We start from the raw sequence: 55,593 nt of genomic DNA, 5'->3' as shown, positions 1-55,593 counted from the left end.
CCTCGTCGCGCTCCCAGGAGACCCAATCGGTCTTCAGTTCGCCAGCCTCCAGCATTCGCTGCTCGACGGCCTTCAGGTACTCCTTCTTGTAGAGCTGGCCGTTGCGCTTATCCAAGGCAGGCTTCACGAAGCGCTTGTAGTGCTCGACCTCCTGTTCCCGGATGCGGCCGAAGCGCATTTCGTCTTCGATGGTCTGGCCAAGGCCAATGGCGACCCGCTGCACGGAGACCCCAGTGCCCGCCACGGCGAGAAGGCTGAGGATTCGTTTGATGGTCGCCACGGCGGCGACTTCAGGCTTCAGCTTGCGGAACTCTTCGATGGCCACATGCTTGCGGCGCACCTTGGTGTTCTGGTGTTCAAGCCATTCGTTGTATCGGTTGATGAACCTGGGGACCAGGGCGTCGAGGAGGGGTTTTGCGGGTTGGCTGTCGGCGAAGTCGCCAGACTCAATAGCGCGCTCAAGGTTCTTTACGAAGCGCGCCTCGCCCAGTTCATAGGCCTCGTGTTCGAGGGCAAGTTGTTGTACCGCGAGGTCTTCACCGAACAGCCTTGCGAGCGTGGTGAATGCTTCAGGCGATTCCCTTATGTCACTGAAATCGTGTTTTTCGGGCAGCAGTGATCGCATCAGAAATTAATCCTAATGTCCTAAATATCTGGAAGAGGAACTAAGAGAGGACTTGGGAGATTTCTCTCAGGAAACCCCTGGGTCCTTTAAGTGAGGGTTTTTGCGATTAGGCGCTGAGTTTTTCAGCAATCACGGCTTGGAGCGCGGAGATGTAGAGCTGTCGGGTCAGGTTGGCCACGAGCCAGTCTTTCGGGTACACACGCCATTTGCGGCGCTCTCGGGACACATGGTCCTTCAGCTTGCGACCGTCCTCGGCGTCCCACTTCTTGCCCAGCTCGACCTCAATGTGCAGAACCACGCGGCTCTCCAGTCGGTCCACGGCAGGGCGTGGGATGATCTCTTCGCCCAACTCACGGTAAAGGCGCGAATTGAAGCCGGCAGGATCGCAGAGTGCGACTCCAGGCTGGCCCTCGTAGGGACTTGGCTCTACAGCAGGAGTCGCGAGGGTGAAGGTCTTGGCTTGCAGCTCTTGGCGCAGCTCTGCGATTTCACCACGGAGGGACTTCAGTTCGTCCATGATCGCTACGGCAATCGGGTTGGAGGACTCTTCAGCGTTGTACTTGCCGGTCTTGCGGATCGACGGCAGGACCTCTTCGGTCACCCACTTGCGGAAGGGCTCAGACTGTGGGGAATGCCCACGGAGGAGCATCGTGTAAACCTGTGGTTCGGAGAACAGTGAGGTCACCTGAGGGTAAGCCCTTCCGCTGGGACTCGCCGGCAACCCTCCGATAATTTCGGAGGCTACGTTCCCAATACGGAGCACCTCTCCGAAATCCTTGAGAGAACTGGCAGACCAGGCCGCATCGCTCGGATTCTTCAGGCCAGCCGCTCGGGCCACCTGAGTAGCCACGAACAGTAGGTCATGCTCCGGGTGCCCCACGAGGACATCTAACTCGATGCCCATGAAGTTTCTCTTCTCAAATTTCATGCTGTCACCTCGATACGGCCCAAGATGTCGTTAAGCTTGTAAACGAAGGAAACATCCCCGTGGGTGATGAACAGCAGCCCCACAGCCCCATTGTCCACCCGGTAGGAAAGGCGCTGGTCCTCATTGCCCTGGATGAAGGTGGCTTTGATCTCGTTGCCCTGGAGCTGGCCTCCGATGATCTTGGGGACTTGGCAGTAGAATTTGATGGACTTGATGGAAGTTGCGTTGCTGGGCACTGTATGATCCCCTTACGTTTCATTACGTTGATTGATAGGAGGGCCCATGGCTCAGCACGAGACTGATGAACCCTCCGGCCTTGCCCGATTCGCTATCCCCGAGGGCGCGCCGGTTCCCCCGCTTAGTGCCGATCTGGTGTCGGACTTCGAGGCTGCCGCTAAGCGCCAGGATGAAGAACTCCAGGGCGGCGACGAGGAAGAGTAACCTCCTCACTTCAACTCGCTCCAGAAGACCAGCAGGTTCCGAGAGCCCTCGGCGACCGGCATTCCCTTGTGTAGCGTTCGGCTACCTTGGAACAGCATGGCGTGGCCCTGGGGCAACTGAGGGACCACGAATGGCTCTCCCAGCCCCTGCGGCTTGACCATCGTCCCGCCTCCCTTGTGGAAGTCGCTGAGTGCGACCACCAGCGTGATATCCGAATCCCGGTCGTGGTGCCAATTGCCGTGCGCGGTGTTGTCCGGGCGGTACTGGGCGAACTGGATGCTCGTCATGCGAGTCTGCTCCAACTGGTACAGCACGCGGGTCAGCGGGTTCACGACGTTGTTGAAGAGCCCGTGAAGGCAGCTATGCAGGGTCGGGCAGTTGTCGCCCAAAGTGATCTCGGGGATTTGCACCTCGGCGTCCTCGTCCGGGTTCACCTCGAAGGACATTGCGGCAATCTCCGTGAGGAGCTTTTCGCAGTAGTCGGGGTGCAGGAAGGGAATCGAGTAGACGCCGGAGACCTGACGGTGCATTAGGCCCTGGCGTGGCCCGCGAACCGAGTATTCGGAGACCACAGCGTCAAGGCTGGCCATCCATGCATCGGGGCCGTCCACAAGATCACCCAGGTGAGTCCGTTGCGGGCCTCGGCGGCCTCGCCCATCTCCTTGATCGTCGGAATGTGTTCCTTAAGCGCAGGGTGGTACTTGTCCACGGACGGAATAGCTACGCCCGCATGAGTCAATACATGCATTCAGGTTCCTCGCGAATTTAAGAGTTTGTTGAAGAGTTCCAGGGCCTCGTTGACGACCTTGAGTTCGGCTTGCGCCGTCTCGATTGTCTGTTCAAGGGCGCGGCGGGTTTCCTCAAGCTCTTTCGCGAAGTCCGCATTGGATTTGGGTATTGCGTTAAGTTGCTCTGCTACTGAGTTCGGCAACTTAGGGGGACGCCCAGGGCGAGCCTGGACGAGGTGCTTATGCTTCCGTCGAAAGTTCTCGACGTTCTTGGACTTCAGACCAACTTGGTCGATCTGTTGCGTAGTCCAGCCCGCATAAAATAGGCGTGTGGCCAACTTCGATTCCGCCGAGGCCTGAGGGCCCCAGGCTTTCCCACTTTGAACCAAGCGCTTGAAGTCCTCCGAATAGGGGACAGCAGCATCTACCGGGATACTCTCCATTTCCTTCAGGAGTTCACCGATATCCAGCTCTGGATCAAAGGGCAAAGTGGCCACGAAACATGCTCCTATCTGCATGGGATTCATCGTTCTGATGGCCACAAGTAAGCCCAAGTGAAGGGCTCACTCGGGCGCGTCAGGTGCTTCTTGCGGGGACGTGAGGGCTACGCCTCCTGAGTTGGTGGTTCATTGCGTTGCGTTCCGTTGATTTACATTGCGTTGCATTGGGTGAAACCAGCGGAGCCCTCAGTTAGCCTAAGGGCTCGACTTGTTTCACATTCCGTGAATCATACGTGAAGATCATCAGTGGCTGTAGAAGACATGGCCGTCCGTGAATGTGAAGTCTTGCTCAAGATCACGCCCGGCCCGTTCCCAGTCGATCCAACTGTAAAAAGCCTCGTCGCCTTTCCAGCCGTAGATTTCTTGGCACCACTCCTCCACGAAGACCTCGAAAGAGTCGTACTCTCCCCGGTAAGCGTCCTCGAAGTTCTGTTCGGTCGCATCCGCACCAAAGTAGGACTTGAACGCCACCCATGCGCCACCGTGCTCGGAGACCAAGCGGACGTGCTCAAGGACTTCTTCAAGGTCCGGGTATTCGCCGAATTCCGATAGACCCTCACCGTCCCAATCATGGGCGGCCCACTCTTCGGCGCTTGGGTGGTTCCCGTAACCGTCGCAATGGCTGCACGAGTAGAAGCCCGTGAAGTTGCCACCCTGAGCGACTCCATAGCCTCGGCGCCCAGTCTCGCAATGCGGGCACTCTACGGTCACGTTAGGATGCGGGCTGGTCATCAGGACCTTCTCTGCGATTGCTTCCTGAAGGTCCACGGCGTCCTCGAAGTCCTCAAGGTCGAACCATTCGCCGTGCAGGACCCCGTTGTTGTAGCTGGCAAGACAGGCCACGTACATTCTCATCACGTTATAACCTCACATTTACATTGCGTTTCTTTGCGTTGCATTGGTGTTACGGTGAAACCAGCGGAGACCCCGCAGAGCGGCGCAGGGTCTCGACTTGTGTCACTTACTGAAGGTTTGCGTACGTCTTCTGTTCAGCTCTTCCACAGCCTGCTCGACGGCGGCCTGTGTGTCCCCTGTGGTCAGCACCTGGGTTCTCCTCCTGGGCGTTCCACTCTCAACCATGTAGTCCTGTTCACCCTTGACCACGTTCTTGTCGTAGTCCCCGAAGTGAATGAACCATACGCCTTCCTCAAGGATGCATAGCGAGTGATAGACGCGGCTCATTGCTCGGCCCTCCTCAGCTTCCAGTCCGTGCAACCCGTGAAGACGTCCTTGGCTTCCCGCATCCGAGCAGCCGCCTGGAGCCGATTGAACCCCCGGAGAGGTGCAACATAGGCGATGCCATTCGCATTGCGGCATTCAAACGTGTATGCCTTCATTGCGCAGCCCTCCTCAGCTCACCCATTGCCGGCCAGACGGTTTCCCCGAGGTCCGTCCTTCTGTCCCATACCGCGAACTTGGCGCGCTGATTGAACGACTGCCCGAGCTGAATCTGGCGCTCATTGGTCAAACTCAGGGCGTACTGACGCCTCCTGGCCGCTTGCAGGTGCTTTGCGAGTTGCATGTGATGCTCCTTTACGTTGCGTTGCTTTACGTTGCATTGGTGTTGCTGTGAATCCAGCGGAGCGCCCTACCCTGAAGGCGCTCGACTTGAATCACTCAATACCCAGCCCAGGCCCGAAGCTCCCTGAAGTTCTCGAAGTAGCGGATGCCCATCGTGCTCGACGCATCACGAGCTACGATCCTGTAGAGCCCATTTGTCCCATTCAGGGCATGTGAGCTGATAAACCAGTCGTGTTCCCGTGCCCAGCGGACCTCGCGCCAGGTTATGTCTGGCTGCCTCCTCATGACGCATCTCCCTTCCGAATCGCCTGAAGTAAGGCGCTCCACTCCCGTGCGTCCCTCATAGCTTCACGACTGATACGCTTGTATTCCTTGCGGTCCTTTTTAGGCTCCTGCCAACTCGCCCGACTGCACTCACGAGCTACCCTCAGACTCAAGGCGAGCTTCTGGTGAATACGCTTGGTCATTGCATTACCTTCCCATTGCGTTGCATTACATTGGGTTGCGCCCTAAGCCCCTACTCATGACCTCTGCTCAGGCCTCAAGGCGCAACACCTAATGAATCATCGCTGTAGGTGTGCATTACGTTGTCACTATCCGAATTGTTAAAGAGCGTTCCGGGTTACCCCGAGGCATCGCTGCCTGACTTGCTGCTCATCTTACCGAAATCCCTAAGTCTTTCAAGATATTCCCTAAGTTAACCCTAAGTGCCTGCCGGTCTTACCTTCGGTTCGTCGGCCTGCCTGTATGTCAGTCCCTAATGTGCCCGCTTTGCGAGGCGTAGAGACCAAGGCCCAGTGCAGACCCTGTTAACTCAAGGCTTTAAGCCTTAGTGATTCCTGAAGTGTTAAAGAGCGCTTCCAGCTTCTGGGAGGTTGGTCCCTGTCCGTCTGGAGTGGCGCCATAATATCGAACTTAGGGTTTAAGTCAACACCCTAAATCGAATATTCCTGAGATAACCCTAAATACCCTAAGTCGCCTTAGGTGGCTGCTACTGGTCGGACCTTAGGTAGAGGGCTGCGGATGCCCTTAGGTGGCCAATGGGAAGCAGTGAGAGGGCTTAGGGAGCGCCTACAGATAGGGACAGCCATAGGCGCACTGGGCCACCTTGGCCCTCCCTAAGCCCTCCCTAAGCCCGCCTTGAGCCACCCGAGGCCCATAGTCCCCATGGGTCTACCCAGTGTTAGAACCGTAAGAAGCCCTTAGGAATCAATGGGTTAGGCGTTGATCCCTGGGGTCCTTATCGCGCGCAGGGGCGCATGGGGTCCTTATGGGTGCCTGGGATGCCATGGGGTACGGGGGGAGTCCCGAGGGCGCTCCTAATGAGATGGGCTCTCAGATTTTTCTCCCAGATTCTTAAAGGCCCCTGAGGAGCCCTACATGGCGACCACAGGACCAATGAGGGCAGGACCACCTTAGGTGAACTGGAAGTGTCTCTGAGGGCTGAGAGTTGCCTCCCTGGGCATTCAGGAGTGGAGTGTCAACGAACTCCTGAATGCGGGGCGCGAAGTGTTAGAACACTGTTAGAAGAGTGTTAGAAGCTGGAGATGCGGAGTGCTGGGAGGCCCTTGTATACTGGGCGTGCGCCAACCCTGAGTAGACCAAGGTGATCTCTCCACTATCTGTTGGAATAGCTGGGCGGAGCGGTTCCGCCGCGTTCTGGCATGGTGCCGGAAAAATGAGTCACAATGCAGGCCGGCTTCAGGCCAGCAAAACGGACCTATGATAGCCAAGAATCGTTCCCGACTTAAGGCCTTTGGCGCATGAAACGAACCGCTTTTTTCATCTCCGACGGTACCGGCATTACCGCTGAAACCCTCGGACAGAGCCTGCTGGCGCAGTTCGAAACCATCACGTTCGCAAAGCTCACGCGGCCCTACATCGACAGCGTGGAAAAAGCGCGCGCCATGGTACAGCAAATCAACAAGGCTGCCGAGGCAGACGGGGCGCGACCGATTATCTTCGACACCATCGTGAACAAGGAGATCCGGGAAATTCTCGCGACCTCCAACGGCTTCATGATCGACATCTTCTCGACCTTCCTCGCGCCGCTGGAACAGGAGCTCACCTCCCATTCCTCGTACTCCGTGGGCAAGTCCCACTCCATCGCCCACAACTCCAACTACATGGAGCGCATCGAGGCGGTGAACTTCGCGCTGGACAACGACGACGGCGCCCGCACCCACTACTACGACAAGGCCGACCTGATCCTGGTCGGCGTGTCGCGCTGCGGCAAAACGCCCACCTGCCTGTACATGGCGATGCAGTACGGCATCCGCGCGGCCAACTACCCGCTGACCGAAGAGGACATGGAGCGCCTGCAGCTTCCCAATGCCCTGCGCCCCTACAAGCACAAGCTGTTCGGCCTGACCATCGACCCCGACCGCCTCACCGCCATCCGCAACGAACGCAAGCCCAACAGCCGCTACGCGAGCTTCGCCCAGTGCGAGTTTGAGGTGCGGGAGGTGGAAAACCTGTTCCGCCGGGAAAACATCGCCTACATCAACTCCACCCATTTCTCGGTGGAGGAGATTTCCGCCAAGATCCTGGTGGAAAAAGGCGTTGAGCGCCGCCTCAAGTAATCGGTCACGAGCCCGTCATGACCCTCAACGATGCCCTGCTGTTCGCCCCGATCGCGCTGCTGATCGCGATCACGCCGGGCCCCAACAACTTCTGCGCGATGAACAACGGCATCCGCCACGGCATGGCGACCGCCGTACTGGCCACCACGGGGCGAGTGATTGCGTTCGCCTTCTTCCTGCTCATTTCGGCGGTCGGCCTCGGCGCCATGCTGATGGCCTCCGAACAGCTGTTCAGCGCGGTCAAATGGGTCGGCGCCGCCTACCTGCTCTACCTGGGCGTCAGCGCCTGGCGTAGCCGCGCCTTCGCCCTGGACGAACAGCAAAGCCCGACGCAATCAAGACGCACCTTGTGGCTGGCGATGCGCCAAGAGTTTCTCATCGGCATCAGCAATCCCAAGGCCATCCTGCTGTTCGCAGCGATCTTCCCGCAATTCATCCGCCCCGATCAGCCGGCCGCCGAACAGTTTCTCTACCTGGGCACGACCTATCTGCTGGCCGAATATGCGGCTTCGTTGCTCTATGCACTGTTCGGCCTGCAGATTCGCCGCCTGATTCGCAGCGCCCGCGGCGTGCGCAACCTCAACCGAACCACCGGCGCCTTCTTTGTCGGCGCCGGCGGCCTGTTGCTGGGTACCAGCCAGCACTGAGCGACTCAGAAACTGTCGCCCGGCACCCGTACCCATCCTTCCATCAATATCCGCGCGCTGCGGCTCATGATCGCCTTGGTCACCTGCCACTGGCCGTCCACCTGCCGGGCTTCGGCGCCCACGCGCAGGGTGCCCGAAGGGTGTCCGAAACGTACCGCCGTGCGCTCGCCACCACCGGCCGCCAGGTTCACCAGGGTGCCGGGGATGGCCGCCGCAGCGCCGATGGCGACCGCCGCCGTGCCCATCATCGCGTGGTGCAGCTTGCCCATGGACAGCGCCCGCACCAGCAGGTCGATCTCGTCGGCCTTCACCGTCTTGCCGCTGGAAGCCTGGTAGTCCCTAGGCGGCGCGACGAACGCCACCTTCGGCGTGTGCTGGCGGGTCAGCGCCTCTTCGGGGGACTTGATCAGCCCCATGCGCAGCGCACCGGCGACGCGGATCTTCTCGAAGCGCGCCAGCGCCTCGGGGTCGCCATTGATGGCCTCGCGCAGCTCGGTGCCGGTGTAGCCGATGTCCTCGGCGTTGACGAACACCGTGGGAATGCCGGCGGTGATCAGGGTCGCCTTCAAGGTGCCAACGCCCGGCACGTCCAGCTCATCCACCAGGTTGCCGGTGGGGAACATCGAACCGCCCTCCTCCCCGTCATCCGACGGATCGAGGAATTCCAGCACGATCTCCGCCGCCGGGAAGGTCACCCCATCCAGCTCGAAGTCGCCGGTTTCCTGCACCTGGCCGTTGGTGACCGGTACGTGGGCGATGATGGTTTTCTGGATATTGGCCTGCCAGATGCGCACCACGCAGGTGCCGTTGTCCGGAATGCGCGATGGGTCGACCAGCCCGGCATGAATGGCGAAGGCGCCCGCAGCGGTAGACAAATTGCCGCAGTTGCCGCTCCAGTCGACGAAGGCCTTGTCGATGGAGACCTGCCCGTAGAGGTAGTCGACATCGTGCCCGGGCTGGCTGCTTTTCGACAGGATCACGCATTTGCTGGTGCTGGACGTGGCGCCGCCCATGCCGTCGATGTGCGCGGCGTAGGGATCGGGGCTGCCGATCACCCGCATGAACAGCCGGTCACGGGCCTCGCCCGGCACCTGGCAGGCCTCGGGCAGGTCCTGCAGGCGGAAGAACACGCCCTTGCTGGTGCCGCCACGGATGTAGGTGGCGGGGATTTTCACTTGCGGCAGATGAGCCATGAGTGCAGTCCTGAGAAATGGCCCGGATGTCAGCCGGGCTGAGCCTTCAATGAGCCGCAGGGTGGAGGGAAAAAGGGCCCTCCACCCTGCGCAGTCAGGCGACCTCGCCCTTGAGGAAGTCCCTGGCAAAGCGCTGCAGCACGCCACCGGCCTTGTACACGCTGACGTCGGCGGCGGTGTCCAGGCGGCAGGTCACCGGCACCCGCACCACCTCGCCGTTGCGGCGATTGACCACCAGGGTCAGGTCGCAGCGCGGCGAAATGTCGCCTTCGACGTCGTAGGTCTCGGTGCCGTCCAGGCCCAGGGTCAGGCGCGTGGTGCCCGGCTTGAACTCCACCGGCAGCACGCCCATGCCCACCAGGTTGGTGCGGTGGATGCGCTCGAAGCCCTCGGCCACGATCACTTCCACACCCGCCAGGCGCACGCCCTTGGCCGCCCAGTCGCGGGACGAGCCCTGGCCGTAGTCGGCACCGGCGACGATGATCAGGTTCTGCTTGCGGTTCATGTAGGTCTCGATGGCTTCCCACATGCGCATCACCTGGCCTTCCGGCTCCACGCGGGCCAGCGAGCCCTTCTTCACCTGCCCGTCGACCACGGCCATCTCGTTGACCAGCTGCGGGTTGGCGAAGGTGGCGCGCTGGGCCGTCAGATGGTCGCCACGGTGGGTGGCGTAGGAGTTGAAGTCCTCCTCCGGCAGGCCCATTTTCGCCAGGTACTCGCCGGCGGCCGAGTCCGCCAGGATGGCGTTGGACGGCGACAGGTGGTCGGTGGTGATGTTGTCCGGCAGGATCGCCAGCGGCCGCATGCCCTTGAGCGTGCGCTCGCCGGCCAACGCGCCCTCCCAGTACGGGGGACGACGGATGTAGGTGGACATCGGACGCCAGTCGTACAGCGGGCTTTGCGCCTCCTGCACGCTGCCCAGGTCGAACATCGGGATGTAGATCTGCTTGAACTGCTCGGGCTTCACCGAGGCGGCGACGATGGCGTCGATCTCCTCGTCGCTCGGCCACAGGTCCTTCAGCGTGACCGGGTTGCCCTGGGCATCGGTGCCCAGCGGGTCCTGCTCGATGTCGAAACGCACGGTGCCGGCGATGGCATAGGCTACCACCAGCGGCGGCGAGGCGAGGAAGGCCTGCTTGGCGTAGGGGTGGATGCGCCCGTCGAAGTTGCGGTTGCCCGAGAGCACGGCGGTGGCGTACAGGTCACGGTCGATGATCTCCTTCTGGATCACCGAGTCCAATGCGCCGGACATGCCGTTACAGGTGGTGCAGGCGTAGGCGACGATGCCGAAGCCGAGCTTCTCCAGCTCCGGCAGCAGCCCGGCTTCCTCCAGGTACAGCTTGGCGACCTTGGAGCCCGGTGCGAAGGAGGTCTTCACCCAGGGCTTGCGCACCAGGCCGAGGGCATTGGCCTTCTTCGCCACCAGGCCGGCGGCGATCACGTTGCGCGGGTTGGAGGTGTTGGTGCAGCTGGTGATGGCAGCGATGATCACCGCGCCATCGGGCATCAGGCCCTTCGCCTCTTCGTCACGACCGGCCTGCAGCTTGGCCTCGTCGGCGATGCCGCGCTCGGCCAGCGCAGAGGTGGGCAGGCGACGGTGCGGGTTGGACGGGCCGGCCATGTTGCGCACCACGCTGCCCAGGTCGAAGCTCAGCACGCGCTCGTACTCGGCGGTCTTCAGTGCACTGCCCCACAGCCCCAGGGTCTTGGCGTAGTGCTCCACCAGCGCCACCTGCTCGGGCTCGCGGCCGGTGAGCTTGAGGTAGTCGATGGTCTGCTCGTCGATATAGAACATCGCGGCGGTGGCGCCGTATTCCGGGCACATGTTGGAAATGGTCGCGCGGTCGCCGATGGACAGGCTGTCCGCCCCCTCGCCGAAGAATTCGACGTAGGCACCCACCACACGCTCCTTGCGCAGGAACTCGGTCAAGGCCAGGACGATGTCGGTGGCGGTGATGCCGGGCTGACGCTTGCCGGTCAGCTCGACACCGACAATGTCGGGCAGGCGCATCATCGACGGGTGGCCGAGCATCACGGTCTCGGCTTCCAGGCCGCCGACGCCGATGGCGATCACGCCCAGGGCGTCTACGTGCGGCGTGTGCGAGTCGGTGCCGACACAGGTGTCGGGGAAGGCGATGCCGCCTCGCGCCTGGATCACCGGGCTCATCTTCTCCAGGTTGATCTGGTGCATGATCCCGTTCCCGGCAGGGATCACGTCGACGTTCTTGAACGCGGTCTTGGTCCACTCGATGAAGTGGAAGCGGTCCTCGTTGCGACGGTCCTCGATGGCGCGATTCTTCTCGAAGGCGTCCGGGTCGAAGCCCGGGGCCTCGACGGCCAGGGAGTGGTCGACGATCAACTGGGTCGGCACCACCGGGTTGACCTTGGACGGGTCCCCGCCCTGCTCGGCGATGGCATCACGCAGGCCGGCCAGGTCCACCAGCGCGGTCTGCCCGAGGATGTCGTGGCAGACCACCCGCGCCGGGTACCAGGGGAAGTCCAGGTCGCGCTTACGATGGACCAGCTGCTCCAGCGATGCGGTCAGGTCGGCGGGCTCGCAGCGGCGCACCAGCTGCTCGGCCAGCACGCGGGAGGTGTAGGGGAGCTTGTCCCAGGCGCCGGCCTGGATCGCCTCGACCGCCTCGCGGGCGTCGAAGTAATCCAGCGCGGTGCCGGGCAAGCGCTTGCGGTATTGGCTGTTCACGGTCGTGGTCATTGTTATTTACGGTCCTTGAGCGGCACGAACTTCAGGTCTTCGGGGCCTGTGTAGTTGGCGCTCGGGCGGATGATCTTGCCGTCGATGCGCTGTTCGATGACGTGGCTGGACCAGCCCGAGGTGCGGGCGATCACGAACAGCGGGGTGAACATGGCGGTGGGCACGCCCATCATGTGGTAGCTGACGGCGCTGAACCAATCGAGGTTGGGGAACATCTTCTTGATTTCCCACATGGTGCTTTCCAGGCGCTCGGCGATGTCGAACATCTTGGTGTTGCCCTGCTCCACGGAGAGCTCGCGGGCCACTTCCTTGATCACCTTGTTGCGCGGATCGGAGACGGTGTAGACCGGGTGGCCGAAGCCGATGATCACTTCCTTCTTCTCGACACGGGCGCGGATGTCGGCCTCGGCCTCATCCGGGCTGTCGTAGCGCTTCTGCACTTCGAAGGCCACCTCGTTGGCGCCGCCATGCTTGGGCCCGCGCAGGGCGCCGATGGCGCCGGCGATGCAGGAGTACATGTCCGAGCCGGTGCCGGCGATCACCCGCGAGGTGAAGGTGGAGGCGTTGAACTCGTGCTCGGCGTACAGGTTCAGCGAGGTGTGCATGGCGCGCACCCAGGATTCGCGGGGCTTCTCGCCATGCAGCAGGTGCAGGAAGTGGCCGCCGATGGAGTCGTCGTCGGTCTCCACCTCGATGCGCTTGCCGTTGTGGCTGTAGTGGTACCAGTACAGCAGCGCGGAACCCAGGGAGGCCATCAGCTTGTCGGCGATGTCGCGGGCGCCGGGGTGGTTGTGGTCGTCCTTCTCCGGCGACAGGCAGCCCAGCACGGAGACGGCGGTGCGCATCACGTCCATCGGGTGGGCGGAAGGCGGCAGCTGCTCCAGCGCGGCCTTGACGCCAGCGGGCAGGCCGCGCAGGGCCTTCAGCTTGGCCTTGTAGCCGGCCAGCTCGGCGACATTGGGCAGCTTGCCGTGGACCAGCAGGTGGGCGATCTCTTCGAACTCGCAGCGGTTGGCGAAATCCAGCACGTCGTAGCCCCGGTAGTGCAGGTCGTTGCCGGTACGGCCAACGGTGCACAGGGCGGTGTTGCCGGCGGCGGTGCCGGAAAGGGCCACGGATTTCTTCGGCTTGAAGCCCGGAGTGGTGGTTTCGGTGGTGCTCATCGGTATCTCCTCGAGTCTTTTTGTTCTGTTGCGCGCTGAGCAGGGTGGGCCGGGCGGCGATCGGTTTCAGCCCACCAACAGCGCTGACACGGTGGGCTGAAGCCCACCCTACCTTGCTGGCTCTACTTCTTGCCGGCGGCGAACAGCGCGTCGAGCTTCTGCTCGAAGGCGTGGTAGCCGATGCGGTCGTAGAGCTCCGCACGGGTCTGCATCAGCTCGATCACATCCTTCTGATGGCCGCTCTGGCGAATGGCGGTGTACACGGTTTCCGCCGCCTTGTTCGCCGCGCGGAAGGCCGACAGCGGGTAGAGCTGGATGGCCACGCCAACCGAGGCCAGCTCGTCACGGGTGAACAGCGGGGTGGCGCCGAACTCGGTGATGTTGGCCAGCACCGGCACGTTCAGTTCCTTGACGAAACGCGCGTAGGTGGGCAGGTCGTAGGCGGCCTCGGCGAAGATGCCGTCGGCACCGGCCTCCACGTAGCGCTTGCAGCGCTCGATGGCGGCGTCCACGCCCTCGGCCTGGATGGCATCGGTGCGGGCGATGAGGAAGAAGTCCGGATCGGTCCGGGCGTCAGCGGCGGCACGCACGCGGTCGACCATTTCCTCGCAGGAAACGATCTCCTTGCCCGGTCGGTGGCCGCAGCGCTTGGCGCCGACCTGGTCCTCGATGTGCGCCGCAGCAGCGCCGGCCTTGATCAGGCTCTTCACCGTGCGCTCGATGTTGAAGGCGCTCGGGCCGAAGCCGGTGTCGATGTCCACCAGCAGCGGCAGGTCACAGACATCGGTGATGCGGCGCACGTCGGTGAGCACGTCGTCCAGGGTGTTGATGCCCAGGTCCGGCAGGCCCAGGGAGCCGGCCGCCACGCCACCACCGGAGAGGTAGATGGCACGGAAACCGGCACGCTTGGCCAGCAGCGCATGGTTGGCGTTGATCGCACCGATCACCTGCAGCGGGCTTTCTTCGGCAAGGGCCTGGCGGAAACGCTGGCCGGCGGAGAGCTGGGTCATGAATCACCTCGGGTGTGGGAGGGGTTGGCGAGCGCGTCCTGCCCGTTCTGGGAGCCGAAGTGGCGCTCGATGTTTCGCTTGGAGGCGCCGATGTGACGGCGCATCAGCAGCTCGGCCAGCTCGCCGTCTCGGTCGGCGATGGCATCGAGAATGCGGTGGTGTTCGGCAAAGGCCTGGCGCGGGCGGTTCGGCGTGGCGGAGAACTGGATGCGGTACATGCGCACCAGCTGGTACAGCTCGCCGCAGAGCATGCGGGTCAGGGTCTGGTTGCCGCTGCCCTGGATGATCCGGTAGTGGAAGTCGAAGTCGCCTTCCTGCTGGTAGTAGCCACGCCCGGCCTGGAAGGCCTCGTCGCGCTCATGGGTATCCAGCACCCGGCGCAGTTCGTCGATCTCCGCCTGAGTCATACGCTCGGCAGCCAGGCGGCAGGCCATGCCTTCGAGGGACTCGCGGATCTCGTACAGTTCGATCAGCTCGGTGGGGCTCAGCGACACCACCCGCGCGCCGACATGGGGCACGCGCACTAGCAGCTTCTGCCCTTCCAGGCGGTGGATGGCCTCGCGCAGCGGGCCGCGGCTGATGCCATAGGTACGCGCCAGCTCCGGCTCGGAGATCTTGCTGCCCGGCGCAATCTCGCCCCGGATGATGGCGGCCTGGATACGACGGAAGACGTGCTCGGAGAGGGTTTCCGAGTCTTCGGTCACAGCCAGGGGAGTTTCCAGGGTGGCAGTCATGATTGTCGACACATTCAATTTCAGATGGGCCGAAAAGTACGCCCAAGGCCATTTACTGTCAAACCAAAGACCAACATTGTCGACAATGGTCGAGTGTCGCGAAAAATTCATATAAAGGCGCCACCGCCTTCACAAAGCGCGTGGGCCGTCTGTCGCCGCAGAAAACCCACATGCTAGAATGCGCGCCTCATGCGCCTGGCGAGGCGCCACCGTTTTGCTTGCTAGACTCTTTCGCCAGACGCCGGGGCCATGGTCCTTGCGCCGGGCATCAGGATCCCGAACCGCATCCAAGGACCCATGACTTACAAGCCACTAGCCCTGCTCCTGTGCCTGGCGAGCCTGCCGGGCCTCAGCCTCGCCAACGGCAAGACCGTCTACGGTCTGAACGAATACGCCCGCCTTTCCGACCTTGACCTGGTGATCGCCGCCAAGCTGGACACCGGGGCCAAGACCGCCTCCCTCAGCGCCCGCGACATCAAGCGCTTCAAGAAGAACGGAGAGTCGTGGGTACGCTTCTACCTGGCTATCGACGACGCCCACGCCCACCCGATCGAGCGCCCCCTGGCGCGCATCAGCAAGATCAAGCGGCGTGCCGGCGACTACGACCCCGAGGAAGACGACAACCGTTACACCGCACGCCCGGTCATCGAGCTGGACGTGTGCATGGGCGGCGCCCTGCGGCGGATCGAAGTGAACCTCACCGACCGAAGCGCTTTCCAATACCCGCTCCTGATCGGTTCCGAGGCACTCAAGCGCTTCGATGCACTGGTCGACCCGAGCCTTAAATACGCTGCCGGCCAACCCGGCTGTGCCACTGACGCAAACGCTGCCGAGTAACTCACATGCGCTCTCTTACCCTGCATCTGAAAGTCCTCATCACCCTGCTGGTGACCTTGGGCGTTCTGATAACGGCCTACCAGATCTTCATTCAGGGCATCCCGATCACCGAGGATGAGACCGACGACCTCTGGAACATCGACGCCAAGGTCGAATTCCAAGCCAGCCCGCGCGACCCGATCAAGGTGCAGATGTTCGTGCCGCCGCTGAACCGGGACTACGTCAGCCTCAACGAGAGCTTCATCTCCAACAACTACGGCGTGAGCATCAACCGCGTGGACGGCAACCGCAAGGTGACCTGGTCCGCCCGCCGTGCCAGTGGCAACCAGACGCTCTACTACCGCCTGGTGCTGACCAAGCGCTACAGCGGAGAGAAGCCCAAGGACAAGGGGCCGATCTTCCGCGACAGCATCCCGGTGGAAGGCGCCGAGAAGATCGCCGCCGAAGCCCTGCTGGCGCCCATCCGCCAGCACTCGGCGGACGTCGAGACCTTCATCAGCGAGACCATCAAGCGCGTCAACAACGTCAACGATGACAACGTCAAGCTGCTGCTCGGCGGCGATGCCGGCACGCCGAACAAGGCCAAGGTCATCGAACTGCTGCTGTCCATCGCCCACGTCCCGATGGAGCGCGTGCACACCATCCGCCTGGCCGCCGACCAGCCGCAGAGCCCCGAGCTCTGGCTGCGCAGCTTCAACGGCGAGAGCTGGCTCTACTTCAACCCCGAGACCGGCCAGCAGGGCCTGCCGGGTGACCGCCTGGTGTGGTGGACCGGCGACGAGCCGCTGATCACCGTCGACGGCGGCAAGAAGGCCCAGGTGACCTTCAGCCTGAACAACAGCGAGATGAACGCCATCCGCCTGGCCAAGCTGACTGACGAGAACACCGACGCCGACTTCCTCGAATACTCCCTGTACGGCCTGCCGCTGCAGACCCAGCAGACCTACCAGATCATGATCATGATCCCGATCGGCGTGCTGGTGATCCTCATCCTGCGCAACCTAGGTGGCCTGCAGACCCTCGGCACCTTCACCCCGGTGCTGATCGCCCTGGCCTTCCGCGAGACCCAGCTGGGCTTCGGCATCGCCCTGTTCACCATCATCACGGCGCTGGGGCTGTCGCTGCGCTCCTACCTGGAGCACCTCAAGCTGCAGATGCTGCCGCGCCTGTCGGTGGTACTGACGTTCGTGGTGATCCTCATCGCGGTGATCAGCCTGCTCAGCCACAAGCTCGGCCTGGAGCGCGGCCTGTCCGTCGCCCTGTTCCCGATGGTGATCCTGACCATGACCATCGAGCGCCTGTCCATCACTTGGGAAGAGCGCGGCGGCGGCCATGCCTTCAAGGTCGCCATCGGTACGCTGTTCGCCGCCACCCTGGCGCACCTGCTGATGACCGTGCCGGAGCTGACCTACTTCATCTTCACCTTCCCGGCGGTGCTGCTGATCCTGGTGGGCTTCATGCTGGCGATGGGTCGCTACCGCGGCTACCGCCTGACCGAACTGTTCCGCTTCAAAGCCTTCGTGAAGGACTGAGCCCATGTTCGGCCTGATCAAGACGTGGAAAGCCCTTGAAGCCAAAGGGATCATGGGCATCAACCGACGCAACGCGGACTACGTGCTGAAGTACAACAAACGGCACCTGTACCCGATCGTCGACGACAAGATCATCACCAAGCAGCGCGCCATCGAGGCGGGGATCCACGTACCCGAGATGTACGGGATCATTTCCACCGAGAAGGAGATCGACAAGCTCGACGAGATCATCGGCGAGCGCAACGACTTCGTGATCAAGCCGGCGCAGGGCGCCGGTGGCGACGGCATCCTGGTGATCGCCGACCGCTTCGAAGGCCGCTACAAGACCGTCTCCGGGAAGATCATCAGCCACGAGGAGATCGAGCATCAGATCTCCTCGATCCTCACCGGCCTCTACTCCCTCGGCGGGCACCGCGACCGCGCGCTGATCGAGTACCGCGTGACCCCGGACCCGATCTTCAAGAGCATCAGCTACGAAGGCGTACCGGACATCCGCATCATCGTGCTGATGGGCTACCCGGTGATGGCCATGCTGCGCCTGCCCACCCGCCAGTCCAGCGGCAAGGCCAACCTGCACCAGGGCGCCATCGGCGTGGGCGTCGACCTCGCCACCGGCATCACCCTGCGCGGCACCTGGCTGAACAACAAGATCGCCAAGCACCCGGACACCACCAACGCGGTGGACGGCGTGCAGCTGCCCAACTGGGACGGCTTCATGAAGCTGGCGGCCGGTTGCTACGAGCTGTGCGGCCTGGGCTACATCGGCGTGGACATGGTGCTGGACGTGGACAAGGGCCCGCTGATCCTGGAACTCAACGCCCGCCCGGGCCTGAACATCCAGATCGCCAACGACTGCGGCCTGACCCACCGCGCCCATGCCGTCGAGGCCCGCCTCGAAGAGCTGAAGGCCAAGGGCATCCAGGAGTCCCCGGAAGAGCGCGTGCGCTTCTCCCAGGCGCTGTTCGGCAACGTACGGCCGACGGAAGTCTGACCCGCCCCGCCCCCATGAAAAAGCCCGGCTCGATGCCGGGCTTTTTCATGGGGGCCGCACTCGGCCACCGAGCGGCCAGCACTAACGCACGATGGCCAGCTCGAACGCCCCCTCATCCGAATGCTCATGCACCTGCATGCCGGTCTCGTTCAGGGAGAGGTCCTGCAGCGGGCGCTTGTAGGGCTTGTTGTCCAGGGTCTTCACCGCGCGGTCTTCGTCGGTGGTGAGCAACAGGGCATAGCGCTCGCCCTGGTTGGCGCGGACCTGCACGGTGCCTTCGATGTAGGCGTAGCGGTACCAGGTCTCGCCGTGGAGCTGGTACACCGCGTCGCTCACCAGTCGGGTCGGCCGCTTGGCCTCGTCGAGGAAGAGGATCGACGGGTAGACCACCTGGCGATTGGCGAAGCTGCGGATGCGCAAGCCGTACTCCCGCCCCGAGCGCGGCAGGCGCACGGCGGCGTAGTAGCTGCGCCCCATGGGGAAGGTGAAGCTCGGCGAGAAGCGGTTCAGCTCCTCGTAGCGCGGTTCCTCGGTGGACAGCTCGGTGAAGGCCGAATCGGACAACTGGCCGCAACACTGGTCCACCAGCTCCTGGTAGAGCACGCGGCTGCGCTCCTCGCTGCCTTCCAGCAGGGCCTTCATGGCTTCGTTGGGTTGCCCGTCCAGGGCCGGAAGGATCGGCGCCTTGCGCTCGAACACCACCTCGCGGCTTTCGGTGTAGGCCACGGGCTGGCCGACGCTGGCCACCGCCCTGGTGCCGTCCTTCGGCGGCACCGGCGAGTTGTGGGTGCGCCCCTGGTCGTCCACCCAGGTGTAGTAACCGGTGCCGTTCTCCGGGCGGGAGTAGCCGCGCCCTTCCAGCACATCGGCATCGATGTACTCGCCCGCGCGGTGCCCGCTGGGCAGCAGGTAGTCACGCTGGCCCGCCGGCACCTGGCCGGCGGCGTAGAAGCTGTTCTGCAGGTTGCCGCTGGCATCCACCCAGGTGAAGTAGCGACGCTTCTGCTCGCCACCCGCCGCGCCCCAACCGGCCGCGCCCTGCTCCTTCAGCCGCTCCAGGTCGCTGCGGCTGACGCGCCGGGCCGCTTCCTGTTGCTGCTGGCTGTAGCGGTCGTCGACGAAGCTGTTGTGCACACGGCCGCTGTCGTCGATCCAGGTCAGGTAGCGCCCGCCGCTGGCCTGGGCCGTCGGCAGGATGGAGAAGGCGAGCAGGACGGAGATGAGCGTCTTCATCAGAAGGTCGTCGTGTAGGTGAATGCCATGATCAGCGCCTTGACCGAGGTCTCCACGTTCATCCCGGCGTAGGGGTTGTAGACCATCTTGTCCAGGCCAACGCAGTTCATGTTGCAGCTCTCGCCAGCGGGGGTCCGCTGGGTGGTGACGAAGTAGTTCATCCCCAGGTCGATGGTGGTGTCCTTGTCCCAGCGGTAGCCCAGGCCGAGCCCGTAGAGGTGGGCATCGCCGATGGGGGCCAGCACGTCGGCCTTGTCGTCCGGAATGGCCGAGGGGCGGAACTCGTAGCCGGCGCGCAAGGCCAGGCGGTCGGTCACGTCGTACTGCGCGCCCACCGCCCAGCTCCAGGTGTCGCGGTAGCCGCGGTCCAGGGTGATGCTGGTGGCCGTGGCCTTGCCGCCCCCAAAGGTCTTGGCGATGCGCAGCATGTCCAGTTCGCGGTCGAACTCGATCTCGAAGTCGTTCCAGTCGCTGTAGCCGGACCACTTCAGGTCGAAGTTGAACTGCCAGCGCTCGAACGGCTTGATCTTGATCCCGGTGGAGAAATTGTCCGGGTAGGTCATGGTCAGCGTCGCGTTGCCGGTCTCCTCGTCTGTACGCCCATACGGGAACAACGGGCTGAGGATCTGGCCGAACACCGCCGACTGGAAGCCGCTCCAGAACCCTTGCCATTCCTTGGAGTAGTCCACCCGGTATTTGCCCTGCAGGTGCATGCGGGCCTCGCTCTGGTAGGTGGCGCCCCAGGCGAACCAGTCGGTGGGCTCCCAGAGCACGCCGATGTTCCAGGTGGGCGACAGCGACTCCTGCATGTCCAGGTCCAGGTTGGCGAGCGAGTCGAAGGGGCCGATGCGCCCGCCGCAGACGTTGAAGATGGGGCCGATCATGTCACCCAGGCCCGGTTTGCACAGCACGTCGTGGGCCATGGCCGCGAGGCCGGTGAGCATCCCCGGTGCGCGGAAATCCTCGTTGAGCGCCATGGCCTGGTGGGAGAACCCCACCGACAGCCCCAGGGCCAGCTCGTCGTTCACCTGGTAGCCCACCGATGGCGAGAAGTAGGTAATGCGCTGGATCGCCACCTGGCGCCCCTGGAAGCGCGCCGGGTCGCTGTCCGAGTCCCGCGAGTAGCCCAGCGCCATGGGCGCGTAGACGTTGGTGGCGAAGGTGAACTTGGAGCCCGGCGGGTTGATCGACAGCCCCGCCAGCGGGGCTGCCAGCAGCGGCATGTCGGTCATGCCGCCCATGCCGGGCAGGTACATGGCCGGTGTTAGGGTGCGGCTGCTGGCGCCGGCCACGCTGTCGTTCTTGTAGCCGAAGAAGCCATAGTCGGCGGGCGCATCGAACTTGGCGCGGATGTCCATCACCCCGGCGATCACCTTCACCGTGGTCTGCCGGCCCTTGAGCTTGACCAGGGCCGCCGGGTTGTAGTGCACCGCATCGATCCCGGTGGAGTCGGCCGTCACGGCATTGGCCATGGCCATAGCCTTGGGGTTGCCGATGGTCAGGTCGTTGGCCAACTGCGCCTGCACGCCCCCCGCCCAACCGAGCCCCACCCCCGCCAGCGCCAAGGCCAGCGGCGAAATACGCATCGTCATGTCGTCGCCTCGCCGGTTACTGGGCCTTCAGGCCTTTGATGTCCAGGGGAACGGAGAACCCGAGCATCACGTCCGGGGAGTCCTCGGTCATGCCGAAGCCGGCGTTGATGTTGACGATGTAGTCCGGCGAGGTCCGCAGGCCGAGCGAGAAGTTCATGACCGCGCTGGTCTGCTCGCTGCCTTCGGCCTTGTTGCCGTCGGAGAAGGTGTAGGTGGGGCTCGTGTTGTAGGCCATCTGGTAGGAGGTGGCCAGGGAGACGTCATAGGACAGCGCGTAGGCGAAACCCATGCTCATGGACAGAGTGCCGCCTGGGTCCACGTCCACCAGTTCTCGCCCGCCGACGTTCTGATGGATGTTGTGCACCGGCATGTTGTAGGTGTAGCCGACCGAGCCGAACAGCACGACCGGGTCGATCACATAGGAGGTGTTGGCCCCCACGCCCAGGCTGTAGTAGCCGTTGCCGGTGGAGAGGTCCGACTCGCGGTTGATGTCGTAGGGGCTCTCGCCGGTGGGCAGGCCAAGGGTGGCGAACAGCGTGGTGACCGGCTTGCCACGGGTGGCCGACCAGGGCTGCCAGCGCAGGCTGGCGGACACATCGCCCAGGCTGTAGACGTTCACGTCACGCTCGGTGTCGTACTTGGCGATGAAAGGCAACCGCACGCTGAAGGTGAGGTTGTCCCAGACGCCGTAGTCGAAGGTGAAGGAGTTGGTGAAGGTGTGCTGGGCCTCGCTGCGCGGGATCACGCTGTACACGTTGTTTCCGGTGCGCACCTGCTCGATCTGCACATCCCGGGTCAGCGAGTAGTCGAAGCCGTAGGTGAGCGTGCGCTCGCCCTTCTTCAGCAGCGTGTAGCTCTTCTCCGATGCCTGGAACACCTGCTCCAGCGCCTTGGCGCTGTCGGCGTCACCGTCCTTCTTGCTCAGCGCCTCACGCGCATCGTCCACCGAGCTCTCCTCGGCCCACAGCGGCCCGCAGGCGCCCAGCGCCAGCATGGCCAGCCATGCATAACCCCTCACTCCCATGGCACGGTCCCCTGGTTATTTTTCTAACTTATGCGGGTTCTTCTTTTTACTGGCCGGGACGGCCTGCCGACGGCACGCTCACTTGCGTCGGTAGTAACGGATATCGCCTCCCGAGCCCAACTCGTCCAACTGGTTTTCGGTGAACTTGGTGATCTGCGGAAACTGCTGGAACGCCAGGAGGCTGATGGTCCTGTCATCCACCAGGCGCAGGTCGCGCTCGGTCAGGGCCATCGCGTTACGCGGTTCCGCACCGGTCGGGTAGATCACGAACAGCACGTTCTGGTCCCACACTTCTTCGAATCGGGTGCGGGTGAAGCTGATGTTCCCCAGGGCAGGGTCAGCGATGAACACGTGATCGTTGTAGACGTCGCGCACCACCACGAAATGCTTGAAACCGCCGTAGTGGATCGGGACCAGCGCCGGGTGCTCCAGCTTGTCGAGGTCCTCGAATTCGGCGCGGAAACCGCCGCTCTTGTAGCCCAGGGCGGTGACGAAGCGCTTCATGTCCAGCAGGGAGAACCCCCTTCGCTCGACGATCTTGTCCGCCTCGCCATAGCGCAGCAGCCCCTCCATCACCTGGCGCTCCTGCAGGTTACGCCCCAGGTAGTAGTCCAGCAGGCTGGTCAATGCGGCCGAACCACAGCTGTAGTCGTAGGCCTGGCGGATCACATTGCGGAACTGCAACTGACTCATCGGCTCGATGTTCACGGTCTCCCGGTAAGGACCGTTGGGCGCGAGCGATTGCGTCAGGTTCACGGAACCCTGGGGCTGCGGCTTGGTGTCCACGGCCTGGGTGAAGCCGAACAGGCCCAGCAGGCTGCCAACCAGTATCTCGATCATTGCCGTTCCGAATCAGGACTTGCGATGAGGAAGGTCCCGCCGACGGGGCTCGGCGGGACCTTCCGGGACTACAGGTCGAACGCGCGGATCAGTGACCCCAGACCTTGATGGTGGTGCCGGCCAGGTTCATGTCGTTGACGGCCAGGGAGCCGATGCTGGCAGCAGTGGCATCACCCATGCGGATGGCGCCGACGCTGAGCTGACCGGTGATGGTCGGCAGGGTGATCTGCAGCTTGTCGTTGCCGCCGGCACCGCCGTCGATCACGTCGACCAGGATCGGGGCGCTGTCGGAGATGTTGAAGCCGGTGAAGGCGATGGTGTCCAGGCGCAGGCTGCCGGAAGCGGAGCCTTCCTTGTCGGTGTAGACGACGCTGCCGATGGTGCCGTTGAAGTTACCGGAGATGCTGATGCCATCCTGACCGGTGACGCCCGAGAGGGCGGAGTCATCCATGGCTTTCAAATCAGCCTGGGCCATGAACGGAGCAGCGAGCACAGCAGCGGCGAGAGCCAGTTGTTTGAAGCTTTTCATTGTTTTTATCTCCAAGATTCTCACAGGTGGGTTGCCCCGGGGGCCTGCCGCCTACCTCCTCATCGGCGACAGTTGGATCGGCCTGGCCGATCTCCGTAGCAGGCGCTGCTTCCCTATGCGCTCCCGCTTTGGACTCGGAGCACACAGGGTGCCCCGACCTGATTCCACGTTACCGAGCGCCTGCCCGGCTGCCAGCCCATCCAAGGGATGGAGGATGGCGAGTCGCTACCGCATTGATCTCATCAGGCCTCGCTGAGCAGGCCCAGGCTCTTGCCCTTGAGTACCGCCTGGGTGCGGCTGCGCACGCCCAACTTGGCGAACAGGTTGTGCAAATGCCACTTGATGGTGGCTTCGGAGAGGTGAACCGCCTGGGCGATGTCACGGTTCGACAAGCCGGCCGCCACGAAGCGGAGGATCTCCCGCTCCCGGTGGCTGATGTCCTGGTTGTCGTCGAAGGTCTCCGGATCGACGTTGAGGCGGCGGCACTGCTCGCGCAGGTTGTCGGCCAACCCCTGCCAGACCCCGGCCCGCTTGGGCTCGGCAGCACGCCAGGCCTCCCACAACGGCAGCAACCAGAGCGCGTCGTCCTGGAACAGGCGCCGGTAGCCCCGGTTCCAGGCCTCTTCCAGCACGGGCTGGAACAGGGCGAATGCCTTGTCGCTGTTACCCTTGCGCCAGTACGCCACGGAAAGTAACAGCGACAGGCGCAGGCGGCGGTCACGCTGGTGTTCCGCGCCCTGCCGCGCCAGGCAGGCCTCCAGCACGGACTGGGCCTTCTCCGGCCGGCGCTCACTGAGGGCGAGCCGTGCCTGGGAGAGCGCCAACACCGTATGGGCGTCGGCATAACGGGCCTGGGACAACGGCGCCAGGTGGCGTTCCAGCTGCAGGCAGACCCGCTCGGCCTCGTTGGGCCGGCGCAACCAGAGCAGGAACTGCACCTTGCAGCTCATGCCGTGGGCAAAGACCCGCTCGTAGCCAGGGCCCTGAAGCCCAGCGAGCCAGTCGTCCAGTTGATTGAGAGCCAGCTCCGACTCACCGGCGAAGAACCGCGCCCGCGCCATCACCAACTGACCACGGCTGATCAGCTCCACCGGCGTAGCCACGTCGCGCCAGGTGGTGGCCAGGGGCAGTTCGGCCAGCACGGCGGCGTGGCGGTCCTGTTCGTAGAGCAGGTCGGCGTAGGCCAGCACCAGTGGCCCGCCGACCCGGCTGCGGCGGCCGAACACGCGCTCGACACGACCCCGGGCGACTTCGGCGATGGAGCGCCCACGCTCCAGTTCGCCACTCTCCTTGCAGATCAGCGACTCGATCAGGCTGGTCATGACGTGCAGGTATTCGCTGTCCACCAGGCGCAGGCACTCCCGCGCTGCGGCAATGGAGCCGGCGGCATCACCGAACTCCCCCAGCAACGCATAGGCCGCAGCCTGTACGCAGGCGAGGCTGGCGCGGAACACCGGCTGGTTGTCCGGCACCATGGCCAGCCACTGGCGGGCCACCTTGAGGCAGGCTTCCAGCTTGTCCTGGTAGAGCAGCACCAGGGCCTTGAGCACCTGGGACGCGGCCAGCAGCTCGCCGAGCCCGAAGTGGATGACCTTGCCGCGCCCTTGCAGCAGGCGCGTGCTGACTTCCTCGATCAGCGCCTCGGACTCGGCGAACTTCTGCTCGAAGGCCAGCTGCCAGGCGTAGAAGATCTGGAACACCGGGTGCTCGCGGATCACCTCCGCCGGTACGTCCTTGAGCATGGAGAGGATGCCGTAGACCCGGTTGCCGGCGATCAGCCGCGCGCCCTGGCGCTCCAGCAACTCGGCAGCGAAGCCGAAGTCGCGCCCGCGCAGGGCGTACTTGATGGCGCGATCAGGCAGGTCGTGCCCCTCGCACCAGCGGGCGGCGGCATGCAGCAGGGTCGCGCTGTCGCCGTGTCGCGCCAGGCGCCCCTGGAGGAACTCGGCGAACAGGTGGTGGTAGCGGAACCACTCGCCCTGCTCGTCCAGGGCGATGACGAAGAGCTGCTCGCGCTGCAGGCGCATCAGCATGTCCAGGCCGTCACGCCGGCCGGTCAGGGCGTTGCACAGGTCGGCACAGAATTCGTCCAGCACCGAGGTCTGGTCGAGGAACTGCTGCAAGGTCACCGGCAGGCTGTTGACCACGTCCTCGGCCAGGTAGTCGGCGATGTTGCGCTCGGTGCCGCTGAGGCTGGCGAGGAAGGCCGCGCGATCGGGATGCCGCGCCAGCGCCAGGCTGGCCAGGTGCAGGGCGGTGATCCAGCCCTCGGTGCGTGCGTGCAGTTGCTTGAGCTCGCTGCGGCTGAGTTCCAGCGGGCGCACGTCGCGGAAGTAGGCTTCGGTCTCCTCCAGGGACAGGCGCAGGTCCTCGGCCTGGAGCATGAAGGCTTCGTTCTCGACGAACAGGCTGCGCGGGGTGAAGCGGGTGCTGCTGATCAGGTGCACGTTGCGGGGCAGGCGCTCCACCAGGTGGCGGGCGCCCTGCTCCAGGCTGGCGTGGCGGATGCGGTGGAAGTCGTCGAGCATCAGGTACAGCTCGCCCTCCAGGCGCTGCAGGTCGCTGACGAAGGCGTCGATGATGGCCTCCACCGGCCAGTTCACCTCACCGCAGAGCAGGCCGGCGGTGTTGGCGCCGAAACCGGGGATCACCGCCTCGACGGCAGCCACCAGGTACTGCAGCAGGCGCTGCGGCTCGCTGTCCGACTCGTCGCAGGAGAGCCAGGCAACCCGCGCGCCCTCGCGCTGCAGGGCCTCGCGGAACAGGCTGAGCACAGTGCTCTTGCCGAAGCCGGCCGGCGCGCTGAGCACCAGCACGCGGCGCTCACGCGCCTCCCACAGGCGGTCGATCAGCGCCTGGCGCGGCAGGCGCGGCTGCCCGCCGACTTCCGGCGGGTAGAGCTTGGTGCGCAGCAGGTGGAACGGCTGGCTGACGCTGCTCACTGCAGCAGCCCCAGTTCCCGGGCCCGACGGATGGCCTGGGTGCGATTGCGCACCTTGAGCTTCTCGTAGATGTTGTGCAGGTGCCATTTGACGGTCCCCAGGGCCAGCGAGAGCTGCTGGCCGATCTCCTCGTTGGAAAGCCCTTCGGCGGCCAGCAGCACGACCTCGCGCTCACGCTCGGTCAGCCCCTCCTCCAGCACGTCCTGGGCCTTGCGTACGTCCTGCCCCGGCCAGATGGCCAGCAATTCGCGGATGAAGCCCTGCAGGGAGGGCTGGCGCTCGGCCGCCTCCAGCTGTTGCAGCAGCAAGCGGATGGCGTCGCCCTCTTCGACGAACAGGCTGCGGATGCCTTCGCGCTCGGCACTCAGCAGGCATTGCACCAGCAGGCTGTGGGCGCGCTCCTGGTAGCCGAGGCGCTGGTAGCTCAGCGCTGCCAGCAGGTCGAGCCGCAAGCGCTGCAGGCCGTGCCAGCCGGGCAGTAGCTGGGCGCGCAGCTGGTTGATCTCGTGCAGTGCCTCACTGTAGTGCCCCCGCGCCTGCTGCAGGCGCACCCGCAGCAGGCCCTGGGTCCAGAGCACCGGATTGAAGCCGCGGCGGACGTAGTCGGCGGCGAGCTTGTCCCAGTCCACGGTCTTGAGGCGCTGCTCGGCGCGCTTGATGCGGTCGGTGGCCGGCTCCTGCAGGATCAGCGTCACCTCGTCGGCCACCGCCTGGGCATAGAAGCGCCAGGACTGGTTGCGGGCAGCCAGGTTCTGCATCAGCACCAGGGTGGCCTGGGCCTCCTTGGAGCGGTCCTGCATGCGCTGGACACGGGCGAGGAACAGCATGCCCTGGGCGTAGATGTCGATCGGCTTGATCACGTCGACATGCCCGAGGGCCCAGCGCAGGCGCTCCTCCAGGCCGTCCAGGCGGCCCTGGTGGTAGGCGATCAGCGCTTCGATGATGGCGGGCAGGGCCAGGGCGCGGGAGCGTTCGTCGAACAGCGGCACCAGGCGCGCGCGCATCTGCTCGTGGAGCAGCTGTGCCTGCTTGACCTGGCCCTGCTCCAGGGCGAGCAGCACCTCGACGTTGCCCAGTTGCATGTCGAGGTAGCGCCCTTCGAGGAAGTGGTTGCGTTGCTGCGCCAGGGCCAGCAAACGGCGGGCCTGGTCGGGCTGGGCGAGGATCGACAGCGCCAGGGCGCCAATGACCAGCATGGCCACTTCGAGGAAGGCCTCGTTCTGGCCCAGATGGCCTTCGACCTTGCGCGCCAGGGTCACGCACAGGTCGAGATCGTCCTTCTGCAAGGCGATGGCAGCCTTGACCGCCAGGGCTGCCAAGTATTTGTCGCTGAGGGGAGCCTGGCCGCCCTCCCCGCCCCAGCGGGCGAGCAGGTCGTCGAGCATCTGGTTGGCTTCGGGCAGCGCCAGTTCGGTGGCGCGGTTCCACACGTCGGCCAGCACCAGGGTGGGGTAGCGCGCGGCGATGTCGTCCGGCACCTGCTGGCGCCAGCGGTAGATCTGGTTGAGCTGGCCGCGGTTGATCAGCTCCAGGCCGCAACCATCCACCAGGGCCGCGAGCATCTCGGGGTCCTCGGCCAGGCAGGCGTGCTCGATGGCGAGGTTCTGCATGTGGTGGTTGGTGAACCACAGGCTGGCGTTGAAGTGCAGCTGCTGGAAGCGGTCCGGGTCGCGGGCGCGCAGCCGGCCCCGGAGGAAGTCAGCGAACAGGTGGTGGAAGCGATACCACTGGCGCTCGCGGTCCAGGGGCAGGAGGAACAGCTGCATGGTCTCCAGCCGCTCCAGCAGGGCCTGGCCATCGCTGCGCCCGGTGAGGGCATTGGCCAGGTCGCCGCTGAGCTGGCTGGCGATGCCCAGGGCCAACAGGGCTTCCTGCAGGTCGGCGGACAGTTGCTCGAACACGGAGGTGAGCAGGTAGTCACCCACGGCGGCCTGGTCGGCACCCAAGGTCTGCACCTGCTCGGCGGCCTGGGGCTGGTGGCGCAGCCAGAGGCTGGCCAGGTGCACGCCGATCATCCAGCCCTCGGTGCGCTGGTGCAGTGCGGCCAGGGTGGCGTCGTCCAACACGATGCCACTGCGCTCCAGGTAGGCGCGGGTTTCGTCCTCGGTCAGGCGCAATTCGTCCAGCCCCACCTCCAGCAGCCAGCCCTTGGCCCGCAGGGTGGCCAGGTTCATCGGCGGCAGGGAGCGGCTGCCGACAGCCAGGCTGAAACCCGGTGGCGCCAGCTTCACCAATCGGCTCAGGGCATTGAAGATTTCGGCATCGGTGACCAGGTGCAGGTCGTCCAGCACCAGCAGCAGCGGCTGGTCGAGGGCGGAAAGCCCCACCAGCAGGCTCTCCAGCACCGCTGCGACGGGCACTTGCATGGTGTTCTGCAGGAAGGCGCGGGCAGGATCGGCCAGGCCGGGCACGGCCTCGTCCAGCGCATGGCTGAGCTTCAGGAAGAAACGCGCGGGATCGTCGTCCTCGCTGCCCAGCGAGAGCCAGGCCACGAGGCTGCCGGCCTGCCGACGTTGTTCGGCAAGCGAAGCCAGGGCGGTGCTCTTGCCGAAACCGGCCGGAGCCGAGAACAGCAGCAGTCGAGCTTGAGGGTATGCCGCCATGGCCGCCTGGATCTGCGGTCGTGGCAAATGGCCGGCAGACGCCTGGGGCGTCATCGTTTGCGAGCGCAAGAAGCTGCCGGCTGCGGGGTCGAGAACTGCATCCACGGCCTGTATCCCTGTGTCTTTATCATTGTGGGACGGGGAGTTCCCCCCGCGGGACCTGTCCATAATTATCAGAATGCATTTCCTGCGTAAACTTGGGAAATCGCTCTAGCATCGACTCTACAGCCGTACCTGAGGCGGTCTTGAAAATGTCCGTTTCACCCTGGCAAGCATGCCGTGTCCGGGACGGCTACAAGGCAAAATTGGAACTTTTTCAGAGTTTCCCTAGAATCCGCTGTCGCCCTGCTTGCCTTGTCCTATGCCCAACTGTCTCGTACACCCCCTGCCCTATCACGAAGACCCGGGAATGCGCTTCTCACGCATCCGCCATGCACCCGGGGCGGTGCTGCTGGACGCGGGGCGACCCGGCGCCAGCCGTGGACGCTATGACCTATTCAGCGCCTGGCCATTGGCAGAACTTGCGCCGGGCGACGACGAATCGGCCAACGACTTCGCTGATCGCCTTCGCACGGCGCTGCGCCAGTTGGGGCGCTGCGAAGCGCCGGACGTCGTGGAGCTGCCATTCACGGGCGGATTGATCGGTTATTTCGCCTATGACTTCGGCCGCCGCCTGGAGTGCCTGCCTGCACAGGCCCAGGACGACCTGGCGCTGCCCGACGCCCGACTGGGCCTGTATGCCTGGGCACTGGTGAGCGACCATGAGCGGCGCACCAGCCAACTGGTCTTCCACCCTGCACTCGCCGATGACGAACGCACTCGGCTTATCCAATTGCTGAGCGAGCCGACAGCGCAGCCAGCAGGCGCCTTCCGCCTCAAGGCACCCTTCGCGGCCAGCATCAGCGAGGCGGATTACCGTCGAGGCATCGAACGCATCCTGGCCTACATCCGTGCCGGGGACTGCTACCAGGTGAACTTCACCCAACGCTTCCAGGCCCCCTGCGACGGCGACCCCTGGGGCGCCTACCTGGCGCTACGCGGCGCCTGCCCGACGCCCTTCTCGGGCTACCTGGCGCTGGAGGCCGGTGCGATCGTCAGCCTGTCCCCCGAACGCTTCATCCGCCTGAGCCAGGGCCAGGTGGAGACCCGCCCGATCAAGGGCACGCGCCCGCGCGGCCTGACCCCGGACGAGGACCTGGCACAGGCCGACGACCTGCTTGGCAGCCCGAAGGACCGCGCGGAGAACCTGATGATCGTCGACCTCCTGCGCAACGACCTCGGGCGCAGCTGCCGCATCGGCAGCGTGAGGGTACCGGAGCTGTTCGCGCTGGAGAGCTACCCCAACGTCCATCACCTGGTCAGCGCCGTTCGCGGCGATCTGGCCGAAGGCAAGGACGCGCTGGACCTGCTGGCGGGCAGCTTCCCCGGCGGCTCCATCACCGGAGCGCCGAAGATCCGCGCAATGGAGATCATCGACGAGCTGGAACCGACGCGCCGCTCGATCTACTGCGGCTCGCTACTGTACCTGGACGTGCGGGGGGAGATGGACAGCTCCATCGCCATCCGCACCCTGCTGGTGAAGGACGGCCAGGCGAGCTGCTGGGGCGGCGGCGGCATCGTGGCCGACTCGGACTGGCAGGCGGAATACCGCGAGTCCATCACCAAGGTTCAGGTCCTGCTGCGCACCCTGGAAGCGCTGTAGACCAGAGGCCAGAGACAGAAAAGCCCGCTTTCGCGGGCTTTTTCATGGCTGGGCTCAGAGGCTCAGCGGGCGGTTGGACGCCTTGAGGAACTCGCGCTTGAGGTCCTCGTAGGTGTGCACCGCCGGGAACTGCGGGAACTCACGGATGACGTTCTCCGGTGCGTGGAAGAGGATGCCGGCATGGGCTTCGGAGAGCATGGTGGTGTCGTTGTACGAGTCGCCGGCGGCGATCACGCGGTAGTAGAGGCTCTTGAAGGCGATCACGGACTGGCGTTTCGGGTCCTTCTGGCGCAGCTGGTAGCCGACGACGCGGTCGGTCTCGTCGGTGATCAGGCGGTGGCACAGCAGGGTCGGGAAGCCCAGCTGGCGCATCAGCGGCTGGGAGAACTCGTAGAAGGTGTCGGAAAGGATGACCACCTGGAAGCGCTCACGCAGCCAGTCGACGAACTCCACCGCGCCGTCCAGCGGCTTGAGGGTGGCGATCACTTCCTGGATGTCGGACAGCTTCAGGCCGTGCTCGTCGAGGATGCGCAGGCGCTGCTTCATCAGCACGTCGTAGTCGGGGATGTCGCGGGTGGTGGCCTTGAGCGCTTCGATTCCGGTTTTTTCGGCGAAGGCGATCCAGATTTCAGGAACCAGCACACCTTCAAGGTCGAGACAGGCGATTTCCACGAGCATTTCCCCGTTATTGGCTTGTAAAGGAGGCGGCACTCTAGCCTTTCCCTCGTCAGGCACGCAACGCGGGGGCTTATACCCGAAACAGGCAGTCCACCTTCCGTATGGTTATTTAGGCGTATAAATGGCTTTTGCTACCATCCGCCGCCACAGAGCGCGTAGCGCCGTAGCCAGTAGGAAGTCCGCCTGATGAGCCATCCCTTCGACGTCACCGACATTGCTGCGTCCTACGCCAGCAAATCCCCCCAGGAAATCCTCAAGTTCGCCTTCGAGCAGTTCGGCGACGACCTGTGGATCTCGTTCAGCGGCGCCGAGGACGTGGTCCTGGTGGACATGGCCTGGAAGCTGAACAAGAACGTGAAGGTGTTCAGCCTGGATACCGGCCGCCTGCATCCGGAGACCTACCGCTTCATCGACAAGGTCCGCGAGCACTACGGCATCGCCATCGAGGTGCTCTCCCCCGACGCCGCCACGCTGGAGCCCTTCGTCCGTGAGAAGGGTCTGTTCAGCTTCTACAAGGACGGCCACGAGGAATGCTGCGGCATCCGCAAGATCGCGCCGCTGCGACGCAAGCTCTCGGGCGTCAGCGCCTGGGCCACCGGCCAGCGCCGCGACCAAAGCCCCGGCACCCGCAGCAAGGTGGCTGCCGTGGAAGTGGACGGCGCCTTCTCCACGTCGGAGAAGCCTCTCTACAAGTTCAACCCCCTGGCACAGATGAGCAGCGAAGAGGTCTGGGCCTACATCCGCATGCTGGAGATCCCCTACAACCCGCTGCACGAGCGCGGCTTCATCAGCATCGGCTGCGAGCCCTGCACCCGCCCGGTGCTGCCCAACCAGCATGAGCGCGAAGGCCGCTGGTGGTGGGAGGAAGCCACCCAGAAGGAATGCGGGCTGCACGCCGGCAATCTGATCGCTCGGGAGTGACAGGATGCGCATCACCCTGGTGACCAAGGTCCTGGCCGATGGAACGGCCTGTGCCAAGTGCAAGGATGTGATGCGGCTGCTGGAACGGGGCAACCACCTGTCACGCATCGACCGCACCCTGGTGGCGGACGAGCGCGACCCCGCCGGCCCGGGCTGGATCGCGGCGCAGCTCTACGGCGTGGACAGCGCCCCCTTCTTCGTGGTGCGAACGGACGACGGCCAAGAGCGTGTCTACACCGTCTTCCACGAATTTCTCCATGAGGTCCTGGAGGCAGGCTGAAACGAACAAGCCCGGCGATTGCCGGGCTTGTTCGTTGATGGGGGCGAATCAGTAGGTGGGCAGCTCGACGTCCTGGAACAGTTCGTCCAGCTCCACCTTGTTGTGGCACTGCACGGCCTTGGCGAGCATCTCGCGGGTCAGGTGGGGAGCGAACTTCTCGATGAAGTCGCACATGAAGCCGCGCAGGAAGGTGCCACGGCGGAAACCGATCTTGGTCACGCTGGACTCGAACAGTTCGCTGGCGTCCAGCACCACCAGGTCGCTGTCCAGTTTCGCATCGACCGCCATCTTCGCCACGATGCCGACGCCCAGGCCCAGGCGCACGTAGGTCTTGATCACGTCCGCGTCAGCCGCGGTGAACACCACCTTGGGCGTGAGGCCGCGGTGGCTGAAGGCTTCGTCCAGCTTGGAGCGCCCGGTGAACCCGAATACGTAGGTGACGATGGGATGCTCCGCCAGGGCTTCCAGGGTCAGCTTCGGCAGCTTGGCCAGGGGGTGGCCCTGGGGCACGATCACGCAGCGGTTCCAGCGGTAGCAGGGCATCATCACCAGGTCGCCGAACAGCTCCAGGGCTTCGGTGGCAATGGCGAAGTCGACAGTACCATCGGCGGCCATCTCGGCGATCTGCATCGGGGTGCCCTGGTGCATGTGCAGAGACACATCGGGGTACTGGCGGATGAAGCTGCTGATCACCGGCGGCAGCGCATAGCGCGCCTGGGTGTGGGTGGTGGCGATGGAGAGGGTGCCCTTCTTCTCGTTGGAGAACTCCTGGGCGATCTGCTTGATGCTTTCGACCTTGCGGAGGATCTCGCCAGCCGTGTTGATGATCCGCTCCCCGGCGGGTGTCACGCGGGTCAGGTGCTTGCCGCTGCGGGCGAAGACCTCGACACCCAGCTCGTCTTCGAGCAGGCGGATCTGCTTGCTGATACCCGGCTGCGAGGTATAGAGGCTCTGCGCGGTGGCTGAGACGTTCAGGTCGTGGTGCGCCACCTCCCAGATGTAGCGCAGTTGCTGAAGCTTCATAGATGTCCCTCAGAGCAGATGGCGACGCGTAGGTGGTCGGTGACCTTTTATAACCATATTAATGGTTTGAGGGTTAAAACTAGACGTTTTTTTATTTCCTGCACGCTCTTTCGTCGGCGTATCAGAACTCGCCGCGCCCGCGGTGCTGGAGCATCGGAACCAGGTAGACCGGCACCTCGGAGAGCTGCACCAGACGGGAGGCGGTACGACCGAGGGGCGTCTCGAGCGCAGCGCCGTGACTGTGACTGCCTACGACCAGCAGATCGACGCCAAGTTTCTGGGCCTCCTCGAGAATCATCTGCGGCGGGTCCCCCTGCACCACCCGGACGGCCTTGATCAGGCTCAGCTCATTCTCCGCATCGCCGATCTCGTCACGAAAACCCTCGAGAACCCGCTGCTCGATGCTGGCCATCACTGTGCCCAGGCCCTGGGCACGCAACTCCTTTAGCAAGGTCTCGTCCAGGTATGTCTGCAGGACGGATTCGGCGAACAGCCCGAGGGGCTCCACCGCGTGCACCACGTAGAGTTCGGCCCTGTGGGCCTTGGCGAGGGAAAGGGCATGTTGAAGGACATAGGGCGAGTACAACCCGAGGTCGGTCGCATAGAGGATCGAGCGAATCATGAGGCCTCCTACTGCCTGCTTGGCGGGCCTCGCATCAGCTTAGTCAGATCTTCGGCTCGTTGCTCACGCCATGCGGTACATGCCCGGTGGCGACCACTTCGCGGGCTTTCTCGCAATGGCCGGCCTGGTCGTCGAAGAATACATCGGCGCCAAAGGCATCGAGAATAGCGGACTTCTCGAGCCCGCCCAGGAAGAACGACTCGTCCAGGCGGATGTCCCAGTCGCGCAGGGTGCGGATCACCCGCTCATGGGCCGGAGCGGAGCGCGCGGTGACCAGCGCGGTACGAATCGGGCAGCCATCCACGGGCAATTCGCGCTGCAACTGGTTGAGCGCCGAGAGGAAGGGTTTGAACGGCCCACCGTCCAGCGGCCTCAATGCTGCCTCACGCTCGTGGGCCTGGAATGCAGCCAGCCCGCCGGACTGGTAGACGCGCTCAGCGTCATCGGCGAACAGCACGGCGTCGCCATCGAAGGCAATGCGCAACTCGCTGCTGGATGCCCTGCGTGGCGCGCCGGGGAGAATGGTCGCCGCGGCAAAACCTGCCTGCAACGCCACCCGGACGTCCTCCACATGGGTGGAGAGGAACAGGTGGCAGCCAAAGGCCTTCAGGTAAGGCCCGGGGCTGCGACCACCGGAGAAGGCTGCGCGAGAAATCGCCAGGCCGTGCTTCTGGATCGAGTTGAACGCCCGCAGGCCGGTGTCGGCGCTGTTGCGCGAGACCAGGATCACCTCTACCCGCGCCTGACCGAGCTGCTCATTGAGGGCCAGCAACTTGTGCACCAGGGGAAAGGCGTCACCCGGCTCCAGCAGCTCGTCTTCATGTTCGATCTGGTACTGGCGATAGGCTTCGATCCCTTCCGACTCGTAGACGCGATGGCTCTCATCGAGGTCGAACAGTGCCCGGGAGGAAATCGCCAGCACCAGCTTGTCGTTCAGCGCGCTCATCCTGGCGACTCACTCGGTGCGGTTGCGGGCATCGATGAAACGCAGCGCCTGGTAAAGCGCCCGGATTCGCGGGAGGTCACACCCCGCTGCTTCCGCAGCAGCCAGGGGGGCCGCATAGATGGCCTCGAGTTCAAGAGGTCGCCGCTGCACATGGTCGTGGTACATGCTGGGCAGGTAGTCGGGCATGCGGTCCGTCGAGGCCAGCAACTTGCCGGCAAAGCCCTCCGGCAGGGTGTGCCCGCAGGCCACGGCGCCCTCCACCACTTCCTGCATCAACGCCTGGATCAGCGCGCGGCTGTCCGGGTTGCCCATCAACGCGGTAGTGCCCGCATTGAGCACAACGGAAAGGCCGTTGTAGGGAACGTTCCACACCAACTTCTGCCAGCGCGCCTGTTCAAGGCTGGGCATGGCGGTGGAGTCCAGCCCGGCAGCCCTGAAGAAGGCCACCCCCTCCTCGAGAAGGGCCATGCGCTCAGCGGCATCGGTCGCGGGCCCGCTGTGGTAGCCGAGGTTCACGGCCCCCAGGGACTGGTGCACCACGTGCCCCGGGGCCTCGCGGTGGACGCAGATGTAACAGAGCCCGCCCAGCAGGTTGAGGTGCGCGGGCAGCAGGGGGCGCAATGCCTCCTCCACCCCAAGGCCGTTCTGCAACAGCACCACCCGGGCGCCCGGCGCAGCGATCTGGCTGATCAACGGTGCCAGCTCGGCATTGCTGGTGGTCTTCGCCCCCACCAGCAGCCAGTCGCACGGGGGCATCGCCGCCGCATCCCGGTAGGCATTCACCGGGTGCAGCGCCAGCTCGCCATGAACGGCACTGGACAGGCGCAGCCCCTGGCGGCTCACGGTTTCGTATTCACTGCGAAGGAGGAAATGCACATCGAATCCGGCACGGGCAAGCAGCAGCCCGTAGAAACCGCCAATGGCGCCAGTGCCGATGATGCCGATGCGGGGGGATGGGGTCGAACTCATCAGGGCAGCTCCTCAGCCTGGCGCTGGTGGGCAGCCGCCAGGTTCTCGTTCAGGTCAGCGTCCCGCAACGTACTGTGCAGGGCGCCAAGAAATTGGCCATCCCGCACCAGGAACAGGGCGGGAAGGTGGAATACCTCGTAGCGCTGGACCAGGCCACCATTATCGGCGGCGTCTATCCAGCACAATCGGTCGACGGCCAGGTCGAGGCTGGGCAGATGGCGGCGCGCCCACCGGCAACTGGCACAGCCTATGCTGGTGAATATCAGCAGGGAGGTTCCGGGCAGACTGAGCAGACGCTGATCAGCGTCGAAGTCGCTCAACTCGATTTCATGCAAGCCGCATCCTCCAACCGGGCCAGACCACTGGCACAAGGGAGTACTCATATGCGCCGATTCCTGCGTCACCCCAGCGACCTGCCGGTCGAACTGGTTCTGCGCAAGCACAACTTCCTGCCGCGACAGCGGCTGCACAATATCAGCCTCGGCGGGGTGGCGTGCAACTCCACGAGGGGCTTCCGCAAGGGCACGGCAATCGAGCTGCGAATCCCCCTGCTGGGTGAGCAGGCCAGCTGCCCAGGGGTCGTGGCCTGGTGCCGCAAGCAGCCGGACGACTACCTCGTCGGCATCTGCTTCACCGACGAGGAGTCCCTGTTTCGCGCCCGCATGGTGGAGCAGGTCTGCCAGATCGAGGCCTACCGCAAGCAGCGCGAGGCGGAGTCGGGCGAAACGCAGCCCATCGAGCAGATCGCCGAGGAGTGGATTGCCCAGCATGCCACCGAGTTCTCGGCCGCCAGCCTGAACTGACCGCTTCCGTCCAATTGCGACCTTGACGCCATTGTCTAGCCACTGCCTAAAGCGTTAAGGTTCCGCGTCCCTGCCACGCCTTCAATGCCGTGCTCCGCCGCTCGGGGGATGGTGGCGGTCAAGCACCCGTGACCCGACGACTGAATTCCAATGACTAGCACCATGGCTGATTTACCGCTTGACGACCTGAACGTTGCCTCCAACGAGACCCTGATCACCCCGGCGCAACTGAAACGCGAAATCCCCCTGACGGACGCCGCACTGCAGACCGTCGCCCATGGCCGCCAGGTAGTCCGTGACATCCTCGACGGCAAGGACCACCGCCTGTTCGTGGTCGTGGGGCCCTGCTCCATCCACGACATCAAGGCTGCCCACGAATACGCCGACCGCCTCAAGGGCCTGGCTGCCGAGGTCTCCGACACGCTGTTCCTGGTCATGCGCGTGTACTTCGAGAAGCCCCGCACCACCGTCGGCTGGAAAGGCCTGATCAACGACCCCTACCTGGATGACTCCTTCAAGATCCAGGACGGCCTGCACATCGGTCGTCAGCTCCTGCGTGACCTGGCAGAGAAAGGCCTGCCGACCGCCACCGAAGCCCTGGACCCGATCTCCCCGCAGTACCTGCAGGACCTGATCAGCTGGTCGGCCATCGGCGCCCGCACCACCGAATCCCAGACCCACCGCGAGATGGCTTCCGGCCTGTCTTCGGCCGTGGGCTTCAAGAACGGCACCGACGGCAGCCTGACCGTGGCCATCAACGCCCTGCAGTCGGTATCGAGCCCGCATCGCTTCCTCGGCATCAACCAGGAAGGCGGCGTCTCCATCGTCACCACCAAAGGCAACGCCTATGGCCACGTGGTGCTGCGTGGCGGCAACGGCAAGCCGAACTATGACTCGGTCAGCGTCGCCGTCTGCGAGCAAGCCCTGACCAAGGCCAGCATCAAGCCGAACATCATGGTCGACTGCAGCCATGCCAACTCCAACAAGGACCCATCGCTGCAACCGCTGGTGATGGACAACGTCGCCAACCAGATCCTCGAGGGCAACAACTCCATCGTCGGCCTGATGGTGGAAAGCCACCTGGGCTGGGGTGCCCAATCCATTCCCAAGGACCTCAACCAGCTGCAGTACGGCGTATCCATCACCGATGCCTGCATCGACTGGGACACCACCGAGAAGACCCTGCGCTCCATGCACGCCAAGCTCAAGGACGTGCTGCCCAAGCGCAAGCGCAGCTGAAAGGGCTGCTGCTGAAACAAAAACGCCGGGCATTGCCCGGCGTTTTTGTTTCAGCGTCTTCACTCCTTCGGAGCGTGGCGCTGGCGGCGTTCGATATAGCGCTCCACATAGGAGCATGAGGGAATCACGGTGTAGCCCTGGTCTTCGGCAAAGCTCAGCGCCTTCTCGGTCAGCGCCGCAGCAATGCCACGTCCGCGCAGCGCGTTCGGCACGAAGGTCCTGTAGATATCCAGGGTCTGCTTGCCGAGATCCATATAGGCCAGGTAAGCACGGTGACCATCCACGGTGGTCTCGAACTGATGACCTGCCTGGTCATGATGGATGGACAACGCCTCGCTCATCGCAACTCCTCTGCGGGTTTAGAACATCACCCGTACCTTATCTATCTTTTCGAGCCGAAGGAACATTTCAGCCGAGCCGGACCCAAATTGGACACTGAGAAACGCCTTACCGTTCTCCACCTTGTGTAATACACCTTGGTAATAGGCGCCATCGTAGGTGATGAATTGCAGGCGTTTGCCCTTGTATCCCGCCAGATCGGAGACTTGGACGAACTCGTAGCGCGGCGAGGCACCGGCGTTTTCATCTTTTTCGACTTCGGCGGACACCCGCTCGTTGCCCTTCATCTCCGGCCGCTTGGTGGTATCGACCCAGGAGAAGGCGATCGGCTGGACAGCCTGCTGGTTGACCAGCACCACCGGGCGCAGCATGCCGATCACGTCCTTCGGCTCGAAGAACTCCAGGCCTTCCCAGGCCATGCCCTCGCTCGGGCTCAGCTCCAGGCGCAGTGCCTGGGGATCGCTCAGGTAACGACCGTAGGCCTCCAGCACGGCAGGCTCGAGCGCGACACGCTGGGCCCGCAGGTTGCGGTCGAACTGCTCCACCGCCGTCTTGAGGTAGGCCTCGCGTGACTGGCCCAGCTTGCCGGCACAGAAGTCCTGCACCTTGCGCTGGTACTGGTTGTCGTTCAGCTCGAACACCACGCTGGAGACGCGCGGCGGGTTTACCCGCAGGTCACCCGGGTTGTCCGGCATGTTGATCAGGGACAGGCTGAGACGGGTATCCCCCATGTCGCGGGTATCGGCCTTGAGGTTGAAGGTCAGGCGCTTGGCCCCCTCCTCCAACTGGTACGAGAACTGGGCATCGGTCTCGAACGTCCGGTAACCCATGTCCAGCAGCTCGTTGGTGCCGATGTGGCTCACCTTGCCACATGCCACCTCACTCATTGCAGTGAAGATGCTGCGCTCGGCCGGCGCGTCATACAGCTGCTGCATGAACGGGCCATGGACTGCCAGCTGCAGCCCCTTGAGCTCGACGGACATCTGCTCGGGCAGCTTGCCCTCCTCCAGCCGCTCCTTGAAGCTCAGCAGCTCGCGAAGCCCGTTGAAGCGCAGCTGCGCGTGCTGCACCTGCAGGCTGTCCCCCAGGGCAGGAACGCGGATCGTGACGTTCTCCAGCCCGACACGGCCGTCGAACGACGACGTGATGCCGCCGTAGCTGATGTCCATGACCGGCGAGAGCTTGGTGACCGCCTCGTTCATGATGGAACGCACAGAGAGCCACAAAGCCCCCTTGATCAGCACGGCCAGCGCAAGAACACCCAGCACCGCCCACTTGAGAAATTTTGCCATGACGCCATCCTTGAGGCGGTAAAAAATGCGACGAGCTTATCAGTGCGCCCAAGGTGCCACCATCCGCCCCACGATGACGGTACAAACACTTTTCCATTACGTGAAGAAGTTCACTGAAGAGTGCGGGTGACGGCAACTTGCTGTCCGGCGCTGACAGGTCAATTCAACTTATCGATAACCCATTGCAGCCCACTCAACAGCTCAATGCCGCATACAGCAGCTAGAATTTGAACTTCGCTTGTGGTGAACAGCGGTTTTCTGGTCGTTTTTTGCTCAAGCACCCGTGGTCAGTGGGTAAAAAGGCAGCCAAGGTGAAAAAAAAGTGTCCGCCTTGCGCCCCGTCAGTTTACTTACTACAAGTTATGGGTAGTATGTACGCCGGCTAATTTCCCACGCTCGGGGAATTGCTTTTAATGGAAATGTCCACCTTAAAGGGGAACACGATGAACAACGTTCTGAAATTCTCTGCTCTGGCTCTGGCTGCTGTTCTGGCCACCGGTTGCAGCAGCGCCTCCAAAGAAACCGAAGCTCGTCTGACCGCTACCGAAGACGCAGCTGCTCGTGCTCAAGCCCGTGCTGACGAAGCCTACCGCAAGGCTGACGAAGCTCTGGCCGCCGCTCAGAAAGCCCAGCAGACCGCTGACGAGGCTAACGAGCGCGCTCTGCGCATGCTGGAAAAAGCCAGCCGCAAGTAATAGCCCACAAGGCTTTTACCTGAAACCGACCCAGGCAACTGGGTCGGTTTTTTATTGCCTTCACAAAGTCGCGGGCAATAAAAAACCCGCCGCCCGAATGGGAGGCGGGTCTTCTGGATACGATCAGAGCGCGGGCGGAGCGCTGGCTGCGACCGACGTCGAAGGCTCGGCGATCTCCACCGGCAGGCCGTCTTCGGCCGCCACCACCTCACGCACCACGTCCCAGTCCAGGCGGATGGTGTTGACCAGGTCCTCGCGCTTGAGCAGCGCATTGATCACCGCAGTGTGCTTGTCAACCACGGACGGATCGCCATGATCGTCCAGCGGTGCGTGGGCCTCCAGGTAGATCTTGCCGCCGCTGACACCGAACTTGTACGGCTCGTTGATCACCCGCACCGGCGTGCCCACCGGCGCCATCTTGGCCAGCTCCAGCACGTTGTTGTTGAGCATGCGGAAGCAGCCGTGGCTGACACGCATCCCGATGCCGAACTTCTTGTTGGAGCCGTGGATCAGGTAACCCGGCAGGCCCAGGGTGAACTTGAACGGACCGAGGGGGTTGTTCGGCCCCGCCGGTACCACGGTCGGAAGCGGGTCGCCATCGGCAGCGTGCTCTTCACGGATCGACTTGGGCGGGTACCAGGCCGGATTCGGCGTCTTGGCCGTGATCTTGGTGGTGCTGATCGGCGAGCCCCAGCCTTCCCGGCCAATGCCCAGCGGATAGGTGTGCACCACGTTCTGCCCTTTCGGGAAGTAGTACATCCGGTACTCGGCGAGGTTGATCACGATCCCCTCGCGCGGCCCCGGCGGCAGGATGAAGCGGGTCGGCAGGATGATCTCGGCGCCTTCGCCCGGCAGCCAGGGATCAACGCCGGGGTTGGCCGCGACCATCTCCAGGTAGCCCAGGTCATTGGCCACGCCGATGTCGGCGAAGGTGTCCTCGTACTTGGCCTTGATCACCTGGACCTGGCCAACGATATCCTCCCCAGGGGGCGGCAGGGGCAGCTCCAGTGCTGCGGCGTTACCGGCCAGCACAGCGGCGGCCAGAGACAGGGTACGGGCGACGGCGGGAACGCGCGACAACATCCGGGAATCCTTGGCTGAGGGTTGAAAAATGAGTGGCGGATTGTACACCGGCCTGCCAGCAGCCGGGAGGCTAGCTGTCAGGCCACTCCGGCCGCTTGCCATCGCGCTGCGCCTCGAGTTCCTGCTTGCAGAACGGGCACAACCGGCGATCCTGCAGAAGGCTTCGGCCCACCTCGCACCAACGGGGCATGGCCGGCAGCAGCCCGCCGCACAACGTACGGTCGGCGTAGCCCCCCAACTCGAGCTGGCGCGCCACCAGATGCAGGCGGACCTCACGGCAGGCGAACAGGTCGAGCTGCTCGTCTGGCTCGATCAGCTTATAGGCGTGCAGGGACCAGGCGGGGCGAGGCATGGGGGACTCCGGAGCGGGTGCGCAACATTAGCCGAAAGCCCCGCCTCGGAAAAGCCTCAAAGCAGCGGCTGGAGCGACGGCCAGACGTTTTCCAGCAGCTTTGGCTGGGCACCGGCAGCCGGATGGATACCGTCGGCCTGCATCATGCCCTCCACGCCTCCGACGCCTTCGAGAAAGAACGGCACCAGCGGCACCTGCTGTTCCTTGGCCACGTCACTGAACACACGAGCGAACGCGTCGGTGTAGCGCTTGCCATAGTTGGGCGGCAGGCGCATGCCCAGCACCAGCACCTTGGCGCCCGCCTGCCGGGACTGCTCAACCATCGAGGCAAGATTCTGTTGCAATTGCGCAGGGGGTTGGCCACGCAAGCCATCGTTGCCCCCCAGTTCGATGATCACCACTTCCGGCTTGTGCTCGCCGAGCAGCGCAGGCAGCCGCGCAGCCCCGCCAGCACTGGTGTCGCCGCTGATGGAGGCATTCACCACACGGTGATCGAGACGCTCGGAATCGAGCTTTTTCTGCAGCAGGGAGACCCAGCCCTGGCTGGTTTCCAGCCCCAAAGCGGCGCTGATACTATCCCCGACGACCAGCACGGTCCCCGCCGCAGCCTCCTGCGCCAGCAGCAACAGCCCCAGGCAGCAGCCCATCCACCCAGCACGCATCGGATTCTCCATGAGCCCAAGCATTCTAAATGCGCGGCACCTTAGCAAAGTGGTCCCCAGCGCGGAAGGTGAACTGACCATCCTCCAGGGGCTCGACCTGGACCTCGCGCAAGGCGACAGCCTGGCCATCGTTGGCAGCTCCGGCTCGGGCAAATCCACCCTCCTCGGCCTGCTGGCCGGGCTCGACCTGCCCAGCTCCGGCGAAGTCACCCTGGCCGGTCACCACCTCTCGCGGCTGGACGAAGACGAGCGAGCCCGCGTGCGGGCCGAGCATGTCGGTTTCGTGTTCCAGTCCTTCCAGTTGCTGGACAGCCTCAACGCCCTCGAGAACGTCATGCTGCCCCTCGAACTGGAAGGCCACCGTGATGCCCGCCAGCGCGCCCGCAGCCTGCTCGAACGGGTCGGCCTCGGCCAGCGGCTGACGCATTACCCCCGCCAACTGTCCGGCGGTGAGCAGCAGCGCGTTGCCCTGGCCCGCGCCTTCGCCGCCGAGCCGGACGTGCTCTTCGCCGACGAGCCCACCGGCAACCTCGACAGCCACACCGGCGAGCGCATCACCGACCTGCTCTTCGAAATGAACCAGGAGCGCGGCACCACCCTGGTGCTGGTCACCCACGACGAACGCCTGGCCCATCGCTGCCAGCGCCTGATCCGCCTGGAAGCCGGCCACCTGATCGACCGGGTGGAACCCTGATGGCGATGAAGGGACGCCTGCCACTCTCGCGCCTGTTCGCACTGGCCCTGCGCCAACTGCTGCGGGACGCCCGCGCCGGCGAACTGCGCGTGCTGTTCTTCGCCCTGCTGGTCGCCGTGGCCGCCAGCAGCGCCATCGGCTACTTCGGCGCCCGCCTCAACGGCGCAATGTTGCTGCGCGCCACCGAATTCCTCGGTGCCGACCTGCTGCTCAGCGGCTCCTCCCCCGCCGACACCGAACAGGTAGAGGTCGGCACCCGCTTCGGCCTGCGCCATGCAAGCGCCGTCGAATTCTCCAGCGTGATCGCCGGCGACAACGGCATCCAGCTCGCCAGCGTCAAGGCCGTGAACGGCAGCTACCCCTTGCGCGGCGAACTGCGCAGCGCCGCCCAACCCTACGGTGAAGAGCAGGCCGGTGCCGGCCCCGCGCCGGGTGAAGCCTGGGCCGAATCACGCCTGTTCACCGCCCTCGACATCAAGCCTGGCGACAACGTCGACGTCGGCCAGAAGACCCTGCGCCTGACCCGCGTACTCACCTACGAACCCGACCGCGCCGGCGATTTCTACAGCCTCACCCCGCGCCTGATGATGAACCTGGCCGACCTCGGTGCCACTGGCGTGGTGCAGCCCGGCAGCCGTGTCCGCTACCGGGAACTGTGGAGCGGCCCGGCCGAAGCCCTGGCGCGCTACCGTGCCGCCCTCGAGCCCACCCTCGCCGCCAACCAGCGCATCGAAGATGCACGCGACGGCAACCGCCAGGTCGGCGGCGCCCTCTCCCGCGCCGAGCGCTACCTCAACCTCGCCAGCCTTGCCGCCGTGCTGCTCGCGGGTGTAGCGGTCGCCCTCTCCGCCGCCCGTTTCGCCGCCCGGCGCTTCGACGCCAGCGCCTTGCTGCGCTGCCTCGGCCTGTCCCGCCGCGAAGCACTCACCCTGTATGCCCTGCAGCTGGCCATCCTGGGCCTGGCCGCCAGCCTCGTGGGCGCCCTGCTCGGCTGGCTTGCCCAACTGGGCCTGTTCCACCTGCTGCGGGAACTACTGCCCGCGGAAGTCCCATCCGGCGGTTTCATTCCGGCCCTGGCGGGGATCGCCACCGGCCTGGTGGCCCTCGCCGGCTTCGCCCTGCCGCCCCTGGCCGCACTCGGCCGCGTACCACCGCTGCGAGTGCTGCGCCGGGACCTGCTCCCCGTACCGCCCAGCGCCTGGCTGGTCTACGGCGCCGCCATCCTCGCCCTCGGGCTGATCATGTGGCGCCTGAGCCTGGACCTGAAACTGACCCTCGCCCTGCTCGGCGGCGGGCTGCTCGCCACCCTGCTGCTGGGTGGCCTCATGCTGCTGGGGCTCAATGCCCTGCGCCGGGCCCTCGCCCGCGCCGCCCTGCCCTGGCGCCTCGGGCTGGGCCAGCTGCTGCGCCACCCGCTGGCCGCCGCCGGCCAGTCGCTCGCCTTCGGCCTGATCCTGCTGGCCATGGCACTGGTCGCCCTGCTGCGTGGCGAACTGCTGGACACCTGGCAGGACCAGCTGCCGGAAAACGCCCCGAACTACTTCGTCCTCAACGTCCTGCCCGCCGACAAGGACGCCTTCGACCAGCGCATCCAGGCCCTCTCCCCCCATGCCGCGCCGCTCTACCCGGTGATCCCGGGGCGCCTGACCCGCATCAACGGCCAGCCCGCCAGCGAGCACGCCACCGAGGACTCCCAGGGCGAGCGCGCCCTGCAGCGCGACCTCAGCCTCACCTGGTCCGCCGAGCTGCCGCCGGGCAACAGCCTCAGCGCCGGCCAGTGGTGGGACGAGGCAGCGCCCGGCGAGCTGCCCGGCGTCTCGGTGGAGGCCAAGCTCGCCGCCAACCTGGGCCTCAAGCTGGGCGATCAGCTCGGCTTCGTGGTCGGCGGCATGGAGCGGGAAGTGCGCATCACCAGCCTGCGCACCGTCGACTGGGACAACTTCCAGCCCAACTTCTTCATGATCTTCGCGCCCGGCTCCTTGGCCGACCTGCCCACCACCTACCTCACCAGCTTCTACCTGCCGCCGGGTCACGACCGCGAACTGGTGCAGCTGGCGCGGGACTTCCCGGCCGTCACCCTGCTGGAGGTGGAAGCCATCCTCAAGCAGCTGCGCAGCATCCTCGCCCAGGTGACGGTGGCGGTGGAGTTCGTCCTGCTGTTCGTGCTCGCCGCAGGCCTGGCGGTGCTCTTCGCCGGCCTGCAGTCCACCCTCGACGAGCGCCTGCGCCAGGGCGCGCTGCTGCGGGCCCTGGGGGCCGAGCGGCGCCTGCTGCAACAGGCCCGGCGCCGCGAGTTCGCCCTGCTCGGCGCCTGCAGCGGCCTGCTGGCGGCACTGGGCTGCGAACTGGTCAGCGCCCTCCTTTATACCTACGCCTTCAACCTGGACTGGAAGCCACACCCCTGGCTGCTGCTCCTGCCGGTCATCGGCGCGCTGCTGGTCGGCAGCGCAGGCCTGCTGGGCACGCGTCGCGCCCTGACCGCAAGCCCGCTCCAGGTCCTGCGCGAAGGCTGACCCTGCCGTGGCCGCCGAGCCCTTGCTAGACTCGGCGGCCCGTTCCCGGAGACACCCCTGCCCCATGAGCCGCTACCGCCCCCCTCGCACCGCCGGCACCCCGCTGATCACCCCGGAAGGCGAAGCCCGCCTGCGCGCCGAACTGCAAGAGCTCTGGCACGTGCGCCGGCCCAAGGTGACCCAAGCCGTCAGCGAGGCCGCCGCCCAGGGCGACCGCTCCGAGAACGCCGAATACACCTACGGCAAGAAGATGCTGCGGGAGATCGACAGCCGCGTGCGCTTCCTCACCAAGCGTCTGGAGAACCTCAAGGTGGTACGCGAGCGCCCGGCGGACCCGGGCAAGGTGTACTTCGGTGCCTGGGTCACCCTGGAAGACGAGGACGGCGAACAGGCCCGCTACCGCATCGTCGGGCCGGACGAGCTGGACCTGAAGCAGAACCTCATCAGCATCGATTCGCCATTGGCCCGCGCCCTGGTGGGCAAGCCGCTGGACGCCGAGGTCCGGGTCAACACGCCCACCGGCGAGAAGACCTGGTACCTGGTGGAGATCGAGTACCCCTGAATCAGCGGCGGGTGATCAGCCCCTGACGGGCGACCCGGACCAGCTCGTGCACCAGTTCCTCGAGGTCTTCCGCGCAGGGCGCCTGGACCACCGCCATGTCGAAACTGTCCCGGGCGTAGCGCTGCATGGCCTGGGCGTCGAGGGCGAACTGGATGAGCAGGTTGCGCGACCCGTTCCAGCGCTTCGGCCAGCCGTCGAGGTAACGCAGCAACTTGGGTTGGTTGGCACCGCTGAGAAGGATGCGCGGATTGCGCGGCGCGGGGCCGGTGGTGATGGGGGTCAGGCGGATCTGGGGTTGCGGACAGGTCATGTTGTCGTGTCTCTGCCTCGTTGTTGCCGCTGGGCAGCGGTGGAGGCGACACCGAACCAGCGCTTTAGCAGTATTTTTCGAGGGGAATCCCCTGCCGCGCCCTGCAAGTAGCTGTCTTAAATCGGCGCATGGGGCGAAATCCTAGAGAAGGCGCCTCGGCACTGTCAAGACAACTCTCGTCACCCTTTGGGAAGATTCCGAACGCCACCCTCCCCCCTTCAATTCCACCCAGGATCGCCATGCCAACACCGCCCCTGCGCCTGTTCTTCGCCCTGCCACTGCCCAACCTCGTCGCCTCGGCCATGGCCAGCTGGCGCGACAGCCTAGATTGCGGTGGCCAGCCGGTGGCGGTCGCCAACCTGCACCTCACCCTCGCCTTCCTGGGCAGCCAACCCAGCGAACGCCTCGATGAGCTCCTCGCCCTGGCGGACGGCATCCAGGCCGATGCCTTCCCCCTCCATCTGGACCGGCTGGACCTCTGGCAGCAGGGGCTGCTGTACCTGGCGCCCAGCCAGCCGCCCGCCGCCCTGCTGAACCTGGCTTCAACCCTCGCCGAGCGCCTCAACGCCGCCGGCTTCCCCCAGGAACGCCGCGCCTACCGCCCTCACGTCACCCTGGCCCGGCGGGCTCGCCAGCGCCCCGAGGGCGCACCCCAAACCTTCGATTGGGTCGCCGACCGCTTCACCCTGTTTTCTTCGGAAAACCACGGAGACCGCCTCCATTACCGCGCCGTGCACAGTTGGCCGTTACGGGCAGACGACTCAAACGCGCGTTTCACTCAGTAACAGGGAAACGGCCCGCATCGTTGGGTGAACGGCTGTAAACAACGGCGAAACGCCCGCCCCAGAAGGCACGGGAACCTGCGGCCCGCACTGGCATGGAATCTGCCACGGGCTCCACGCCGATGTGCGCCCCCGGGACGGGGCGCGAAGTAGCAGGGACGCACTCCACACTGCCTGTTCCACCACCCACGAGAGCACCCGATGAACAACAACAAGATCCTGCTCGCCCTCGCCCTGGGAGTCGGCCTGGCCGCCTCCGGAGAATCACTGGCCGCCACCGGCTACACCCAGACCCGTTATCCCATCGTGCTGGCCCACGGCATGCTGGGCTTCGACAGCATCCTCGGCGTCGACTACTGGTACGGCATCCCCTCCGCCCTGCGACGCGACGGCGCCAGCGTGTACGTCACCGAGGTGAGCCAGCTGAACACCTCCGAGGCACGCGGCGAAGAGCTGCTGGAACAGGTGGAAGAGATCGTCGCCATCAGCGGCAAGCCCAAGGTCAACCTCATCGGCCACAGCCACGGCGGCCCGACCATCCGCTACGTCGCCGGCGTACGCCCCGACCTGGTCGCCTCTGCCACCAGCGTCGGCGGCCCGCACAAGGGCTCCGCCACCGCCGACTTCCTGCGCCAGATCCCCCCGGGCTCTGCCGGTGAAGCCGTCCTGGCCGGCATCGTCAACGGCCTCGGCAGCCTCATCAACTTCCTCTCCGGCAGCCGCAGCACCCAGCCGCAGAACGCACTCGGTTCCCTGGAGTCGCTCAACAGCCAGGGCGCGGCCCGCTTCAACGCCAAGTTCCCCCAGGGCATCCCCACCACCGCCTGTGGCGAAGGCGCCTACCAGGTCAATGGCGTGCGCTACTACTCCTGGAGCGGCACCAGCCCGATGACCAACCTGCTGGACGTCAGCGACGGCCTGCTGGCCGCCACCGCCCTGACCTTCAAGGGCGAAGCCACCGACGGCCTCGTCGGCCGCTGCAGCTCCCACCTGGGCAAGGTGGTGCGTGACAACTACCGCATGAACCACCTGGACGAGGTCAACCAGACCTTCGGCCTCGTCAGCCTGTTCGAGACCGACCCCGTCACCGTCTACCGGCAACATGCCAACCGCCTGAAGAACGACGGACTGTGACCCAACGGGCGGGGCCTTCGGGCCCCGCCCCCTGTTCGAGGTGCCCGTGAAGAAACTCCTGCTGTCCCTGCCCCTGCTGTTCGCCGGCTGCCTCGCCGCCCTGCTCTACATCGACACCGGCCAGGCCCGCCGTGCCGCGCCTGTCATCACCGCACCGGCCCCGCAGGCCAGCGACTCGGCCCTCTCCCCCGAACCGGCCGCCAGCGACGCCGCCCCCTCCCTGCCCCCGAAGGTTGCTGCCCTGCCACCCTCCTTCGCCGGTACCACAGTGGATGGCCGCCTGCAGGTGGACGCCGCCGGCAACCTGGTGATCGAAGAAGGCGTGCGCCGGCTCTTCGACTACTTCCTCGCCGCCATGGGCGAGGAGCCCCTGCCCACCACCGTGCAGCGCCTGCGCGACTACATCGGCAGCCAGCTGCAGGAACCCGCCCGCCAGCAGGCCCTCGCCCTGCTGGACCAATACCTGGACTACAAGCGCCAGCTGGCCGAACTGGAGCGCGACCTGCCCCGCCAGGCCGACCTCGCCGCCCTGCGCCAGCGGGAAGATGCCGTCGCCGCCCTGCGCGCGCGCCTTTTCAGCCAGGAGGCCCACCGCGCGTTCTTCGCCCAGGAAGAGGCGTACAACCGCTTCACCCTCGATCGTCTCGCCATCCGGCATGACACCAGCCTCGACGACGACGCCAAGGCCCAGGCCGTGGATCGCCTGCGGCAGTCCCTGCCCGAGGAGTTGCAGGATGCCGTCCTGCCCCAGCTCCAGGCCGAACTGCGGATGGAAACCAGTCGTCTGCAGGCCGAGGGCGCCACCCCGGCGGACATCCGCCGCATGCGCCAGCAATTGGTAGGCGCCGAAGCCACCCAGCGTCTGGAGGAGCTGGACGGCCGTCGGCAAGGCTGGAACCGCCGCATCGCCGCCTTCCAGGAAGAGAAAACCCGCATCGAAGCCAATACCGGGCTCAGCGAGGCCGACAAGCACCAGGCCATCCAGCGCCTGGCCGAAGAGCGCTTCGACGAACGCGAGCGCCTGCGCCTGAACGCCGCCATGGAGCTGGCCAGCCGGAAAGACGACAAGTCCGTCCAGTAGCGCCCTCGAAACAGGCACCCGTCCGGGCGGCACACCGGGCTTCGCGCCGCAGCGCCGCGACCGACACGTCCAGGGGCCGGGGATCAATCGATGCCCAGGCCCACCTGAACGGCAACCCAAGAGAAGCCGCCGATTCCTCAGCAACGTCCTACAGGATTTAACTGGCGAGTCGCTCAAGCCGCCCATGTAACGGCGCGCATACTCCCCCCGCTTCGGGCCACGGGCGCCGACCAAGCCCCCGACTAGACGCCCAGTTCCATTTCAAGAAGAGCCCCAACTGACTGCCCTGAGCGTTCCACGGACGAGACGCCACCTTGCGGGAAGCGCCGCGTCCTCATCCATCAACCGCAAGAGCAAGCACTTCATGACGAAACGCAAACTTTTCCTGGCCCTCGGCCTCGGCGCCGGCCTGCTCGCCTCCGCCCAATCCTTCGCCGCCACCGGCTACACCCAGACCCGGTACCCCATCGTCCTGGCCCACGGCATGTTCGGCTTCGACAGCATCCTCGGAGTGGACTACTGGTACGGCATCCCCTACGGACTGAGCCGCCACGGCGCCTCGGTCTACGTCGCCGAGGTCAGCCAGCTGAACTCCACCGAGGCCCGTGGCGAGGAATTGCTGGAGCAGGTGGAAGACATCGTCGCCATCAGCGGCAAGCCCAAGGTCAACCTCATCGGCCACAGCCACGGCGGCCCGACCGCGCGCTACGTCGCCGGCATCCGTCCCAACCTGGTGGCCTCGGTGACCTCCGTCGGCAGCCCCCACAAAGGCTCCGCCACCGCCGACTTCCTGCGCAACATACCGCGGGACTCCGCCGGCGAAGCCTTCCTCGCCAACATCGCCAACGCCATCGGCAAGGTGATCCACATCATGTCCGGCAGCTCCAGCAACCTGCCCCAGGATGTCCTGGCCGGCCTGGAATCCCTGACGCCCGTCGGCTCGGCCAAGTTCAACGCCCGCTTCCCCGACGGCGTCCCCACCACCGTCTGCGGCGAAGGCGCCTACGCGGCCCGGGGCGTGCGCTACTACTCCTGGAGCGGTGTCCGTACCCTCACCAACCCCTTCGATATCAGCGATCCCCTGCTGCTCATCACCTCGCTGCCGTTCAAGGGCCAGGAGAACGACGGGCTGGTCGGCCGCTGCAGCTCCCACCTGGGCAGGGTCGTGCGTGACGACTACCGCATGAACCACCTGGACGAGGTCAACCACCTGTTCGGCCTGGTCAGCCTGTTCGAGACGCCGCCTGTGAGCGTCTACCGCCAGCACGCCAACCGCCTGAAGAACGAAGGGCTGTAACCCCATGGGCGGAGCCTCCGGGCTCCGTCCCTCATCCGAGGTAACCGTGAAAAAGCGCCTTCTCTCCATCCCGCTGCTGTTCGCCGGCGGCCTTGCCGTGTTCCTTCACCAGGGTGCCGAGCAGGCCGAACCGGGCACCGGCAGCCCACTCCCGGCCATCACCCCGCAAGCGGCCGAACCCATCGAATCTCCCGAACCTGCGCTCACCGGCCCACCGCCGCTGCCGACAGCCATCGCCCCCCTCCCGCCCTCCTTCGCCGGGACGGAAGTCGACGGTCGCCTGCGAGTGGATGCGGCCGGCAACCTGGTGATCGAGGAAGACATACGCCTGCTGTTCGACTACTTCCTCGCCGCCATGGGTGAAGAGCCCCTGGCCACCACCGTGCAACGCCTGCGCGACTACGTCGCCAGCCAGCTGCAGGAGCCCGCCCGGCAGCAGGCCCTGGCACTGCTGGAGCAGTACCTGGACTACAAGCGGCAACTGATCGAACTGGAACGCGACCTGCCCCAGCAGACCGACCTCGCGGCCCTGCGCCAGCGGGAGGACGCCGTGGCCGCCCTGCGCGCACGGATCTTCAGCCCGGAAGCCCACCAGGCGTTCTTCGCCCGCGAAGAGGCGTACAACCGTTTCACCCTCGAGCGCCTGGCCATCCGCCACGACGCCAGCCTCGACGACGACGCCAAGGCGGCCGCCGTGGACCGGCTGCGCCAGGCATTGCCCGAGGAGCTGCACGATGCGCTCCTGCCGCAACTGCAAGTGGAACTGCGTACCGCCACCAGCCGCCTCCAGGCCGAAGGGGCCAGCCCCGCGGAGATCCGCCGCCTGCGCCAGCAACTGGTAGGCGCCGAGGCCACCCAGCGCCTGGAGGAACTGGACGGCCGCCGGCAGGGCTGGAATCGCCGTATCGCCGCCTTCCAGGAAGAGAAACTGCGCATCGAAGCCAACGCAGGCCTGAGCGAGGCAGACCAGCGTCAGGCCATCCAGCGCCTGGCGGAGGAGCGCTTCGACGAACGCGAACGCCTGCGCCTGAATGCCGCCCTGGAACTGGCCAGCCGTCGCGCCGAGCAGGCCGCCCCATAAGCCGCCCATGAAAAAACCCGAGGCAGTGACTGCCTCGGGTTTTGCGTGTAGGGCTTGCTGCGAACGCCGGATTATTGCGCCAGCTTGCGATCCAGGGAGTAGCGCCCGGCCCCTTCGATCAGCAGGGTCGCGGCGATCAGGCCAAGGATCATCGCGTACTCGAAGCCACCGTCGGTGATGAAGAAGCCGCTGGCCCAGTGCACGCTGAAGGTCGCCACCACCATCGCCACGATCAGCGACAGCGCCGCCGGACGCACCAGCAGGCCGATCACCAGGGCAAGGCCGCCGAAGAACTCGGCGCTGCCCGCCATCAGGGCCATCAGGTAGCCCGGGGTCAGGCCGATGCTCTCCATCCACTGGCCGGTGCCAGCCAGGCCGTAGCCGCCGAACAGGCCGAAGAGCTTCTGCGAGCCGTGGGCCATGAAGGTCAGGCCGGTGACGACGCGAAGCAGGGTGATGCCGATGCCGGCATTGGTGGAGAAGAGGCGCTTGAGGGTGTTCGACATGGTGGCTGTTCCTTTCGTTGTGAAGCGTTGTGGGTTCAGGTGGACGCCATCCTATCCAAATTTATCGATATTAAAATCGCAAAAAACCCGTAATCGCTATCGATAAAATCGATTATTTGCGCCCTCGACTGGCCACGCGGACTTGCCCCTCCAGGTCGTCCCGCTCCCGGGCGTAAGCCAGGTAGTACTTGTTGACCGCGCTGACATAACTCACCACGCCCATGCCCAGTTGCTCGGCGGCGACGCGCTCGACCTGGAAGAACCACTGGTTGGGATTGAGCCCCCGCCGACGAGCCTCGGCACGCAGGCTCTGGACCCGCTGCGGGCCCACATTGTAGGCCGCCAGCACGAAGGCCATGCGCTCACGCTCGTTGAGCTGAGCGCTGTTGAAGAAGCCCTTGCGCAGCTTCGCCATGTAGCGGGCCGAGGCCTGCACGTTCTTGTCCAGCGCATGGATGTCACCCACCCCCACCGAGCGTGCCGCAGCCGGGGTGATCTGCATCAGCCCGGTCGCCCCACTGGCGCCCCTCGCACCGGGGTTGAGGCTGGACTCCTTGAAGGCCACCGCCGCCAGGTTCAACCAGTCCAGTGCATGCTCGTCGGCGAAGCGCTGCAGCACCGGGCGGACCTTCTCAAGCCGCTGGCGATCAGCCCGGGCCAGCGGGTAGCGCACTTTGTACAGGCGCCGGTAGACGCGCTGGAAGGTGGCGTCCTGGTCTGCCGGCGTCTTGTAGGTCGCCAGGAAACGGTCGATGCTGGCCCGCAGCATCGGCGCATCGCGGCGCACGTACCAAGTCATGTCGCGCTGGTTGTCCAGCACCAGGTGGCGGTCGATGCGCAGCTTGGGCAGCACCTTGGCCCAGCGCTCGGCAATGGGCTGCTCCACCACCGTCATCGAATAGATGCCGGCCTGCACCATCTCCAGCACGTCTTCCACCGCCAGGCTCGGGTCCACCCAATCGATGGCGATGGGCGCCAGGTGGCGCTGGGCGAGCTGCCGGTTCACCTTGCGTACCGCCTCCGCCGCGCCGCTGCCGGCGGGCAGGGTCACCACCCGCCCGGCCAATTGCTCCAGGCGCTGGAAACGCCGGTCACCGGTGCGCGCCACCAGCACCAGCGGCACGTGCTCGCGTACCGGCGCGCTGGCGCTGACGTCCGAGGTGGCACGGGGATCAAGGAGTTCACCGGGAGCGACCAGATCGCCCTCACCGCGCAGCAATGCCGCGGCGAGCTGGTCCTTGGGGCGGGGAATGATGCGCACTTCGAGCGGGCGCCCATCACGGTTGAGGAACTGTTCGAAGGCACGGATGCGGTGGTACTCGACGCCGATGGCCTGGCCCTTCACCTCGCCAGAGCTGTTGCGGCTCTGGTTGACCAGCACCTTGAGCACCCCGGTCCGGCGGATCTGCGCCAGGTCGCGGGCCTCACTCGGCTGCTGCCAGTTCTCCGGCGGGCCGGCCAGGCGCGCCGCCGCCGGGAACGGCAGCAGGGCCAGCAGGCACACGAGCAGCGGCAGGATTCGCGTCATCTGATCTCCGGACCCGTACGGCCCGCACCATGCGAACCCGAGCGACTGAGAACGCCATGCCACAGGGGAGTTCCCTGGGCGCCAGCGAGGGGGCGCGGAGAGTGTCACAGCCCGCCGTGCATTGCCAGCCACCGGCGGTCGCCCTGCCGACGAACCCGCATAACCCCACGTAAATATTGGCTTTTTCGACTGATCGGGCGCTTGCTATCCTGCCCCGCTCGCATCAGAGAGGTAGGAAAGATGCAACTCATCGACATCGGCGTCAATCTGACCCACCCGAGCTTCGCCCCCGAGTGCGAAGCCCTTCTGGAGCGCGCCATCGCCGCAGGCGTGGTGCAGATGGTGCTCACCGGCACCAGCGAGAAGGAAAGCGAAGCCGCTCTGGCACTGGCCCGCCGGCTCGATCCCGAGCGGCAACGGCTGTTCAGCACCGCCGGGGTCCACCCCCACGATGCCAGCCACTGGAACACCGATACCGCTCGTCGCCTGAAGGCCTTGCTGAGCGAGCCGGACGTGCGTGCCGTGGGCGAATGCGGCCTGGACTTCAACCGCGACTTCTCCCCCCGCCCACTGCAGGAAAAGGCCCTCGAAGAACAGCTGGCGCTGGCCGTGGAGCTGGGCAAGCCGGTGTTCCTCCACGAGCGCGAGGCGAGCGAACGCCTGCTGGCGATCCTCCGCCCCTTCCGCGACCAGTTGCCCGCCGCCGTGGTGCACTGCTTCACCGGCGAGCAGCGCACGCTGTACGCCTACCTGGACCTCGACCTGCACATCGGCATCACCGGCTGGATCTGCGATGAGCGCCGTGGCACCCACCTGCACCCACTGGTGCGGGACATTCCCGCCGGTCGGTTGATGCTGGAAAGTGATGCGCCCTACCTAATGCCTCGCAGTTTGCGGCCGAAACCCAAGCATGGGCGCAATGAGCCGGCCTTCCTCACGGAAGTCTTGCGGGAGGTCGCGCTGCACCGGGGCGAGTCCCAGGAACAGCTCGCCTCACACAGCACGGCATGCGCTCGTCAGTTCTTTGGGCTGCCAGATATCGCCTAACCTCTTCGTGCGAAAGTGCGAATTGATAAGGATCAAGTTTCGCGTCAGAGTGCTGCGAAACAATGCTGGCACCTTGCCAACAGCCATACCGAGAAGAAGAACGATCCCATGGGCAAATGGATTCGCGACCTGTCACTGAAGTACAAGTTCTGGGCCGTCAACGCGGTGGCATTCGCCACCACCCTGCTCCTGGTGCTGCATGCCATTTCCCTGGAACAGGATGCCCGCCAGCAGGCTGCCCGCGAGGCGGCGCAATCCAGGGCGCAGCTGCTCAAGGCCTGGCCGAGCGGCCAGGCCCTGCCCGGCGGCGGGGACGTGGTGGTCTTCGCCAGCGGCAGCAGCCCCGAGGTGCGCGGTGTCGATGGCTCGGCACTGGCCCGTGCCAATGGCTGGGTCGACCTCCCCCATGACAACCTCTTCGGCAACGACCCGGTCATCGGCGCCCAGGTGCAGGACGCCGGCCAGGGCCAGCGCGTGGCCGTACTGGCCCGAGGGCCGAGCTTCATCGAGGTGTTCGCTGATCGCACCCTCAACTACGCCG

The 55,593-nt window shown here is 65.0% G+C and carries 56 protein-coding genes (2 of these 56 only partly in view); 22 read left to right on the top strand and 34 right to left on the bottom strand.

The features are described 5' to 3' along the window. The 3 genes from RTK35_RS22275 to RTK35_RS22265 form a co-directional block, all read right to left on the bottom strand. Positions 1-625, bottom strand: partial view of a DNA-directed RNA polymerase gene (locus RTK35_RS22275; RefSeq protein WP_316909011.1) — the 5' end (the start) only. The gene continues 2,051 nt to the left of window position 1, outside the view; the window shows 625 of its 2,676 coding nt (coding positions 1-625); it begins with the start codon at positions 623-625; its stop codon lies beyond the left edge, outside the window. A gap of 106 nt (positions 626-731) precedes the next feature. Beyond that, positions 732-1,553 carry a Bro-N domain-containing protein gene (locus RTK35_RS22270; RefSeq protein WP_316909010.1) on the bottom strand — a complete coding sequence of 274 codons (822 nt, stop codon included), beginning with the start codon at positions 1,551-1,553 and terminating at the stop codon, positions 732-734. Then, the gene (locus RTK35_RS22265; RefSeq protein WP_316909009.1) at positions 1,550-1,789 is read right to left on the bottom strand and encodes a hypothetical protein; all 240 of its coding nucleotides are present in this window, start codon (positions 1,787-1,789) and stop codon (positions 1,550-1,552) included. Before RTK35_RS22265 ends, RTK35_RS22270 begins: the two co-directional genes overlap by 4 nt. A 46-nt stretch (positions 1,790-1,835) precedes the next feature. Between RTK35_RS22265 and RTK35_RS22260 the strand changes: the two genes are divergently transcribed. Beyond that, on the top strand, positions 1,836-1,994 hold the full coding sequence (locus RTK35_RS22260) for a hypothetical protein (RefSeq protein WP_165672901.1): 159 nt from the start codon (positions 1,836-1,838) through the stop codon (positions 1,992-1,994). 5 nt (positions 1,995-1,999) lie between these two features. Here RTK35_RS22260 and RTK35_RS22255 read toward each other — a convergent pair whose 3' ends face one another. From RTK35_RS22255 to RTK35_RS22235, 5 genes are all read right to left on the bottom strand, one after another. After that, a complete protein-coding gene (locus RTK35_RS22255; protein WP_316909008.1) occupies positions 2,000-2,584 on the bottom strand; it encodes a hypothetical protein in 585 nt (194 codons plus the stop codon). A 158-nt stretch (positions 2,585-2,742) separates the two neighbouring features. Next, entirely contained in the window at positions 2,743-3,219 is a 477-nt protein-coding gene (locus RTK35_RS22250; RefSeq protein WP_316909007.1) for a hypothetical protein, read from the bottom strand. A gap of 246 nt (positions 3,220-3,465) precedes the next feature. After that, entirely contained in the window at positions 3,466-4,077 is a 612-nt protein-coding gene (locus RTK35_RS22245) for an antirestriction protein ArdA (RefSeq protein WP_316909006.1), read from the bottom strand. 102 nt (positions 4,078-4,179) lie between these two features. After that, the gene (locus RTK35_RS22240) at positions 4,180-4,404 is read right to left on the bottom strand and encodes a hypothetical protein (RefSeq protein ID WP_316909005.1); all 225 of its coding nucleotides are present in this window, start codon (positions 4,402-4,404) and stop codon (positions 4,180-4,182) included. 151 nt (positions 4,405-4,555) lie between these two features. Beyond that, the gene (locus RTK35_RS22235) at positions 4,556-4,744 is read right to left on the bottom strand and encodes a hypothetical protein (RefSeq protein WP_316909004.1); all 189 of its coding nucleotides are present in this window, start codon (positions 4,742-4,744) and stop codon (positions 4,556-4,558) included. Between the two features lie 1,762 nt (positions 4,745-6,506). Between RTK35_RS22235 and RTK35_RS22230 the strand changes: the two genes are divergently transcribed. Both RTK35_RS22230 and RTK35_RS22225 read left to right on the top strand, forming a co-directional pair. Then, complete coding sequence (locus tag RTK35_RS22230; protein WP_044401624.1) at positions 6,507-7,325, top strand: pyruvate, water dikinase regulatory protein; 819 nt, start codon at positions 6,507-6,509, stop codon at positions 7,323-7,325. Between the two features lie 17 nt (positions 7,326-7,342). Continuing rightward, positions 7,343-7,972, top strand: a complete 630-nt coding sequence (locus RTK35_RS22225; RefSeq protein WP_044401621.1) for a LysE family translocator — start codon at positions 7,343-7,345, stop codon at positions 7,970-7,972. Between the two features lie 5 nt (positions 7,973-7,977). Here the strand turns inward: RTK35_RS22225 and prpF are convergent, their stop codons facing one another. The 5 genes from prpF to RTK35_RS22200 form a co-directional block, all read right to left on the bottom strand. Further along, on the bottom strand, positions 7,978-9,165 hold the full coding sequence (gene prpF / locus RTK35_RS22220; RefSeq protein WP_316909003.1) for a 2-methylaconitate cis-trans isomerase PrpF: 1,188 nt from the start codon (positions 9,163-9,165) through the stop codon (positions 7,978-7,980). 94 nt (positions 9,166-9,259) lie between these two features. Beyond that, complete coding sequence (gene acnD / locus RTK35_RS22215; RefSeq protein WP_316909088.1) at positions 9,260-11,869, bottom strand: Fe/S-dependent 2-methylisocitrate dehydratase AcnD; 2,610 nt, start codon at positions 11,867-11,869, stop codon at positions 9,260-9,262. A 14-nt stretch (positions 11,870-11,883) separates the two neighbouring features. Next, positions 11,884-13,044: a 2-methylcitrate synthase gene (gene prpC / locus RTK35_RS22210; RefSeq protein WP_074968784.1), complete on the bottom strand. Its 1,161-nt coding sequence runs from the start codon at positions 13,042-13,044 to the stop codon at positions 11,884-11,886. 122 nt (positions 13,045-13,166) lie between these two features. Then, positions 13,167-14,054: a methylisocitrate lyase gene (gene prpB / locus RTK35_RS22205; RefSeq protein ID WP_044401609.1), complete on the bottom strand. Its 888-nt coding sequence runs from the start codon at positions 14,052-14,054 to the stop codon at positions 13,167-13,169. Next, positions 14,051-14,788, bottom strand: coding sequence for a GntR family transcriptional regulator (locus RTK35_RS22200; protein WP_316909002.1), 738 nt, complete (start codon positions 14,786-14,788; stop codon positions 14,051-14,053). Before RTK35_RS22200 ends, prpB begins: the two co-directional genes overlap by 4 nt. A 297-nt stretch (positions 14,789-15,085) precedes the next feature. Here RTK35_RS22200 and RTK35_RS22195 point away from each other — a divergent pair, with 297 nt between their 5' ends. The 3 genes from RTK35_RS22195 to RTK35_RS22185 are packed head-to-tail and all read left to right on the top strand — an operon-like array spanning position 15,086 to position 18,148. Beyond that, positions 15,086-15,625, top strand: a complete 540-nt coding sequence (locus RTK35_RS22195; protein ID WP_044401603.1) for an ATP-dependent zinc protease — start codon at positions 15,086-15,088, stop codon at positions 15,623-15,625. Between the two features lie 5 nt (positions 15,626-15,630). After that, positions 15,631-17,157, top strand: coding sequence for an inactive transglutaminase family protein (locus tag RTK35_RS22190; protein ID WP_044401600.1), 1,527 nt, complete (start codon positions 15,631-15,633; stop codon positions 17,155-17,157). A gap of 4 nt (positions 17,158-17,161) precedes the next feature. Beyond that, positions 17,162-18,148 carry an alpha-L-glutamate ligase-like protein gene (locus RTK35_RS22185; RefSeq protein WP_044401597.1) on the top strand — a complete coding sequence of 329 codons (987 nt, stop codon included), beginning with the start codon at positions 17,162-17,164 and terminating at the stop codon, positions 18,146-18,148. Between the two features lie 81 nt (positions 18,149-18,229). On the opposite strand, the gene RTK35_RS22180 is transcribed toward RTK35_RS22185, so the two are convergent. The 7 genes from RTK35_RS22180 to RTK35_RS22150 all read right to left on the bottom strand — a co-directional run bounded on the left by RTK35_RS22180 (position 18,230) and on the right by RTK35_RS22150 (position 29,016). Continuing rightward, on the bottom strand, positions 18,230-19,381 hold the full coding sequence (locus tag RTK35_RS22180) for a MalM family protein (protein WP_316909001.1): 1,152 nt from the start codon (positions 19,379-19,381) through the stop codon (positions 18,230-18,232). Next, entirely contained in the window at positions 19,381-20,973 is a 1,593-nt protein-coding gene (locus RTK35_RS22175; protein ID WP_316909000.1) for an outer membrane protein transport protein, read from the bottom strand. Before RTK35_RS22175 ends, RTK35_RS22180 begins: the two co-directional genes overlap by 1 nt. Before the next feature lie 16 nt (positions 20,974-20,989). Beyond that, positions 20,990-21,997: a flagellar protein FilC gene (locus tag RTK35_RS22170; protein WP_044401589.1), complete on the bottom strand. Its 1,008-nt coding sequence runs from the start codon at positions 21,995-21,997 to the stop codon at positions 20,990-20,992. A gap of 78 nt (positions 21,998-22,075) precedes the next feature. Beyond that, positions 22,076-22,837, bottom strand: a complete 762-nt coding sequence (locus RTK35_RS22165) for a C39 family peptidase (RefSeq protein WP_044401586.1) — start codon at positions 22,835-22,837, stop codon at positions 22,076-22,078. Between the two features lie 88 nt (positions 22,838-22,925). Then, complete coding sequence (locus RTK35_RS22160; RefSeq protein ID WP_044401583.1) at positions 22,926-23,366, bottom strand: DUF6160 family protein; 441 nt, start codon at positions 23,364-23,366, stop codon at positions 22,926-22,928. 242 nt (positions 23,367-23,608) lie between these two features. Further along, positions 23,609-26,308 (bottom strand): helix-turn-helix transcriptional regulator, encoded by a 2,700-nt coding sequence (locus RTK35_RS22155; protein ID WP_368735364.1) that lies wholly within the window; start codon positions 26,306-26,308, stop codon positions 23,609-23,611. Then, positions 26,305-29,016, bottom strand: coding sequence for a LuxR C-terminal-related transcriptional regulator (locus tag RTK35_RS22150; protein WP_316908999.1), 2,712 nt, complete (start codon positions 29,014-29,016; stop codon positions 26,305-26,307). The genes RTK35_RS22155 and RTK35_RS22150 overlap by 4 nt, the downstream gene beginning before the upstream one ends. A gap of 256 nt (positions 29,017-29,272) precedes the next feature. Between RTK35_RS22150 and pabB the strand changes: the two genes are divergently transcribed. Next, a complete protein-coding gene (gene pabB, locus RTK35_RS22145) occupies positions 29,273-30,613 on the top strand; it encodes an aminodeoxychorismate synthase component I (protein ID WP_316908998.1) in 1,341 nt (446 codons plus the stop codon). Between the two features lie 54 nt (positions 30,614-30,667). Here pabB and thrH read toward each other — a convergent pair whose 3' ends face one another. Next, a complete protein-coding gene (gene thrH / locus RTK35_RS22140) occupies positions 30,668-31,285 on the bottom strand; it encodes a bifunctional phosphoserine phosphatase/homoserine phosphotransferase ThrH (protein ID WP_044402055.1) in 618 nt (205 codons plus the stop codon). 192 nt (positions 31,286-31,477) lie between these two features. Here thrH and RTK35_RS22135 point away from each other — a divergent pair, with 192 nt between their 5' ends. Together RTK35_RS22135 and RTK35_RS22130 are read left to right on the top strand one after the other, a co-directional pair. Then, entirely contained in the window at positions 31,478-32,212 is a 735-nt protein-coding gene (locus tag RTK35_RS22135; protein ID WP_316908997.1) for a phosphoadenylyl-sulfate reductase, read from the top strand. Between the two features lie 4 nt (positions 32,213-32,216). Further along, positions 32,217-32,492, top strand: coding sequence for a hypothetical protein (locus RTK35_RS22130; RefSeq protein ID WP_182850541.1), 276 nt, complete (start codon positions 32,217-32,219; stop codon positions 32,490-32,492). A 48-nt stretch (positions 32,493-32,540) separates the two neighbouring features. On the opposite strand, the gene cysB is transcribed toward RTK35_RS22130, so the two are convergent. The 5 genes from cysB to RTK35_RS22105 form a co-directional block, all read right to left on the bottom strand. Then, entirely contained in the window at positions 32,541-33,515 is a 975-nt protein-coding gene (gene cysB, locus RTK35_RS22125; protein WP_044401568.1) for an HTH-type transcriptional regulator CysB, read from the bottom strand. 121 nt (positions 33,516-33,636) lie between these two features. Next, positions 33,637-34,137, bottom strand: coding sequence for a universal stress protein (locus tag RTK35_RS22120; protein WP_044401565.1), 501 nt, complete (start codon positions 34,135-34,137; stop codon positions 33,637-33,639). A gap of 43 nt (positions 34,138-34,180) precedes the next feature. Next, entirely contained in the window at positions 34,181-35,083 is a 903-nt protein-coding gene (locus RTK35_RS22115) for a 5'-nucleotidase (protein ID WP_044401563.1), read from the bottom strand. 9 nt (positions 35,084-35,092) lie between these two features. Then, positions 35,093-36,052 (bottom strand): putative 2-dehydropantoate 2-reductase, encoded by a 960-nt coding sequence (locus tag RTK35_RS22110; protein WP_142010927.1) that lies wholly within the window; start codon positions 36,050-36,052, stop codon positions 35,093-35,095. Then, a complete protein-coding gene (locus tag RTK35_RS22105) occupies positions 36,052-36,435 on the bottom strand; it encodes a thioredoxin (protein ID WP_107328953.1) in 384 nt (127 codons plus the stop codon). The genes RTK35_RS22110 and RTK35_RS22105 overlap by 1 nt, the downstream gene beginning before the upstream one ends. Between RTK35_RS22105 and RTK35_RS22100 the strand changes: the two genes are divergently transcribed. Both RTK35_RS22100 and RTK35_RS22095 read left to right on the top strand, forming a co-directional pair. After that, positions 36,436-36,855, top strand: a complete 420-nt coding sequence (locus tag RTK35_RS22100) for a PilZ domain-containing protein (RefSeq protein WP_160479743.1) — start codon at positions 36,436-36,438, stop codon at positions 36,853-36,855. Positions 36,856-37,017: 162 nt separating this feature from the next. Next, positions 37,018-38,094, top strand: a complete 1,077-nt coding sequence (locus tag RTK35_RS22095; RefSeq protein ID WP_044401551.1) for a 3-deoxy-7-phosphoheptulonate synthase — start codon at positions 37,018-37,020, stop codon at positions 38,092-38,094. Between the two features lie 59 nt (positions 38,095-38,153). Here the strand turns inward: RTK35_RS22095 and RTK35_RS22090 are convergent, their stop codons facing one another. Then, positions 38,154-38,435: a GNAT family N-acetyltransferase gene (locus tag RTK35_RS22090; protein ID WP_044401548.1), complete on the bottom strand. Its 282-nt coding sequence runs from the start codon at positions 38,433-38,435 to the stop codon at positions 38,154-38,156. Between the two features lie 18 nt (positions 38,436-38,453). Then, entirely contained in the window at positions 38,454-39,725 is a 1,272-nt protein-coding gene (locus RTK35_RS22085) for a hypothetical protein (RefSeq protein ID WP_316908996.1), read from the bottom strand. A gap of 443 nt (positions 39,726-40,168) precedes the next feature. Between RTK35_RS22085 and oprI the strand changes: the two genes are divergently transcribed. After that, on the top strand, positions 40,169-40,420 hold the full coding sequence (oprI, locus tag RTK35_RS22080) for an outer membrane lipoprotei OprI (protein WP_011335311.1): 252 nt from the start codon (positions 40,169-40,171) through the stop codon (positions 40,418-40,420). A 123-nt stretch (positions 40,421-40,543) separates the two neighbouring features. On the opposite strand, the gene RTK35_RS22075 is transcribed toward oprI, so the two are convergent. The 3 genes from RTK35_RS22075 to RTK35_RS22065 form a co-directional block, all read right to left on the bottom strand. Continuing rightward, positions 40,544-41,503, bottom strand: coding sequence for a L,D-transpeptidase family protein (locus tag RTK35_RS22075; RefSeq protein ID WP_160479740.1), 960 nt, complete (start codon positions 41,501-41,503; stop codon positions 40,544-40,546). 70 nt (positions 41,504-41,573) lie between these two features. Continuing rightward, positions 41,574-41,855, bottom strand: a complete 282-nt coding sequence (locus RTK35_RS22070; RefSeq protein ID WP_044401521.1) for a hypothetical protein — start codon at positions 41,853-41,855, stop codon at positions 41,574-41,576. Between the two features lie 56 nt (positions 41,856-41,911). Further along, the gene (locus RTK35_RS22065; protein ID WP_236211436.1) at positions 41,912-42,517 is read right to left on the bottom strand and encodes an arylesterase; all 606 of its coding nucleotides are present in this window, start codon (positions 42,515-42,517) and stop codon (positions 41,912-41,914) included. 10 nt (positions 42,518-42,527) lie between these two features. Between RTK35_RS22065 and RTK35_RS22060 the strand changes: the two genes are divergently transcribed. The 3 genes from RTK35_RS22060 (at position 42,528) to greB (ending at position 46,286) form a co-directional block, all read left to right on the top strand. Then, a complete protein-coding gene (locus RTK35_RS22060) occupies positions 42,528-43,211 on the top strand; it encodes an ABC transporter ATP-binding protein (protein WP_044401515.1) in 684 nt (227 codons plus the stop codon). Positions 43,212-43,216: 5 nt separating this feature from the next. After that, complete coding sequence (locus RTK35_RS22055) at positions 43,217-45,724, top strand: ABC transporter permease (protein WP_316909087.1); 2,508 nt, start codon at positions 43,217-43,219, stop codon at positions 45,722-45,724. Positions 45,725-45,788: 64 nt separating this feature from the next. Then, positions 45,789-46,286, top strand: coding sequence for a transcription elongation factor GreB (gene greB / locus RTK35_RS22050; protein WP_074968756.1), 498 nt, complete (start codon positions 45,789-45,791; stop codon positions 46,284-46,286). 1 nt (position 46,287) lies between these two features. Here the strand turns inward: greB and RTK35_RS22045 are convergent, their stop codons facing one another. Further along, complete coding sequence (locus RTK35_RS22045) at positions 46,288-46,596, bottom strand: hypothetical protein (protein WP_044401509.1); 309 nt, start codon at positions 46,594-46,596, stop codon at positions 46,288-46,290. Positions 46,597-46,835: 239 nt separating this feature from the next. Between RTK35_RS22045 and thpR the strand changes: the two genes are divergently transcribed. The 5 genes from thpR to RTK35_RS22020 all read left to right on the top strand — a co-directional run bounded on the left by thpR (position 46,836) and on the right by RTK35_RS22020 (position 51,971). Further along, the gene (gene thpR, locus RTK35_RS22040) at positions 46,836-47,381 is read left to right on the top strand and encodes an RNA 2',3'-cyclic phosphodiesterase (RefSeq protein ID WP_074968752.1); all 546 of its coding nucleotides are present in this window, start codon (positions 46,836-46,838) and stop codon (positions 47,379-47,381) included. A 198-nt stretch (positions 47,382-47,579) separates the two neighbouring features. After that, positions 47,580-48,512 carry a triacylglycerol lipase gene (locus RTK35_RS22035; protein WP_074968750.1) on the top strand — a complete coding sequence of 311 codons (933 nt, stop codon included), beginning with the start codon at positions 47,580-47,582 and terminating at the stop codon, positions 48,510-48,512. Positions 48,513-48,558: 46 nt separating this feature from the next. Further along, positions 48,559-49,593: a lipase secretion chaperone gene (locus RTK35_RS22030; protein WP_316908995.1), complete on the top strand. Its 1,035-nt coding sequence runs from the start codon at positions 48,559-48,561 to the stop codon at positions 49,591-49,593. 364 nt (positions 49,594-49,957) lie between these two features. Continuing rightward, positions 49,958-50,890 carry a triacylglycerol lipase gene (locus RTK35_RS22025; protein ID WP_316908994.1) on the top strand — a complete coding sequence of 311 codons (933 nt, stop codon included), beginning with the start codon at positions 49,958-49,960 and terminating at the stop codon, positions 50,888-50,890. 46 nt (positions 50,891-50,936) lie between these two features. Then, positions 50,937-51,971, top strand: a complete 1,035-nt coding sequence (locus RTK35_RS22020) for a lipase secretion chaperone (RefSeq protein ID WP_316908993.1) — start codon at positions 50,937-50,939, stop codon at positions 51,969-51,971. A 71-nt stretch (positions 51,972-52,042) separates the two neighbouring features. Here RTK35_RS22020 and RTK35_RS22015 read toward each other — a convergent pair whose 3' ends face one another. Together RTK35_RS22015 and RTK35_RS22010 are read right to left on the bottom strand one after the other, a co-directional pair. Continuing rightward, positions 52,043-52,477: a DoxX family protein gene (locus RTK35_RS22015; RefSeq protein WP_074968744.1), complete on the bottom strand. Its 435-nt coding sequence runs from the start codon at positions 52,475-52,477 to the stop codon at positions 52,043-52,045. Between the two features lie 112 nt (positions 52,478-52,589). Next, positions 52,590-54,005, bottom strand: coding sequence for a transglycosylase SLT domain-containing protein (locus RTK35_RS22010; RefSeq protein ID WP_316908992.1), 1,416 nt, complete (start codon positions 54,003-54,005; stop codon positions 52,590-52,592). A 240-nt stretch (positions 54,006-54,245) separates the two neighbouring features. On the opposite strand from RTK35_RS22010, the gene RTK35_RS22005 reads away from it, so the two are divergent. Then, the gene (locus RTK35_RS22005; protein ID WP_301152743.1) at positions 54,246-55,052 is read left to right on the top strand and encodes a TatD family hydrolase; all 807 of its coding nucleotides are present in this window, start codon (positions 54,246-54,248) and stop codon (positions 55,050-55,052) included. A gap of 108 nt (positions 55,053-55,160) precedes the next feature. Next, positions 55,161-55,593, top strand: partial view of a methyl-accepting chemotaxis protein gene (locus RTK35_RS22000; protein WP_316908991.1) — the 5' portion only. It continues 1,049 nt past the right edge of the window; the window shows 433 of its 1,482 coding nt (coding positions 1-433); the start codon lies at positions 55,161-55,163; the stop codon falls past the right edge of the window.

The organism is Pseudomonas sp. zfem003 (assembly GCF_032621675.1).
Taxonomy (GTDB): domain Bacteria; phylum Pseudomonadota; class Gammaproteobacteria; order Pseudomonadales; family Pseudomonadaceae; genus Metapseudomonas; species Metapseudomonas otitidis.
The sequence above is the reverse complement of the archived record's forward strand: the minus strand, read 5'-3'. Positions and strand labels throughout refer to the sequence as shown.

Excerpts from the sequence above, each read along its gene's own strand:
- RTK35_RS22270 (WP_316909010.1), bottom strand. The coding sequence starts at position 1,553 with ATGAAATTTGAGAAGAGAAACTTCATGGGCATCGAGTTAGATGTCCTC.
- RTK35_RS22260 (WP_165672901.1), top strand. The coding sequence starts at position 1,836 with ATGGCTCAGCACGAGACTGATGAACCCTCCGGCCTTGCCCGATTCGCT.
- RTK35_RS22255 (WP_316909008.1), bottom strand. The coding sequence starts at position 2,584 with ATGGCCAGCCTTGACGCTGTGGTCTCCGAATACTCGGTTCGCGGGCCA.
- RTK35_RS22245 (WP_316909006.1), bottom strand. The coding sequence starts at position 4,077 with ATGAGAATGTACGTGGCCTGTCTTGCCAGCTACAACAACGGGGTCCTG.
- RTK35_RS22240 (WP_316909005.1), bottom strand. The coding sequence starts at position 4,404 with ATGAGCCGCGTCTATCACTCGCTATGCATCCTTGAGGAAGGCGTATGG.
- RTK35_RS22235 (WP_316909004.1), bottom strand. The coding sequence starts at position 4,744 with ATGCAACTCGCAAAGCACCTGCAAGCGGCCAGGAGGCGTCAGTACGCC.
- RTK35_RS22230 (WP_044401624.1), top strand. The coding sequence starts at position 6,507 with ATGAAACGAACCGCTTTTTTCATCTCCGACGGTACCGGCATTACCGCT.
- RTK35_RS22225 (WP_044401621.1), top strand. The coding sequence starts at position 7,343 with ATGACCCTCAACGATGCCCTGCTGTTCGCCCCGATCGCGCTGCTGATC.
- prpF (WP_316909003.1), bottom strand. The coding sequence starts at position 9,165 with ATGGCTCATCTGCCGCAAGTGAAAATCCCCGCCACCTACATCCGTGGC.
- prpC (WP_074968784.1), bottom strand. The coding sequence starts at position 13,044 with ATGAGCACCACCGAAACCACCACTCCGGGCTTCAAGCCGAAGAAATCC.
- prpB (WP_044401609.1), bottom strand. The coding sequence starts at position 14,054 with ATGACCCAGCTCTCCGCCGGCCAGCGTTTCCGCCAGGCCCTTGCCGAA.
- RTK35_RS22200 (WP_316909002.1), bottom strand. The coding sequence starts at position 14,788 with ATGACTGCCACCCTGGAAACTCCCCTGGCTGTGACCGAAGACTCGGAA.
- RTK35_RS22195 (WP_044401603.1), top strand. The coding sequence starts at position 15,086 with ATGACTTACAAGCCACTAGCCCTGCTCCTGTGCCTGGCGAGCCTGCCG.
- RTK35_RS22190 (WP_044401600.1), top strand. The coding sequence starts at position 15,631 with ATGCGCTCTCTTACCCTGCATCTGAAAGTCCTCATCACCCTGCTGGTG.
- RTK35_RS22185 (WP_044401597.1), top strand. The coding sequence starts at position 17,162 with ATGTTCGGCCTGATCAAGACGTGGAAAGCCCTTGAAGCCAAAGGGATC.
- RTK35_RS22180 (WP_316909001.1), bottom strand. The coding sequence starts at position 19,381 with ATGAAGACGCTCATCTCCGTCCTGCTCGCCTTCTCCATCCTGCCGACG.
- RTK35_RS22175 (WP_316909000.1), bottom strand. The coding sequence starts at position 20,973 with ATGACGATGCGTATTTCGCCGCTGGCCTTGGCGCTGGCGGGGGTGGGG.
- RTK35_RS22170 (WP_044401589.1), bottom strand. The coding sequence starts at position 21,997 with ATGGGAGTGAGGGGTTATGCATGGCTGGCCATGCTGGCGCTGGGCGCC.
- RTK35_RS22165 (WP_044401586.1), bottom strand. The coding sequence starts at position 22,837 with ATGATCGAGATACTGGTTGGCAGCCTGCTGGGCCTGTTCGGCTTCACC.
- RTK35_RS22160 (WP_044401583.1), bottom strand. The coding sequence starts at position 23,366 with ATGAAAAGCTTCAAACAACTGGCTCTCGCCGCTGCTGTGCTCGCTGCT.
- pabB (WP_316908998.1), top strand. The coding sequence starts at position 29,273 with ATGCCCAACTGTCTCGTACACCCCCTGCCCTATCACGAAGACCCGGGA.
- RTK35_RS22135 (WP_316908997.1), top strand. The coding sequence starts at position 31,478 with ATGAGCCATCCCTTCGACGTCACCGACATTGCTGCGTCCTACGCCAGC.
- RTK35_RS22130 (WP_182850541.1), top strand. The coding sequence starts at position 32,217 with ATGCGCATCACCCTGGTGACCAAGGTCCTGGCCGATGGAACGGCCTGT.
- cysB (WP_044401568.1), bottom strand. The coding sequence starts at position 33,515 with ATGAAGCTTCAGCAACTGCGCTACATCTGGGAGGTGGCGCACCACGAC.
- RTK35_RS22120 (WP_044401565.1), bottom strand. The coding sequence starts at position 34,137 with ATGATTCGCTCGATCCTCTATGCGACCGACCTCGGGTTGTACTCGCCC.
- RTK35_RS22115 (WP_044401563.1), bottom strand. The coding sequence starts at position 35,083 with ATGAGCGCGCTGAACGACAAGCTGGTGCTGGCGATTTCCTCCCGGGCA.
- RTK35_RS22110 (WP_142010927.1), bottom strand. The coding sequence starts at position 36,052 with ATGAGTTCGACCCCATCCCCCCGCATCGGCATCATCGGCACTGGCGCC.
- RTK35_RS22105 (WP_107328953.1), bottom strand. The coding sequence starts at position 36,435 with ATGAGTACTCCCTTGTGCCAGTGGTCTGGCCCGGTTGGAGGATGCGGC.
- RTK35_RS22100 (WP_160479743.1), top strand. The coding sequence starts at position 36,436 with ATGCGCCGATTCCTGCGTCACCCCAGCGACCTGCCGGTCGAACTGGTT.
- RTK35_RS22095 (WP_044401551.1), top strand. The coding sequence starts at position 37,018 with ATGGCTGATTTACCGCTTGACGACCTGAACGTTGCCTCCAACGAGACC.
- RTK35_RS22090 (WP_044401548.1), bottom strand. The coding sequence starts at position 38,435 with ATGAGCGAGGCGTTGTCCATCCATCATGACCAGGCAGGTCATCAGTTC.
- RTK35_RS22085 (WP_316908996.1), bottom strand. The coding sequence starts at position 39,725 with ATGGCAAAATTTCTCAAGTGGGCGGTGCTGGGTGTTCTTGCGCTGGCC.
- oprI (WP_011335311.1), top strand. The coding sequence starts at position 40,169 with ATGAACAACGTTCTGAAATTCTCTGCTCTGGCTCTGGCTGCTGTTCTG.
- RTK35_RS22075 (WP_160479740.1), bottom strand. The coding sequence starts at position 41,503 with ATGTTGTCGCGCGTTCCCGCCGTCGCCCGTACCCTGTCTCTGGCCGCC.
- RTK35_RS22070 (WP_044401521.1), bottom strand. The coding sequence starts at position 41,855 with ATGCCTCGCCCCGCCTGGTCCCTGCACGCCTATAAGCTGATCGAGCCA.
- RTK35_RS22065 (WP_236211436.1), bottom strand. The coding sequence starts at position 42,517 with ATGCGTGCTGGGTGGATGGGCTGCTGCCTGGGGCTGTTGCTGCTGGCG.
- RTK35_RS22060 (WP_044401515.1), top strand. The coding sequence starts at position 42,528 with ATGAGCCCAAGCATTCTAAATGCGCGGCACCTTAGCAAAGTGGTCCCC.
- RTK35_RS22055 (WP_316909087.1), top strand. The coding sequence starts at position 43,217 with ATGAAGGGACGCCTGCCACTCTCGCGCCTGTTCGCACTGGCCCTGCGC.
- greB (WP_074968756.1), top strand. The coding sequence starts at position 45,789 with ATGAGCCGCTACCGCCCCCCTCGCACCGCCGGCACCCCGCTGATCACC.
- RTK35_RS22045 (WP_044401509.1), bottom strand. The coding sequence starts at position 46,596 with ATGACCTGTCCGCAACCCCAGATCCGCCTGACCCCCATCACCACCGGC.
- thpR (WP_074968752.1), top strand. The coding sequence starts at position 46,836 with ATGCCAACACCGCCCCTGCGCCTGTTCTTCGCCCTGCCACTGCCCAAC.
- RTK35_RS22035 (WP_074968750.1), top strand. The coding sequence starts at position 47,580 with ATGAACAACAACAAGATCCTGCTCGCCCTCGCCCTGGGAGTCGGCCTG.
- RTK35_RS22025 (WP_316908994.1), top strand. The coding sequence starts at position 49,958 with ATGACGAAACGCAAACTTTTCCTGGCCCTCGGCCTCGGCGCCGGCCTG.
- RTK35_RS22015 (WP_074968744.1), bottom strand. The coding sequence starts at position 52,477 with ATGTCGAACACCCTCAAGCGCCTCTTCTCCACCAATGCCGGCATCGGC.
- RTK35_RS22010 (WP_316908992.1), bottom strand. The coding sequence starts at position 54,005 with ATGACGCGAATCCTGCCGCTGCTCGTGTGCCTGCTGGCCCTGCTGCCG.
- RTK35_RS22005 (WP_301152743.1), top strand. The coding sequence starts at position 54,246 with ATGCAACTCATCGACATCGGCGTCAATCTGACCCACCCGAGCTTCGCC.